The following is a 57,671-nucleotide window of genomic DNA, read 5'->3' on the forward strand; positions in this document are numbered from 1 at the left end:
TTATCTTCTGTCATTTTTAATCTCCTAAACATTAGGAGACCATTAAATCGTACTGAAAATGATCAACAAATTGATCCTTTATTTTCACTTATTTTAATTAATAAATATGGCATAACGCACGATTTTAAGCCATAAGTGACAACTTAATCATTAAATTGCTAGCCCAGGCGTAGCGCGGAKCTTCATGCGTTTTCCCTGATAGCCAGTCCTTACAATATTTAGAAATCGTTTCATTAACCAAAAGCTTCTGAATAAAATCTTCGATAGCGTTAACTGTAAACTGATTGCCTAGTCCATAAAAATACTCTAGAACCAAGCTTATGTTTGGATAATTCTCCGCGAACTCATCTCCTAGGTCCTTTAACCTACTAGTACTATATCGTATTGATGCATCATTTAGATCTTGATGGGTTATTTTCATATTTCCATCGTTGATAGCATTATCTATTGCATAGCTACAGAGCATCAAAACATCTCTTGGGCGATGCTGGCAAAGCTTCATCACTCGTGCCGCAGTTGATTCTTGATCTTCCTCCTCAAAAAAGTAGCTCCAAGCCTCCCCTCCAAGCTTTGGTTTTGTATTGAATGGCCTTACGAGCCTTCTCTCGACCAACTCAATAAGCTTTCTTTCTGACCACTCAAGAAACACTGAGGATGTTTCTAGTCTTGAAAATTCGTTGTCTAGAGCTCTTATTCTGTCATATATATTTTCTCTAATAAAAATATATGGTCTAATAAAGTTAGTTGAGGCTCTTAACCTAACCGCAGCATGCATTAATGCCATAAGGCAAATTATGGCTGACTCAGATCCGTCCCATGACTCATCTAACCTATCAACCAATACAATGTAATCGTAAGTACCGTTAGTAGCAATAGAGTTTGCCTCTTGTATTATTTCTTTGCTTCTTTTTATTTGCCTCAACCACAGTTTGTCGTTTTCTTTAGTATAAGCTTCAAATATTTCGTCGGTTAAATTAAGAACCCTGGAATCAAAATCACAATCTTCTATCAATCCCCTTTCGCGCTTTATGTATTCGACAGACTTATCAAACTTAAACACTCCATTCTCAGACCATGTTTTAATTATTTCGTCAACCAATGCCCGCTCCATTGAGTGCATTAATGACTTGAAAGGCCTTTGTCGAGTATCAAAAAATTCCTCATGTTCAAGAGGTAAGGTGAGAAGGTCAAAGATTTGAGGAATGATATGGATACATCTCGGAAACTTCCTTTGAACCTCAAAGGTAATTGCCGTTTTTCCAGCACCTCGCCTACCAATATAAAAACAGCTATGCCCATCTGGATCTAGGGAGCTTAGCGTAGAAGGAGTTGCAACAAATAGCTCAGGATCAGTCCTGATAATATCGTACTCAGCAAATGCTTGTCCGATCTTTACTCTTTTGAGCGCATCCTTTGGTAATTGTATTTTTCCCATATGCTCTCCATTTTAATTCGTTCCCACGCTCCTGCGTGGGAATGTATATGGGTTTTGAATCATGGGCAGGGTTCGCCACAAGATCGCCGAACTGCAATTGATCATTGTTCTAACACTAGCGGACAGCGTCACCTTTAGCGAACAAACCAGTTCAATGCCCTAGGTAGAATAATATAACACTGGTTATGTTGCTGTTTGTGTTTGAATAATAGTAAGAGCTAGATATGCATTCCCACGCAGGAGCGTGGGAACGAGAACAAGCTGACGTAATAAGATCGTCGATGCGTGTCCAGTAAAACGGATCAAGTCCAGCGGGAGCCCAACTCTCTTGTTAGGCATAATTGCGATTGTAAATTTCCTTCAGTTTTTCCACTGACATAGCAGGTTTATCTGTATGAATCATTGCATGGCAATTAGGACAAAGAGGAACTAGGTCTGTTTCTGGATTAATAATATGCTCACCGTCGCTATGAGCCAAATCTACTCGGTGATGTACATGAATATAGTCACGCCCTATATCTCCGTATAGATTTTGAAAGTTCATTCCACAGACTTGGCAGTTGCAACCAAAGTGGCGTATGCATTTTTCACGTGCCGATCGATCTCGCTCAATTGCAGTCGATACTACCGAATACCTTTTACCTTCAAAATGCACAATATCATTCGATTTCTTCGTACCTTTACACTTCGCTAATGTCCACCTAACATTCTCACCTTTTGCTACGTTGGATTCAGATGCTTCCCATAGCGCTTCAGGGTCAATGTCAGTTAAGGCAGCTTGTCGTTGATGGGAGTAGCCAAGAATTGAATTATCAGAATCAAAAATGTATGGCCCTGTTATTTCAAAGACACATTGTCTTTTACCACTTGCCGTAACTATAATTTGATCACCAATCTCAACTTCTGCATACAGGTTCCACAAACTTGGCCCTGCCATATTGGAATTGTTTACATCAGGCTGTATAGTTTCTAGCTTATTGGTTATTTCAGTAGAATTACTTGGATCCAATTCTGAAAGATCCCCAATACTTGACCAACCAATAGCAATTCGTCCAATTTCTATCATTCTTGCGAGTGCTTTTTGTGACTCTTCATGATGAGCAACTAATCGCCATACTTGCATTTTTTCTCCTTATGTCTAACGCCCGGCTCACGCGCCGATTTGGAGCCGCAAAGCGGCGGAAAATCGGTCCCTGTGCAGCCGATTGGTAAGTGTGATCTTATATCTCCGTAGCATCTGGAACATCATAGGTATTATCTGTAATTTCGCTCATCAGCCGATGATCTAGTAACACCTGCATAATAACCTTCACAGTCTGGGAGCACGGAACTATTGTGTTGTTGGCATAATCAAAATTTATGCCCCACCCCCTACTGTTACTAACTCTTTGTAGAGTCTGTATGAAATTTGGTCGGTTATAAATTCCTTTCGTTTCAATGACAGCCATTCTCCTCAACTGTATGGAATTGCTACCAACATATTCTACTATTGGCGACAAATCAGAAAATAGCCCGCTGAATGAGGGCGATTGCTGAAGCTGTGAAAAAGCTTGGACATACTCCTCACGATATTTCATTGCAGACTCAAAACCCCTTTTATTCGCAATAAACGCTGTATGACCAACAACATAAAAGTCAAAATTTTTCTCAATAGAAAAACTATTATCCTCAACGGCCGACAGTTCGCCATTAGAAAATATCATGTTTATATACTTCTTAGGATACGAGGTTTTCCATGATGAGGTAGAACGTTTTACGGCATAAATCGTTTGTTCATTTAATGTAAATTTAACCACATATCCTTTAGAACCTTTTWAATCCTTTGAGTCTGATATCCTATGTTCGCTTTCAAGGCGATCTACTAGAATTTTCAAACTATTAAAATCTGTTGAAGATGGGTCTAACGTAAGGCAGCTATTTTCGTTATTTTGCGATATGTATGTGTATGGACTGTGTTCCGTTATCCTTTCAATCTCATTCTTGACAAACTCTTTTAGCTTTCTATTTAACTTCCCCTCAGTTTGAACATAAAATGTGCGAAACTTTGAGCTCGTAGTACTGTCTTTAAAAATCCAAAGAAGCGGATTTGAGTTATCAAAGTCAAAATTTTTTAAAGCTTGGAAGTCAACAGACATTAGCCACCTCTTGCAATATAGAACTCTTGTATTGTTTGTGCGTCATATTCACCTGGGATCAAATTTCCTTTAAATAAAATCCTTACATTTCTCTCGTTGCCATTTACTTCCGCCTCTGCTTCGTATAGTTTCCAGCCAAACATGATCAAAAGCGGGTTCATTATTATTTGGCCTGACTTATAAGTTATTGCGAACATCCAAAATAGGAAAACAGCGAAACCCAAGAGCTTTTCGGGATGCTCATAGCTAATCCCCATAAACGATACAACATACGGAAATACATAATTAATAATATCGTTTGGTATTGGCTTTACCTTTGTGATCTTGGCATTGAACGGAAAAGATATTTTTTTAAGAGATATATTTGACAAAACAACCGAAAGGATAGTCAGAAGAAAAAATGCTGCAGACAGGTAGGGGTTAGCGAACGGATTAAAGTAACATTTGCTCATGTTTGAAAAATCACAAAAAGGCCGTTCCCACCACGACATAGGTATGTCTTGGACTGCTAGTATTAAAGCCAGAGGTAAATACGAGCCAATAAAAATCAAAAAGGCTGAAAATAATCTAAATTGCATTTTTAACTACCATCCGACACCTACACCCCTGCAGTAGGGGCACTTAATATTGTATTAGAGCGCAATTCACAGCTAACCATCAAACCTAACATTTAATTCATCGATAACTGTATTATCTTGAATGAGTTGAACTTTAATTTTGTTCACATCAGGTAAGTTTTGAAATGGTCCCGATAGGTCATATGACTTGTAATATAGACGAACTCGGCTACCATCAGATTCAACTTTCTTAACGTCCATTCTCATATAATTGAATTCACCACTAACTTGCCAATCTAGTTCCTTGAATGTGTTAACAAGAGTATCTGTATCTAAGCCTAACTCTGCTTTTCGAACTAAAGACTTAACGAAATCATATGTTTCTTTAGCTTCCATTTTTTCACTTTCTCCTGCGCTCTAACACCCGGCATAATAGGCGCGAGATTGCGAGCGTCCTAATTGGCGCGCTTGTTAAATTTTTAGTACCAATCTGGTTCATTTTCTTCAACAGCTACCTCAATGCCTCCCGATGTGCCAGAAATATAGAGACCGTCATCTTCGGCATTTACTAGTTCACCATCAATAAACTCATAGTGTAGGAAAACTTCAACAGTGTATATTGTTGATATAGTGCTAGTTCTGGAAGTGCTATCAAATGTGTACATTCGGCCATCTTCTCGGTCATAGATACCATTATTGAAATCTGGGCCGGTCACTGTCACTTCAAACTCTACATCTATGTCGAAGGTGACTTGGCTTTCTTCGTCATCAATGTACAGTACTGACGGCTCTATATCTCCCAGACTTATAACTGTAAGACCATCGTCCACCTCTGCATCCTCCCAAGTAGAGGAGTTGTATACATCGCATTCTTCGAGGAACTCGGTAATTTTGTGCTTGATTTTTTCCTCGTTTACGATGAAATACTGCTTTACTTGCTCGTGTCTTACACTGGTGTGGGTCGTGTATATATCTAGAAGTTTGTCTAACGATTCAACTGAAATAAAATTAGGATCATCGGCACAAAATACTTTCAAGTCACCATCATCAGATACGACATATATTTTTTCGTCATCTTGAAGATATGATTTCAATGACAGGATAGATATTGCATCAGGAAACTCTGCTTTTTTCTTACCATCACCAAACGGTGGCTTTCTATCGAAATATAAAGACAGTAACTCTTCAGGATCAACTCCATCTGCTTCTACAATTTCCGTAGAGCATGCGCTCATAAAATCATCAAACACATCTCCTGCTTTTTTGTGGATGTCTTCGTCTGGGATTTCTTCAAACAACCCCTTAACCTTATCGTAATCGAGTGATGACAGAAGCCGTGCTTTTCTTCGAAACGTTTGGATAGCACTTATAGCATCGTTAACAGAAAGCGCTATTTTTGACTTTATTTCACGGTCAACGACGCTCGTAGATACATGAAACAATTCATTAGCTTCGCAATATTTTCTAAATGATTTAAATGCAGGTCCATCAAAATGAAGGCCTGCCTTCACAAATGACTGTGTATCAATGAAGACTTTTCTCGTTTCTAGCACAATTATTCGTCCTGAAATTTAACATTGTATTAGCGCGCACTCACTTCCCCAAAACCGTTATACGCGCCTTTCCTTTATTAACTTACTGTTATTACTGGCATTTATCGCTTTTACTGGCTGTTTTTTTCCCCGCGAAAGTGTGCGTGCCGCCTGTCACGGCTGGTGCATTCACACTATCCCCAAACCTAGTAATGTAACTCATTGATGAATATATTCTTTTATTTTACTGAACTGAGAAAGCGTGAATGCATGATGAGAAAGCGTGCATCCGATTCGGCTTTCTATCCGATAAGCGGGTTAACTATCCAACCTTTCCCACGCTACCGCCCGCCGGTTTTGGGCACCCGATAGGCCATTTCCCTTTTTGTAGTAAGGATTAGCCTAACAGAGGCGTGATAACGTTTTCATTCCCTAATGTCCAAAATGTTAGCTAGCGCTAATTCTGTGAGATTGCGTCGAGGATTTGGCTGGGATCTTGCGGGTGTGTTGGTTGGGTCTAAAAAGCCAGTCGGGGCTGCCATTTTTTGTGGATGCTTCCAAAAAACGTGCAACTGGTGTTTTTTTATGCAAAATTAATCTTTATTTCACTAAATTTGTACAACAAAGTGTGATTAAGGTTGGTATAATTTTCACCACATTAACCCCCTGCACGCTCTGTCGGACATTTGTGCTGTGAATATAGACGTCAATAACCTCCTGCTCCAAAACGATATTTTACTCCTTTTTGTGGTTCTCGCCCTCGGCCTCGCGGTCGGAAAGATCAAAATTGGTAGTGTGCAACTCGGCGGATCCATCGGCGTGTTGTTCACCGCGATCATTTTTGGCAACGCGGGGTTCACCTTCTCGCCTGATACCCTCAGCATCGGCTTTATGCTGTTTATCTACTGCGTGGGGATTGAGGCGGGGCCGAACTTTTTTGGCGTCTTTTTCCGTGACGGAAAATCATACCTATTGCTTGCCTTGGCGGTGTTACTCAGCGCCATTGGCTTAACCCTGTTCTTCCAAAACCATTTGGGGTTGGATATCAGCATTGCCACCGGCATGATGGCCGGCGCGCTTACCGCCACCCCGGTATTAGTGGGCGCTAAAGATGCGCTTAACTCCGGCTTAACCGGCGCGGAAGGCGAACAGCTGGGGATGATGATTGATAACCTCAGTGTCGGCTATGCCATGGCTTACCTCACCGGCTTGGTGAGCTTGATTGTGCTGGCGAAATTGATGCCGAAGTTGCAGCGCCATAACCTTGAGCACTCCGCCCAACAGATTGCTATTGAGCGCGGCTTGGGCAGCGAATCACAGCGTAAGGTCTATTTACCCATTATTCGCGCCTATCGGGTCGGCCCTGAATTGATCGATTGGATTGATGGCCGCAACCTGCGTGAGCTGGGTATTTATCGCCAAACCGGCTGTTATATCGAGCGTATTCGCCGTAACGGCATTTTGGCTAACCCCGATGGGGATGCCATTTTGCAGCAAGGCGACGAGATTGCCTTAGTGGGCTATCCCGACAGCCATGCACGGCTGGACCCCAGCTTCCGTAACGGTAAAGAAGTGTTTGACCGCGATTTGCTCGACTTGCGCATTGTCGAGGAAGAAATCGTGGTGAAAAATGACAGCGTGGCGCAGAAAAAGCTGTCGGATTTAAACTTGTCGGAATACGGCTGCTTTTTAAACCGAGTGGTGCGCGCTCAGGTTGAGATGCCGATGGACCAAGGGATTATCCTCAACAAAGGCGATGTGCTGCAAATCAGTGGTGAGAAAAGCCGCGTAAAAGGCTTGGCCGACCGCATCGGCTTTATTTCGATTCATAGCCAGATGTCGGATTTGCTCGCCTTTTGCTGCTTCTTTATTTTGGGGCTGGGCTTAGGGATGATCACCCTCACCTTCGGTCAAGTGACCTTTGGCCTGGGTAATGCCGCTGGCTTGCTGTTAGCGGGGATCAGCCTCGGCTTTTTACGTGCCAACCACCCCACTTTCGGCTATGTGCCCCAAGGGGCGCTGAATATGGTGAAAGATCTTGGCCTCATGACCTTTATGGCTGGCATTGGACTGAGCGCCGGTAGCCGGCTATTTGATTACATCGCAGACATGGGCTTTTCGGTGATCTTGGCCAGCATTGTGATCAGTGTTATTCCAGTGATTGTCGCCTATTTGATTGGCGCGTATGTGCTGAAGATGAACCGCGCGCTCTTGTTTGGCGCAATCATCGGGGCAAGAACCTGTGCGCCGGCGATGGATATGATCAATGAGCATGCCCGCAGTACTATTCCTGCCTTGGGCTACGCGGGCACTTATGCGATTGCCAACGTTATTTTGACCTTAGCCGGCACCATGATGATTATTTTGGTGTAACGTCACGCTGGAGACGGTCGCTGAGTCAGCCAAAATTCAGTTTATTAAACCTATAATAAAGGCGTCCACCTAGGGCGCTTTTTTGTTTTACAGGGGCTTTTATGCAGGTTCTTATTATTGAAGATGACTCGATTTTAAGTCATCACCTGAACACCGAACTCAGTGAACTCGGCCACCATGTTCGCTGTGCCAGCACTGCCAGCGAAGGGCTTTATTACGCTGACCAATACCCCAATGATATTGCCATTGTTGACCTTGGTTTGCCCGATCAAGATGGCATTAGCCTAATTCGTGATATTCGCGCCAAAGGGCTGCGCCTGCCGATTTTGGTGCTCACGGCGCGCGCCAACTGGCAAGATAAAGTCACGGGCTTAGATGCCGGTGCCGATGACTACCTAGTAAAGCCGTTTCAAAAGCCGGAACTGGTGGCGCGACTAAACGCCTTGGTGCGTCGCAGTGCCGGTTTTGTGAAGCCCACTATCACCGCTGGCGATATCGAGTTAGATTTGTTGGCGAAATCGGTCACCGTCAACGGGCAAGCGCTAGAGCTCACCGCCTTTGAGTATGATTTATTTGAGTACCTGATTCGTCACAGTCGCGAAGTGATCTCGAAGCAACGCTTGCTCGATGTGCTGTATCATGACCAAGATGGCGACCCTAACACCATTGAGGTGATGATCAGTCGTCTACGTAAAAAGCTGATCCAAACCGGACACGACAACCCCATCTCGACCGTGCGTGGCCAAGGCTACCTGTTCGAGATCCAAGCTGAGTAAACCATGAAACTAGGCCAACTTACCCTTTGCCAATGTCGCCCCCGACTGCGCACCCGCGTACTCGCCACCTCCATTGGCATTATTCTCCTTTTCTCGATTGCGCTCGCGGCCTTGATTAATAAGCTGTATCAGCAAAATTCAATGGCGGCTTACTCGCGCGATCTGGCCTCACAAATTCCGATGGTGATGGCGCAGCTCAGTAAAGACGGGCTGATCCGCGCTGACCAGCTGACGGCTTGGATTCAATCGCTTGACCCGTCCAGCAGCGATTATATGTCGGTGCTATGTACGCCCGATAACCACACGCTATGGACCTCACGCGATGTGCAAGCGTTTAATATCGACGATATCTGCACACATATTCCTAACGAAGCGAAAAAGCCGCAGTACCTTTCCATTGCTGGCTTTAACGTGGTAGCGCAACGGCTTTCATCAGAAAAACAACCCGGTGATAGCGAAAACCGGCTGTTTGTGCTGCGCAACGTCGACAAACAAAAACAACAGTTAGCCGATTTAGAGGCAGAGACCTGGTTTTACATCAGTCTGCTGTTTGTCTCGGCGTCGGCACTCGTGGTTGCCGCGTGTCATTGGAGCTTTTCCCCACTGCGCCGCTTGGCCAGAGAGCTGATCGCGATTACTGAATCACGCCAGCAAACACTGGATAACGATTACCCTGACGAGCTGCAAGATGTCACCCAAGCGCTTAACCGGATGATCACCCAGCGGGAAAAGCAAAAATCCCGTTATCGCCACGCCATGGATGATTTGGCGCACAGCTTAAAAACGCGTTTATCCGCCACCAATGCCCTGCTCGATGATAATCATCTGTCGCGCGAGCAGCTGAATAAGCGGATTTTGGAGCAGGTCAGCCAGATGGATGACATGGTGCAATATCAGCTCAAACGCGCATTGGTGGGGCAATGTGGGCTGAAACGCGAAGATAGCCCACTGACCGCACCGATTGATAGCCTGACCGGCATGCTAGATAAAGCCTATCGCGATAAACCCGTGAAAGTGGTGCGAGCGTTTGATGAAAGTGCCTCTTTACCGGTGCACCGCAGTGATTTGATGGAGTTACTCGGTAACTTGCTGGAAAACGCCTATCGCTTTTGCCTTGAAACGGTGCAAATCCGGCTCGACGATCACGGCGAAGTGTGGCAATTGGCGATTGAAGACGATGGCCCCGGGGTACCAGAGCAATATCGGGAAAGCATATTCCAGCGTGGCGTACGTGCCGATCAGCTCAATCCTGGCACTGGCATTGGATTAGCGGTGTGCGATGAAATCATTGCCAGTTACGATGGCAACATCCACGCCAGCGACTCCCCGCTGCAAGGGGCGGCCTTTGTGCTGACCATTCCTAAGCGCTAAGCCAGACGGTCAGCTTAAGCGCGACGCCAATAAACCGGCCGGTGCTTTCGCGCTGCCACCAGCAGCAAACAAAAAACGCAGCCAAATCGTGGCTGCGTTTTTATGAGTAGGTAACAGGCGTGAATGCGTTTGCTCAGTGCCCGGTTTATTCTTCTTCCGGGTCGGCGAGCAAGTCGTCTTTGGCCGCCATCATGTACTGATACATCGACCAGTATGTCAGGCCTGCCGCAGCGTACAGCGCAATGTAACCTAACCATTCAATCCAAGGCGCGCCATGCCAAAGAAGCATGGTCAGTGCGAACATTTGCGAGCCGGTTTTAAATTTCCCCACCCATGAGACCGCGACGCTGGCACGTTTGCCGATTTCTGCCATCCACTCGCGCAGGGCCGAAATAATCACCTCACGCGCAATCATGGTTGCCGCCGGAATCGTGATCCAAATAGAGGCGTAGTGCTCAACAATCAGCACCATGGCTATCGCCACCATCACTTTGTCGGCGACGGGATCGAGAAAGGCACCAAAACGGGTCGATTGCTTTAAGCGACGCGCTAAATAGCCATCCAGCCAATCGGTGGCGCCAGCAATCACAAAAATCAATGCTGCCGCAAATGGCGCCCAAGCATAAGGTAGATAGTAGGCAACAACAAAGACCGGAATAAGCGCAATGCGCAAAAAGGTCAAAATGGTAGGTATATTTAGACGCATGCTCAGCTTTTTATTTTAGGATTAACTGGGTTATGGTGCCCCATTGCCACTAACCTTGCAATGAGGAATGAATTTTCTCTGCCAATGTGGCGCTGATCCCGGGCACCTTGGCGATTTCTTCAACACTGGCGTTTTTCAGCTCTTGAATACCGCCCAAGTATTTCAGCAAGGCCTGGCGACGTTTAGGGCCTACGCCATCAATTTGGGTGAGCACACTTTGCTTGCGCGCTTTGCCCCGTGCCGCGCGGTGTCCGGCAATGGCATGATCGTGGCTTTCATCACGAATATGTTGGATAAGGTGCAGCGCCGGTGAGTCGGCGGGCAGCGAAAACTCCTCGCYCGAGACCTTAATCAAGGTTTCAAGCCCCGGCTTACGGCTGGTACCTTTGGCCACCCCTAAAATGAGCGGGTTAACTGGCCAATCAGCAATCAGCGGCTCGAGCACCTCCCAAGCACGGCTAAGCTGGCCCTTACCCCCATCAATCACGATGATATCGGGGATTTTTTCTGGCTCGACTTGTTTGCTATAACGGCGCGTCAGTACCTGTGCCATCGCGGCATAATCATCGCCGCCGGTGATCCCTTCAATGTTGTAACGGCGATACTCTTTTTTCAGCGGCCCGTCTTGGTTGAACACCACGCAGGAGGCGACTGTTTTCTCGCCCATGGTATGGCTGATATCAAAGCACTCCATCCGCTTAACCGGCTCTAAGCCCAGGGTTTCTTGCAGCGCTTGATAACGATTCTGGATGGTCATCCGATGGTTGATCTTGCTGGTCAAAGCGGTGCGGGCATTGGTGTTGGCCAGCTTCAAAAAGCGGGCTCTAGCCCCGCGCGGGCGACTTTGTAGGCGCACATTGCGACCGGCTATTTCACTCAAGGTATTCGATAGCCAACCCAGATCATCACCGATATCGTCAGAAATCAGAATATGGCTGGGAATGGTGCGCCCTTCCGCTTGCGCCAGGTAAAACTGGCTGACAAAGCTTGAAACCACTTCACCAGGGTCGGTTTCTGCCGGCATCTTAGGAAAGTGGCTACGACTGCCCAGTACTTTGCCTTGGCGCAGGAAGAGCACATGAATGCACGCCACCCCGTTTTCTAATGCAAAGCCGATAACGTCGATATCATCATCGCTGTCTTGCGAGACAAACTGCTGCTCTTGTACGCGGCGCAACGCTTGGATTTGGTCACGATATTCCGCCGCCTTTTCAAATTGCAGCTGTTGGCTGGCGGTTTCCATTTTGGCGACCAAGCTGTCGATCACTTCGCGGTCTTTGCCTTGTAAAAACATACGGGCAAAATTGACTTGCTCGGCGTAGTCATCATCACTAATCAGCCCTGGCACACAAGGGCCAGAGCAGCGACCAATTTGATACATCAAGCAAGGCCGGCTGCGGTTGGCATACACCGAGTCTTCACACTGGCGAACCGGGAATATTTTCTGCAATAGGTGCAGGCTTTTGCGTACTGCATTGGCATCAGGAAAGGGACCAAAGTATTCGCCCTTTTTCTTTTTCGCGCCGCGGTGGATCGCGAGCCGCGGATGCTCGTGAGCACTGAGGTAGATATAGGGATAAGATTTATCGTCTCGCAGCAATACATTGTATTTGGGGCGATGCTGCTTGATCAGGTTGTGCTCAAGGATCAGCGCTTCGGTTTCGGTGTGGGTCACCGTCACCTCTACATCGGCGATGTTACGCACCAAGGCTTTGGTTTTCTCACTGGAAACCTGGACCCGAAAGTAGCTGGCTAGGCGTTTGCTGAGATCTTTGGCCTTACCCACATAGATAATCTCACCCGCGGCGTTCATCATGCGATAAACGCCGGGCTGGTGAGGAACGGTTTTCAGAAAACTTTTGGCATCGAAGGTGTTCGGCACTGCGCGGTCTCGTACTACATTACTTCGCGTTACAAGGTTTCGGTATCTAACATGCCGTGCCTGATGGCAAGGTGGGTCAATTCCACATCACCATTAATGCCCAACTTGCTGAATAAGCGATAACGGTAACTGTTCACCGTTTTCGGGCTCAGGCTAAGCTGCTCGGATATGTCGGTAACTTTTTGCCCTTTGGTGATCATTAGCATGATCTGCAATTCACGCTCTGACAGCTCTTTGAAAGGATTATCTGAAGAGGCAGAGAACTGACTAAGCGCCATTTGCTGGGCAATGTCCGGTGAGATATAACGCTGGCCACTGTTGACCATGCGGATCGCGTTCACCACTTCATCGGCACCGGCGCCTTTGGTCAGGTACCCCGCGGCTCCCGCTTGCATGACCTTGGTGGGGAACGGGTTTTCTGTATGGATCGTGAGCACGATAATCTTGGCGTCCGGCGAGTAACGAAGCAACTTGCGTGTCGCTTCCAACCCACCGATGCCTGGCATATTCATGTCCATTAGGACAATATCGGCGTGATTTTGCCGGCACCACTTGAGTGCAGCTTCACCGCTGTCGGCTTCCCCTACCACTTTTATGCCACGAACGTCTTCTAAAAGACGTCGAATCCCTGTGCGAACCAGCTCGTGATCATCTACAAGGAACACATTGATCAATCTTGTATCTCCACTTGGTTTGGTTCGCCAACATGCTGCCACAAGGCAACGGTTGGACTTCTCTTACGCATAGTACTTGAGTTTTACCACGGATGAAAAGCCAACAACAGAGCGGATGTGGGCAAATGCAAATATTCATACACTAAGCCGCCAAAAAACAGTCAACCTGACTGAATTATCACCAATTTGGTGACGTTCGAGGCAAGTTGACTGCAATAAACAGCGTAAAACCCGCTTTACGTGTCAGTAATTTTTAACACTTAGCGGCTTAAACCGTTTAGATTACGACAGACCCAAACACAAGTACTTCATTTCTAGGTATTCATCGAGTCCCCAGTGTGAGCCCTCACGGCCAAGGCCCGATTGCTTCACCCCACCAAAGGGCGCGACCGCGGTCGAAATCAAGCCAGTGTTGATCCCTACCATGCCGTATTCCAGTGCTTCGGCCACACGGTGCACCCGGCTAATGTCTTTGGCATAAAAGTAAGACGCCAACCCAAATTCCGTATCATTGGCCATGGCGATGGCGTCCGCTTCTTCTTCAAAAGAAAACAGCGGTGCCACGGGGCCGAAGGTCTCTTCTTTGGCTATCCGCATCGCTGGGGTCGCGTATTTAATCACCGCCGGTTGGGTGTAGTTTTCTCCCAGCTCAGGGCACGCGCCACCCAGCTCAATCGCCGCACCTTTTTGCTTGGCATCGTCCAGATGGGCATTCACTTTGTCCATTGCCCCCTTATTGATGAGCGGGCCGATGTCCACGCCGTCGTCGGTGCCTTTACCCACCTGCAATTGACTCACCGCCTGGATAAACTTTTCTGCAAAGGCTTCATACACGCCCGATTGCACGTAGATGCGGTTCACACAGACACAGGTTTGCCCTGCGTTACGAAACTTCGCCGCAATGGCCCCTTCAACCGCGGCATCAATATCGGCGTCATTAAACACAATGAAAGGCGCATTGCCGCCCAGCTCCAGCGAGAGCTTTTTAATGGTTGGGGCGCATTTTTCCATCAACTGTGCGCCGATTTCGGTCGAGCCGGTAAACGAGAGCTTACGGACACGTCTGTCAGCACATAAGGTATCACCGATGGGGCCCGACGCTCCGGTCACCACACTGATCACCCCAGCTGGCAGCCCGGCTCGTAACGCGAGCTCACCGAGGGCCAGGGCCGATAGCGGCGTGTCACTGGCAGGCTTCACCACCATGGTACAACCCGCCGCCAATGCTGCGGCCGCTTTACGGGTAATCATCGCCGCTGGAAAGTTCCACGGGGTAATCGCCGCGGTCACGCCAATCGGCTGCTTGATCACTGAAATGCGTTTATCCGCTTGCTCCGCGGGAATGGTCGCGCCATACACTCGCTTCGCTTCTTCTGCAAACCACTGTAAAAACGACGCCGCGTATTGGATCTCGCCCGCGGCTTCTTTTAGCGGCTTGCCTTGCTCAGCCGTCATGATTGCGGCTAAATCATCTTTGTGCTCGAGCATCAGCTCGTACCAGCGATAAAGCACGTCAGCCCGCGCTTTGGCGGTTAAATCTCGCCATTCGGGTAGCGCAGCATCCGCGGCATCAATGGCGCGGCTAGTTTCCTCCGCCCCCATATTAGGTACCGTCGCCAAGTGCTCTCCGTTCGCAGGATTGGTCACTGCGCGGGTTTGTTGGCTGTCGGCATCGACCCACTTCCCATTGATCAGTGCCTGTGTTTTTAAAAGCTCAGGATCCTGCAAATGCATAGTGGCTCCTTATTGGTTGAGGAAAAGATAATCTTTGAGGAAAAAGATGGTCATAGCGTGATAAGGGCACCTTGCCAGCTAAGACACAGTACGACAAGATAAGGCGCAATACTGTTAATAATAAGCCAGTAAAGCCATCTTGCCTACGTGATTAGATAGTCAGTGGCGAGCTCGTCAGTGAAGACAATGAGTGACTCGGTTCGTTGCTAATCAGACAGTCACGCTCGGTTTTACAACATAAGGCTGACCCTCAGGTGCAAACACAGCTGGCCTCTCAAACCGATAAAGGATGCTCTATGCGTATTTTTAGCCAGTTCGACAGCGGGAATATTCGCGTTGTTAACGATGACGACATCAACAACATTCAACTTGCCATTCACCACGACAATCAGTCTGAGTTTTATCAGTGGTTCCACTTTCGCTTAGAGGCGCAAGTGAATCAGGCTCACACACTGCATATTCAGCAACTGGCAGGCTCAGCCTACCCTGAAGGCTGGAAAGATTATCAGGCGGTCGCCTCTTACGATCGCGATACCTGGTTCCGCGTCCCCACGGAATTTGACGGCGATACACTGACCATTAACGTAACGCCGCAACATGGCTCGATGTATTTCGCCTACTTCGCGCCGTATAGCTATGAGCGCCACCTGGATTTAATTCACCAAGCGCAGACCTATCCACAATGTCAGCTAGAAACCCTCGGCCAAACCTTAGATGGGCGCGATATTAGCCTACTGAAAATTCGCGCTGATTTAGGGGAATCCGTCCAACCGAAAACTCCGATTTGGCTGATTGCTCGCCAACACCCAGGCGAAACCATGGCGGAATGGTTTATCGAGGGGCTGCTCGACCGATTGCTTGACGACACCGACACCACTGCCCGTGCGCTGTTGGAAAAGGCCGACGTTTACGTGGTGCCCAATATGAACCCCGACGGCAGCGTGCGCGGCCACTTGCGTACCAATGCGGTGGGCGCCAACTTGAACCGAGAATGGCAAGCCCCTACGCTTGAGCGCAGCCCCGAGGTGTATCATGTTCGTGCGCGTATGGAGCAAACAGGGGTGAAAATGTGCCTCGATATCCACGGTGATGAGGCGATCCCATATAACTTTGTTGCCGGTTGCGAGGGGATCCCTTCTTACGATGCGCGTATGGCGGATTTAGAGGACAGGTTTAAGCGTGCCCTGCTCACCGTGACGCCAGAGTTCCAAGACGAGCACGGCTATGACAAAGACGCACCTGGCAAGGCCAATCTGACCGTGGGCTCAAACTGGATTGGTGAGCGCTTTAAATGCTTGTCGTACACAGTTGAAATGCCATTTAAAGATCATAACGACCAACCGGACCCGGATTTTGGTTGGTCACCTGCGCGCAGCCAAGCCTTCGGTCGCGATATGCTCAGTGCCATCCTCAATGTGGTGGATGCACTCTAGCGCGCACTGAATCAATAACACCTTATGAAAGCCGGTGCCGTGTCATCGGCTTTTTCTATTTGAGTGATTGATAAATTCAACTTGGGCGAGCGACGTCACCCGCTTATATTAGACACAAATAATTCAACGAGGAAACCCAATGACAACCTTGACCTCACGCTGCCCTCACTGCCAAGCCATGAACCGTATTCCAAGCGAGCGGGTGAATGACGCGCCCAAATGCGGCAAGTGTCAGTCTGATGTGCTGGACGGTAAACCGATTGAGGGCACCAGCGAAAACTTTAACGCGTTGCTAAATAGCGATGTGCCTGTCGTGGTCGATTTTTGGGCCCCATGGTGTGGCCCATGCCAAAGCTTCGCGCCTGCCTTTGCGGCAGTGGCCGAGCAAGAAGAAGGCCGCGCACGTTTTGTTAAAATCGATACCGAAGCGCAGCAAGCATTGGCGGCGCAATATCGTATTCGTAGCATTCCGACGCTAATGGTATTTAAAAACGGCGAGCGCGTTGACGTACTCAACGGTGCCCTGCCACAAAATGCCTTTAGCGACTGGTTGAGCCAGCACCTTAGCTAATCGCTATTCGCTAACCACTATTTCACAATAATAGCGCGGCGCTACACCTTCAGCGCCGCGCCCTGTTTTACCGCGCGGATCGCCACATTGGTATTGATGTCTTTGACCATCGCCAAGGTTTGTAGCTGGCGCATAAAGGCTTCATAGTGCGGTAAATCTCGCGTCACCACTTCCAATAAATAGTCATAAGTACCTGAGATCACGTGGCCGTTGATGACTTCATCCATTTCCACCAGTGCGTGCTCGAAGGTAACAATCGCCTCTTCTCGGTGATTGCTCAAACTCACGTTGACAAAAAAGGTCATGTTAAGCCCAATCCGCTGGCGGTCGAGCGTAACCTGATAGGATGCTATCACCCCATCGGCTTCCAGCTTTTTGATTCGTCTTGCACAAGGCGAAAACGACAACCCAACGGCATCAGCGATTTCCGCCGTGGTGCGGCGCGCATCGTCTTGTAACAGCGCCAGAATGGCTTTGTCTTTACTGTCCAAACCCTCTCCTTGGTAATTTTCATCAACTATTCACTAATATCCGATGATAACCACTAATAGGGGATGAAACTACCCGTTAATTTGCCACCAATCCCTCCCTTGACGCTGCCACACTAACTGCATCCATTATCAAGGAAGTGATCAACCATGCCTGCCACCTCTCAACGTTTATTAGGCCTCGCCGCCATGCTTGTCACCGTGACCATTTGGGCGAGYCTGTTTATCTCCCTGCGTCAGGCCAGCCAGTCGGTATTAACCAGTGGCGATATTGCTCTACTGCGCTTTTTGCCTGCGGCGCTGCTATTTGGTTGGCTGAGTCGTCATCGTGTGCGCCATATTTTTGCCGTGCCCAAACGTTATCTGTTTGCGATTGCCTTCGGGGCGGGTTTACCGTTTTATCTGCTCGCTGCCACAGGTATGCAGTTTGCCCCTGTCGCCGATGGCGCCTCGTTAATTCCTGGGATCTTGCCACTGTTTGTCTCCGCCATTGCTTGGAGCGTTTATGGCGAGTCGCTCTCGGTGGGACGACGATTAGGGATTGGGTTGATCGTGATCGGCATTGGCGCATTTTTGTGGCATTCTCTGTTCTTCTCACCGTGGAGCGTCACCCAAGGTCATTTGATTTTGCTCGCAGCCAGCATCAGCTGGGCGTGGTTTACTATTGGCGTGCGTGTCACGGGCTTAAATGCCGCAGAAGCCGGAGCGGTATTAGCGATGTCAGCCGTCTTGCTGCTGCCTGTGGGCGCGATGAGCGGGCTTATCTCGTTTAATCTGCTCCAAGCCCCTCTCGGTGAGCTGGGCTACCATGTGCTCGCGCAAGGTTTGGGTGTGGGGATCATTGCCAATTACAGCTATGCATTTGCGATTCGCCGCTTAGGTGCAGAAATGAGTGCCGCAATAGGTGCATTCACGCCGGTGGTGGCGGCGCTGATCGCCATTCCTGTGTTCTCAGAAACCGTCAGCCTGCTCACCGTGGTGGCGATGGCGTTGATCGTATTCGGTGCGGTGCTCGCCAGTGAGGGGATAAAGTGGCGACGCACACAAACAAAAAGCGGCCCGCAGGCCGCTTAATCTGTGATTCGACGTAAACGCTATCCGGTTAGAGATAGTCGCCTCGACGCAAGGCATCGATACGTTTTTCTAGCGGTGGGTGAGTCATAAACAACTCACTCAGCGTTTTCTTACCGTTGATGCCAAATGCCATCATTGAGCCTTCCAGTTTCGGCTCGTGACTGACTTTTAAACGCTCCAGCGCCGCAATCATTTTCTGTTTGCCTACCAGCTGCGCAGAGCCTGCATCGGCGCGGAATTCGCGATGACGGCTAAACCACATGGTGAGAATGCTAGCCAGAATACCAAACACGATTTCTAGCACTGACGACACCAAGAAGTACATCATCCAGTTGCCACCGCCTTCGCCTTCTTCGTCGCTGTTCATGCCACTGACCGCGCCTGCGATCACACGAGAGATAAAGATCACGAAGGTGTTCACTACCCCTTGCATCAAGGTCATGGTGACCATGTCGCCGTTAGCAATATGGCTGACTTCGTGCGCCAGTACCGCTTCCGCTTCATCACGGGTCATGCTTTGTAGTAACCCCGTTGATACCGCGACCACGGAGTCGTCACGTTTTGCCCCGGTGGCAAATGCGTTGATATCGGGCGAGTTATAAATCGCCACAGTAGGCATGCCAATGCCAGCACGCTGAGCCTGTTGGCTAACGGTGTTCATCAACCAGTGCTCGGTTTCATTGCGTGGATGCTCAATCACTTGCGCCCCTACTGAGCGAAGTGCCATGGATTTTGACATCAGCAACGAAATAATTGAGCCGCCAAAACCGAATACAGCCGCCAATACCAGCAACCCAGACAAGCTGCCCGGTTGCATGCCTGTCACGGCATAAATGATATTCAGCACAATGCTAAATACGACCAGTACCGCAAGGTTGGTAGCGAGAAATAATCCTAAGCGTTTCATGGTGTGTCTCCGTTGCTTAAACCCAGTGTTTAGCGCTTATTTGTTTTAATGATAAAAATAGTATGGGCATTAATGATAAAAACAATCCTTTGATGCAATTTGTTACGAATAAATCCCAGTCGTCGCTTGTGGCGCCCGTACCATCCAGCTCTCTGCACCGACCAGTTAGTGTGGCACGTTATTTCGATCTGATCTAAACAAATTGTGATATCGCGCAACTCTTAATTTTTAACAATCCATTCAAACATTTAACAAGCATCGAGACAGAAAAGCCCAATAAAAAAGACAAAAACAACCCAATATAGACTTTGGTCGAGTTGTCATCGCAGTTTACTCAGGCTAATTTATGCGCAGCTGTTTAAAACTATGACGCCGATGCACTGCGTAAGACAACAAAGTAATGGGCAGTCGGCGGTCATATCAACCATTAAGTTTATAACCACCCAGTGTGGACAACCTAACCTTAACAACGCAACGCGTTATCAATGGAGTGAGACCATGGCAGAGCAAGAAAACTACCGAGTCGCTATCGACATCTTAACCTGTCATCTCGGCATGAGCTTCGATGAAGCCTGCTCAGAGCTTGGGTTAGCGTCGGATGACGCGACAGCGGCGCGCCAAATGGCCGAGGTTCAGCAAAGCCTAATGGGTGTTCGAGACGACCAGAAGTAATTGTCTACCCGCATTGACTACCTGAATAGACAAAAAGCCAGCACAGCGCTGGCTTTTTTGATCGCTACATTCTCGCAATATGTTTACAACGGCTCAATATCTAAGTGGCTCGCGCATTGTGCTGGCGAGGCATCGGCAGCAAACGGCAAGTGCCCCAGACAGGGTGCATCTAAATGCGCATCAAGATAACGCACCATTTCGTCACTGTGCTGCGCCTTGGGATCAACGGCGTTTGCCACCCATCCGGCTAACCTAAGCCCGCGTGCGCGAATGGCCTCTGCGGTGAGTAAAGCATGGTTTAAACAGCCAAGTTTAATCCCCACCACCATGATCACTGGCAGTTGGTGGGCAACCACCCAATCGGCCAGCGTTTCAGTCTCACTGAGTGGCACTTGCCAGCCTCCAGCCCCTTCGACCAATACCGGACTAGCCTGCTGTTTTAAATGCGAGAGCCCATCGCTCAGCACCTGGGTATCGATGGGCTTGTTCGCTAACACGGCCGCCCAGTGCGGCGAGCACGGCGTTTCTAACAACACTGGATTGATCGCGGCATACGGCAATGCGAACGCACTGGCGTGCTGCAAAGTGACAGCGTCACTATTTAGTTGGTAATCAGGCGCTAAATCGGCACCAGCGGCGACAGGCTTGTAGCCCACCGGTTGATAACCTTGTTTGATAAAAGCGTGCAACAGCGCCGCCGTGGTATAGGTTTTCCCCACTTCGGTGTCGGTGCCGGTAATAAAGTAACTGTCATGCATGATGGTGAATCACTATGTAGCCAATTTGATAGGTCGCCGGTAAGGTGTTGGCGGCAAGTGCAAAACGCTGATACGCCTTTTCTACCGCGCTAAACTGCGCTCTTGTCGCCAGCCCTTGCTGCCCCGCACCTTGGGGACGATAAGTGGCGCCAATGCCTTTTAAGCTTTTCATCACCGCATGGGCATTGGCAAAGGTGAGCTGTTCGCTTTCTTGCAACACGGTTGCGTGCCTAAGCCCGGCGCGTTGGGTCGCCTGCTGTAATCCAGACAACGTGATAAAGCGGTTCACCCGTGATGTGCCGCATGCTTGTTGCCACGCGCTGTCGAGTTCACACAGTGATCCAGTGAGCAGTGTCGAAACAAGAATTTGTCCGCCGGGTTTAACGACCCGACTCAGCTCCGCCAATGGCACATGCAAATCGTCACACCATTGCAGCGCTAACGAGCTAAATGCCAGATCGACACTGTTGTCGGCCAGTGGCAAATGCTCCGCATCAGCTTGTACGCCTAGCATGGCATTGCCGCAGCGCGCTTTTGCCGTCGCAAGCATAGGGGCGCTGAGATCCAGTCCAATCACTGTCCTAGCGTGAGTCATCCACTGCTGGGTGAAATAGCCGGTGCCACAGCCGACATCTAAGACGGTGCCATGTCGGACAGCTTTCCGCTCTGACTCAGCCAATGCCATTAACCGATGGCCGACACGGCGCTGCAGCGTCGCACTATCATCATAATGGGGCGCGGCGCGGCCAAACGCTCTGGCAATCGCTTGTTTATCGGCGACGGTCATGGCGTCACCTCGCACGCTTTGCCGCTCGCTAATACCGGCTTCAGCGCCTCGATCAGTGCAGTGATATCTGTTTTTTGGTGCTGTGCCGACAAGCTGATCCGCAGACGTGCAGTGTTAGGGGGGACAGTCGGAGGGCGAATCGCTCCTACTCGAATGTGCGCCTTCATCAAAGCCTGATTTACCTGCTGTAACGCTACCAAATCGCCGATAATCAGCGGCTTGATCGGGCTAGGCGTCGCGAGCAGTTGCGGGAAGGGCTGCCGATTACCAGCGTGCGGTTCGAAAGCAGACGTCGTCTCTAACCAGTCGTGGAGCCCTTGCATTAACTGTTCGGCATGAGCGCTGAGTGTTTCTCGCCGCCAGTGCTCTGTTCGTGCCAACCTAATCGCATCCTCGATGAGTGCCGCTTGCGCAGGTGGCATGGCCGTCGAGTACACATAATGGCGAGCAAACTGGCGCAAATAATCAATAATGGTGGGAGAGGCCAGCACTGCCGCCCCAGCGACGCCCAAGGCTTTTCCAAACGTCACGATTAAAATATCTGGCCGTGCGCCACGACTGATACTGCCCTCACCTTCTTGCCCTAACACGCCAATCCCATGCGCATCATCCAGTGCCCAGAGCGCCCCCGATTGGTTGGCAATCGCGGCAAGGCTTTCGGTTGGCGACACATCACCATCCATGCTGAATACCCCTTCTGAGACAATCAGCGATGCGGACGGCTGGGTTTGTTTCGCGAGCTGTTGGCGAAGGTGTGCCATGTCGTTATGACGAAAACGGCGCTGTGTGGCAGGGCTCAATACACCAGCCTCAATCAAGGAGGCATGGTTGAGTTTGTCTTGAAACAAGACATCGTCTTTACCTAACAGCGTAAAGAGCAAGGCTTGGTTGGCGGCAAAACCACTGTTAAACAGTATCGCTTGCGGGTAACCGAGCCAGTCACACAGCTGATCACAAAGGGATTGATGCGCCGCGGTAAAACCAGATACCACCGGCGACGCCGTTGCACCCACACCCCAGCGTTCAAGGTGCTGCTGCGCCTTTTTGACCAGCCGCGGGTCTTGCGCAAGGCCCAAGTAATCATTCCCCGCAAAGTTGCGCCATGACTCGGCGACGGCATTGTCACCACTTTGCCGCCATAAGCCTTGTTGCTGGCGAGCGACCAGTTCGCCTTGGTAACGACGGGTCAGCGCTGATGTTGTATCAGTCATGGGGAMTTAGACACTGGCATCGTAGAACAAATCGCCCTCTTGCGGGCGCGCTGCCACTCGCTCGGCCACTTGCTCAAGTAAGTCGTGCTCAGTGACTTGATCGGGCTTTTGGCTGACCGCTTCGCGATTAATACCCAGCTTTTTAAATAGCTGCATATCCGCGTCTTCATCCGGGTTTGGTGTGGTCAACAGCTTGCAGCCGTAGAAGATCGAGTTCGCGCCAGCCATAAAGCACAAGGTTTGCATTTGCTCGTTCATGTCTTCGCGTCCAGCAGACAGCCGCACTGCCGATTTGGGCATCATGATCCGCGCCACCGCAATAATGCGGACAAAATCGAACGGGTCGACGTCATCGACGTCCTCAAGCGGTGTGCCTTTCACTTTGACAAGCATGTTGATCGGCACGCTTTCTGGGTGAGCCGGCATGTTGGCGAGTTCAACCAGCAAACCAGCGCGATCGCGAGCACTTTCGCCCAGCCCAATAATGCCGCCGGAACACACCTTCATCCCCGCGTCTCGCACATTAGATAAGGTATCTAGGCGTTCTTGATACGTCCGCGTGGTAATAATATTGCCGTAAAACTCAGGTGAGGTATCGAGATTGTGATTGTAGTAATCCAAACCCGCCTCGGACAAGGTCTTGGCTTGCTCCGCATCCAACATGCCCAGAGTCATACAGGTTTCCAACCCTAATCCTTTGACGCCTTGGATCATATCGAGCAAATACGGCATATCGCGTTGCTTGGGGTTTTTCCACGCCGCCCCCATGCAAAAGCGCGTCGCGCCTGAAGCTTTGGCTTTTTCTGCCGCTTCGAGCACGCGTTCCACTTCCATTAACCGCTCTTTCTCAACATCGGTGCGATACCGCGCACTTTGCGGACAATACTTGCAATCTTCTGGACACGCGCCGGTTTTGATCGATAACAGCGTGCTGACTTGCACTTGGTTAGCAGGATGATATTCACGATGCACTTGCTGCGCTTCAAACAGCAAATCCATAAAGGGTTTATCGAACAATGCTTGCACTTCCTGTGCGGTCCAGTTGTGTCTTATTTCCACGCGGTTTTCCCCGTTGTTGTCGTTTTAATGCTTGGCTAGTCTACCCACAGACGTTAACCTGTCAACACAACAAGATTATACTGGTTTACATCTGATTTATTTATGATCACAGACACCCATTTTGACCGTGAGCATATCTGGCATCCCTACACCTCAACGCTCGACCCTTTGCCTTGCTTGCCCGTCTCACACGCAAGCGGCGCCGAGCTACACCTTGAAGATGGCACTGTTCTGATTGATGGCATGTCATCGTGGTGGGCAGCCATTCACGGCTACAACCACCCTGCTTTGAACGCCGCAGCGCATCAGCAAATCGATAAAATGTCGCATGTGATGTTTGGCGGTCTTACCCACCAGCCTGCGGTATCGCTTTGTGAGCGCTTGGTCGCGCATTCACCCGCCCCGCTCACGCAAGTGTTTTTGGCCGATTCAGGATCGGTATCAGTAGAAGTCGCGCTTAAAATGGCGATGCAATATTGGCAGGGACGCGGCGAATCGCGCGCACAGTTTTTGACCTTGCGTCATGGCTATCATGGCGACACGTTCGCTGCCATGTCGGTGACGGATCCTGATAATTCGATGCACAAACTCTACAAAGGGTTTCTGCCCCAGCATCATTTTGTGCCTTCCCCACAAAGCCGCTTTGACGGTGAGTGGGACCCTAGCGATATACGCCCTATGCGCGAAGCACTCACCGCGCATCACGGCCAACTGGCCGCCGTGATCTTAGAGCCCATCGTGCAAGGCGCAGGCGGTATGCGTTTTTATCACCCTGAATACCTGCGTCAATTGCGCGCCTTGTGCGATGAATTTGATGTGCTGCTGATTGTGGATGAAATCGCGACTGGATTTGGCCGAACAGGGAAACTATTTGCCTGCGACCACGCGGGGATCAGCCCAGATATACTCTGCGTCGGTAAAGCACTGACCGGTGGCTACATGACCTTGGCTGCCACGCTAACCACCCGCCATGTGGCCGATACGGTCTGTAGCGGTGATGCAGGCTGTTTTATGCACGGCCCCACTTTTATGGGCAATCCACTCGCCTGCGCTGTGGCCTGCGCCAGCATTGATACCTTGCTGGAAAGTGACTGGCCGCAGACCGTCACGCACATCGAGAAGCAGCTAAAAACCGGCTTAGCGCCTGCTCGCGCCCTCGAGTGTGTGGCGGACGTGCGTGTGCTTGGCGCAATTGGCGTGATAGAGCTGACCGATCCGGTGAACCTGGCCGATATTCAGCGCTTAATGACCGCCCAAGGCATTTGGGTTCGCCCCTTCGGCAAACTGGTGTATGTAATGCCACCCTATTGCATCCGCGACGACCAACTACACCAACTCACCCAAGGCATGATCACCGCAATTAAGCAGTTTTTTGGTGAGTAGATAGTCGATGACGCATACACCGCCCCGTTGAGTAAGGGGCGGTGCTTCTCTTTGGGAAAGCGAGCAGTGCGGCTTTGTGCGTTACTCGTAGAGGTATCTTTCTTCGGTTTTGTCGGATGAGTAAGCGACCAATTCCCACTCAAAGCCCGCTTTATCATAGAAATACATCCGCTTGCGGTGGGTCTCATGCGCCATGGCTCCATTGGGCTGATACCCTTTTTCAAGTAGGCGCTCGCGGATGGTATCGATATCATCAATGATCAGGCCAATATGGTTCACGCCTTGAGATTTATAGGTACTGCGTGGCTGTATGCTGGGCTCTGAACTTGGGTTGGGCTCTTGCAGCGCAAAATAGCAGAGCTCATTGCCCACATGCACCCAACGATATCCTTTTGGCGACTGGGCATCTTGACGAACTTTAAAATCGGGGACAGCCACCGCCAAAAACGCTAACGCCGCATCCATGTCCACCACAGTAATATTGACGTGTTCGATTGTTGTCATCATTCATTCCCTTTATCCGTGCTATCGAAAACTGAGCTTGGAAAGCTAAACATCGAGAGCAAGGATAAAACCTCAAGATAACTTGAGGTCAACGAACAAAACAAAATCAGTGATCTGGGGAAAACATTTAAATCATGCTGCGGTATAGGTGTAGATCCAGTCGTCGTAAAACACTCCGCCGATAGAGAAGGCATCGGGGTCAATCCGGCTGAGTTGAAACCCTACCTTTTCTAGCACGCGCGCAGAGGAAAGATTACCGGCGGTTACCGTCGCGTTGATGATTCGCGCATCACCATGATGAATGGCAAAATCGGTGACGGCCTGCAAAGACTCAGTCCCATAGCCACGCCCGTGATAAGGCGGCAACAGTAAATAGCCGACTTCCGCGACACCCTGCTCAAGTAAAAAACCGGTGACGCCGATTGGCGTTTGCGTCACCGTCTCTACGATTACCAAGCACAACCAGTGCTTAGCGTCAGGAGACCAGGGCGTAAGCCGTTGCTCAAATCGGGTTTCAATCTCATCGAGTGGCATCGGGTCAAAACATTGCGCAATCACGGCATTGTCTGTGTGTAGGCGGTGGAACAACGGCCAGTCCGCTTTGACCATTGGCCGCATGCTCAGGCGTGGGGTTGTCAGCGGAAACAGGCCCGTTTCCAATGTTGTATTTGTCATGATGCCTCACTCGGGGTACTGGCGACGTTGACTTTCGGTGCCGCAAAACCGCGGAAGATATTGTGTACGGAAAGCAGCGCGCACACACCCACTACCACACCAAGGTGCCATGCTTCGCTAACGCCCAAGCTCAATAGCGCCATACTCATCAACGCAGAAATAATCATCTGTCCACCACCGGAGAGCGCAGCGACGGTGCCGGCTTGGTTAGAGTAAGGTTGCATCACCTGCGATTGGGCGCACGGCAGCGCAATCCCATTGCCAAACACCATAAAGAACTGCCCAATCATCAGCAGTAACGGGTCCATCGGGGTGAGCCATAACCAAACCGCAGAAATGAGCTGCATCACCGGTGCCATCAACAGCATACGCTTGGTGCCCAAACGCGGCCGAATGCGCGAAACCAGCGCACTCCCCAACAATAAGCCACAGGTCGGAATAAGCGCCCACAGCGCATATTGATCCGAGGTCATACCGATGCGCTCTTGCATTAAAAATGGCATCAGCGACACCGTGGTGATCACCAAGGTAAAATTCACCCAGCTAATACTGGCGAAATAGAGAAAGTATGGCGTTTTTAGTAGTGCGCCATAACGGCCGAGGATCACCTTCACATTGGGCAACGGTGAACGAGTATGCATGCTTTCTTTAAACAGGAAAAACAGTACGCACCACACCATGCTGGTGTACACCATCAGCAAAATAAAGATCGCCAGCCAGCCTAGATTGTGGTTAACGAACCCGCCAATAACGGGCGCCACAATCGGGGTCAACGACGCCACCATAATCAAATATGACATGGCTTGCGGTAGTTGATCCCCAGAATACGAGTCACGGGTAAAGGCACGCGAGAGCACGGCACAGCAGCCGGTCCCCATTCCTTGGATGCAGCGGCCAATGACCAGGCCAGTGAAGCTGGCGCTAAAACTCACCATCACGGTTAAGCCAATCAGTGAAAGCAACACACCGGCTAACAACACGCGGCGACGGCCAAGCGCATCTGAGATAGGCCCATAGATAAACTGTGATGGTCCAAAACCAAGTAGATAGGCAGAGATAAGCAGTTGGACATTGTCCATACTGAGGTTGAAATCTCGGGCGATCCAAGGCAAAGACGGAAATACTAAGCCCATGCTGAATTGCCCAATGCTGACGGTCAGGCATGCCAGCAATACGGGCGACCAATTAAATGGGCGACTAGCCGATTGCATCCAGTTTCCTATGCGTTTTATTGATGTGGGGAGGTAGACGTCGCGATCCTAGCACATTGTGGATCACCGATAGATCACTATGGTAACAGTAATAACTGTATGAGTGGTAAACAAATAGTGACGTTTGGCCATCGGCCAGCGTTGCACTGGCCGATTTCACTGGGTGACAATAAATTAAAACGCAGGCTCTATGGTGCCATTAAAGGTATCTTGCAAAAACTGACGTGTTTTGTCGGACTGGAATAACGCGAGTAATCGCTGATACGTCGGGTTATCTTGATCGTCTTTGCGTGCGGCCACCACCATAACGGCGAGAGGCGCATCTTTAGATTCCAAGAAAATGCCCTGTTCGCTTGGATCGAGCCCTGATGACATCACATAATTCATGGTGATCGCCGCGGCATCGACATCTTGCAAACTGCGGGGCAGCTGTGCCGCTTCTACTTCCACAAATTCGAGCTGTTTAGGGTTGGATTGAACATCTTGCAGCGTGGCTTTAAAGCCAACATTATCAGCCAACGTAATCAATCCTGCGTCTTCCAGCAATAACAGCGCGCGCCCCGCATTTGTGGGATCATTGGGGATCGCAATTTGTGCGCCATTCGCTAACGCCTCGACCTTGTCGACTTTGTCAGAGTAAATCCCCATCCGCATTAAGATTGAGCGACCAATCGCTACCAACTCGCTATCGTGGTTTTGGTTGAAATTGTCGAGAAACGGCTGATGCTGATAACTATTTAAATCCAAACTACCATCCGCTAAACCTGCATTAGGCGAGATGTAATCAGAGAACTCTACGACTTCAACATCAATCCCTTCTTCTTTCGCTTGCTCAGCCACCGATTCAACCACTTGCGCGTGGGGACCGACCGTTGCGCCAATTTTAATGGTTTCAGTTTGGTCGGAACACCCTGAGAGGAATACCGCCGCGAGAAGTATCGCGAGACTTGCGCTGAGTTGTTTTATCTTCATTCCCTTTACCTTGCTAATTGGCCATTTAGACATCCAGAATGCCATATAGATGATTAATGTCAATACGATTAGCTTGATACAAGGGCCGGCTTGATCGCATCCATTGCCCTATGCGTAATGGAGGACATGTTAAATCGATAGAAGGAGGCATGAGTATGACTAAGCTGTTTCCTTTGCCCCTGTTTTTGTTACCGGGAGGCAGAGCCAAACTGCGCATTTTTGAACCTCGTTATTTACGCCTCGTCCGTGAGTGCTCAGCGAATCAAGAAGGATTTGTGCTGGCAATGATGCAGGGAAAGCGTCTGTACAAGTACGGCACCTTAGTCGACATCGTCGATTTCGAAACACTGCCCGACGGCTTGCTAGGGATCACGATCGCCGGTCGCCAGCGGGTAGAAATTATGTCGACGGACCAAGAAGCGGACAAACTTTGGGTAGGCGATGTGCGCGCACTCAATGATTGGCCTCATGATGAGCATTTGGGTGAGGCGCAAGCCGACGACAAAGCGCGTATCGCCTCAGGGCTCAAACACGTCTTTGCCGCTCACCCTGAACACGCAGAACAATATGAAGCGCCTCATTTCGAAGATTTAACCTGGAGCTGTCAGCGCTGGCTCGAAATTTTGCCGCTTTCTAATGCGCAAAAACAATGGTTTATTGCTCAAGAGTCAGCGGAAGAAGCGAAACAATTTATCAGTCAGCTGCTCGAAGAGGAAGTCGAGTGATCCAATCACTGCTACCCACGTACTGGTAGCCAAATGGACGGCTACGACAGATAGGACTCAACTATGACTGCGCCACAAACCATGTATACTGAGACCACCATTTCCAGACGGGACACGCGTGCCAACATGACTGACGTGACGAAGGAAGAGTTGTCTGCATTATTATTGAAAGTCTCGGAAGACCGTGACCGTGTTGCCTTCGAGCGCCTGTTCCGGTTTTTTGGCCCTAAGATTCGCTCTTACGGCGCCAAGCATCTCCGTGCTGATGGGCAAGCGATGGAGCTTGTGCAGGAAACCATGTTGGTTGTGTGGCGAAAAGCGCATTTGTACAACGCCGATAAAGGCGCAGCGACGACGTGGGTCTTTACCATCATGCGTAACATTAGCTTCGATATGTTGCGTAAGGTGCAATCGAACCGGGAAGACAACTTCAGTGATGATATTTGGCCCGTGCTCGAATCTGGCCAGCAGGACAATGAGTCGGATGCTGGTGCGCAATATATGATGGATCAAGAGTTGCTGTCGTTCATTGATGAGTTACCCGACGTGCAACAACAAGTGGTGAGAGGCGTGTATCTGAAACAGCTTACTCACCAAGAGTTGTCAGAACAGTTAAACGTGCCGTTGGGCACCGTAAAATCCCGATTGCGTTTAGGTCTGGAAAAGCTCCGCAATCACCTGGAGGTTAAACAATGATTAAATATCACCCATCGACCGACTTACTTGACGCGTTTGCCGCTGGCAAACTGCCCACCTCGATGGCGATTGCGTTGTCAGCACATGTTGAGCTCTGCCAGGAATGCCAGGCATATGTCGCCGCTGCAGAAGCCTCGCTTGCAGATTCAGCGTTCGACGAGGAAGAAATAACCGTTGCTGATTGGGATTATGCGGCTGAAGACGAAATGCTTGCTGCCATTTTCGAAGATGCGGCGGCCAATGATGGTGCCGTCGATGCGCAAACACCAGTCCGTGCAACACAAATAAGTGTGAGTAACAAAACCTACACGTTGCCACGCGCGCTACAGCGCTTTAGTGATTCTAACTGGTCATCATTTGGCAAAGTACAGCGCGCCCGGTTGAACCTTGATGAAGGGGCAACACGTGCCAGTTTCCTCCATATTGATGAAGGCGGCTCGGTGCCTGCGCACACGCACAAAGGCTATGAGTTAACCCTTTTGCTTGATGGTACGTTCGAGGACGAAAGTGGCGAATACGTACCGGGTGATTTTATTTTGCTCGATAGTCGCCATCATCATACGCCATTCACCAAACAAGGGTGTTTGTGCTACACGGTGGCCGATGCACCGCTTTATTTCACCAAAGGTGTGAGCAAATTACTCAATACCGTGGGACATGCGATTTACTAAAAAATTCTGTGTTAGTTGTTATCCTTCTGGCGGCTGCGAAGCCGCCTTTTTTTATGCTAAAGAGGCAACGGAATGCGTGCTTTTGCTCGGCGATGCTCTCCATTATCGCCATTAATCTCGTGGCGGTAACAGAATAATTACACCTGGTAAACCTTTACTTAATGACAACTCTCCGGCTCAGTCCTACATAACTAGTGCAAAGTAGTAATTTTCCCTTTACATCGGGTGAATCAAACTGGTTTAATTCGTCACTTCTAACGATTCATTAACAGCCATTGATAATAAACACAGTGAAGTGAGAGTCACATGAGTCAAACACAACTCGCCAGTGTCAGCCGAGGCAACTCGTTGGTACTTCAAATCCTTGTCGGTATTCTTGCCGGTGGTGTCCTTGCATACCTGTCTCCTGAGTGGGCAGCGAATGCAGGACTGTTCGGACAACTCTTTGTCAGCGCGTTGAAAGCCGTTGCCCCCATTTTGGTCTTCGTTTTAGTGGCGGCTTCCATTGCTAACCAAAAACAAGGGCAGCGCGCCAATATGCGCCCTATTATTGGTCTGTACCTTGTCGGTACGCTTGCTGCCTCGCTGACGGCAGTCACCATGAGCTTCTTGTTCCCCACGACCCTGGAATTTGCGACCACAGATGCCAGCATCACACCACCTGAAGGGATTGGCCAGGTATTGAATACGCTGCTTTTCAATATCGTGGATAATCCCGTTAGCGCATTGATGAACGGCAACTATATCGGGATCCTAGCCTGGGCGATTGGTTTAGGGATTGCCCTACACCATGCATCAAACGAAACCAAACGCGTGTTTTCCGACGTGTCAGAAGGCGTGTCGATGATCGTGCGCTTTGTGATCCGTTTTGCACCTTTGGGTATCTTCGGCTTGGTCGCGAGCACACTGGCTAAAAGTGGTTTTGATGCTCTCGCGGGCTATGTTCACCTTCTCGGTGTGCTATTGGGTAGTATGTTCACCATCGCACTCGTGGTTAACCCAGCGATTGTGTACTTCAAAACAGGTCAAAACCCATACCCACTGGTTTTAAAATGCCTACGTGAAAGTGGCATAACCGCCTTCTTTACCCGTAGTTCAGCGGCTAACATCCCGGTGAATATGCAACTGTGCCGCCGTCTTGATTTGGATGAAGACACCTACTCAGTGTCTATTCCACTGGGTGCAACTATCAACATGGGCGGTGCGGCGATCACAATTACGGTATTAACGTTAGCGGCGGTTCATACGCTGGGCATTGAGGTGGACATCGCCACTGCGGTGCTACTAAGTATTGTCGCGGCGGTATCGGCCTGTGGTGCATCCGGTGTGGCCGGCGGCTCACTGCTGCTGATCCCACTGGCCTGTAACTTGTTTGGGATCCCACAAGAGATTGCCATGCAGGTGGTGGGAATTGGCTTTACCATTGGCGTCTTGCAAGATTCCGCAGAAACAGGGCTCAACAGCTCAACGGATGTGGTATTTACCGCGGCAGCTTGCATGGCCGAAGAAAGAAAAAATAGTTGACATGGCTATTTAAAGAAACACTTTCAAAAAAGCAGGTGCACGTCACCTGCTTTTTTTATCGCTGACCCAGGCGCTTAGGCCGTCATTGACTGTCGTCTTTCCAGTGTGCCACACCGCGCGACACTACCCCTCCAGAACCTTCATCAGCAAGTTGCCATCGTACATGGCTTGTTTGACCATCGCGGCGCCCGGCATAGTGGCCTGGGTATAAAAATAGCTTTCTTCCAACACGAGGTGCTTACTGTACAGTGGGATGGTTTGCGTCTTTAAGCACTCCATAATCGCCGGATAAAGCACGCTCTTGGCACGATTAAACTCGCCGCCGAAGAGTATTTTTTCTGGGTTGAATAAATTCACCACAATCGCGATAGCCGTACCCAGATGATGCCCCAACTCCGTGATCACCTGATGCGCGAGTCCATCGCCTGCCACTGCCGCATCACAGATTGCTTCTATGGTTAACGGTTTCCCCTGTAACTGGCTCGCGTGCCCCTCATCGAGCAGCGTCTGTACCTGTTCATACACGGCAGAAAGACTGGCGACCGTTTCCAGGCAACCATAGTTACCGCAAAAACAGCGTTTACCAAAAGGCTTAACCTGAATATGACCAAGCTCGCCCACATTGCCAACACGCCCCTGGAGTACCTTTCCCTCCAGCATGATCCCCGCGCCGACGCCATTGTGAACCGCAACCAGTACCGCGCTATCCGATTCTTTTGCGTTGCCAAATAACTTCTCTGCCAACGCCCACGAGCGTGTATCATTGCCCACAAATACGGGCAGCCCGGTCTCACGATGCAACACGGGCCCCAGCGGCATATGGTCAACCTCAAAATGCGGCATTTGGATCACTGTACCTTGGGCGCTGTTCACCAAGCCCGGGAGCGAGACCGCAATGCTGGTAACACGATCAACCGTTTGTTGGTGGCGTGAGAAAAAGGCTTTTACGTATTCAACCACCGTGGAAAGCAAGGCATCCTGCGCCATGACATCAATTTCATGGCGTTCTTGAATAAGGATTTCACTACTCAGTGAGTGCAATGCCATAGTGAGATAACCACGACCAAGGCGCATCGATAAGAACTGCCAGCCTTCATTGTCCAGCACCAGACCAACAGCGGGGCGGCCACGCATGCTGGTGCCCTGTATTTGTGTTTCTTTGACCAAGTGCGCGTCCATCAACTCTCGGACAATTTTGGTAATACTGGCAGGCGCCAATTGACTGCGCTTCGAAAGCTCAATCCGAGAAATCGGCGCAAAGCGGTCGATCAAATTATAAATCGTGCCCGCATTTTTACGCTTAATGTGGTCGATATGTCCCGGCTGCCCAATAATCATGCCTTGTCCTATAACTGCTTGGCCATGGTGATACCCTGATATCACCTATCTCCGTGAATTTTTTTACTTCGCGAACTAATTGTGAAGCAGCAAGCTGTTACCCCGTGATGTGGGTCACTTTAGATCGATGAAATCGCGTACAAACTCACAAAACCCGCTTAAACAGTAACGCTGTTCAAAGGCTAATCACGCGTGAAAAAACAAGATCTCGGTCGTATTCATTGGCATAATGTGGCGCTTAATATCTATCGCTATAAACCATCATGTACCGAGTCAACGAAATATTTGAAACCATTCAGGGTGAAGGCACGTTTACAGGGGTTCCCTCTGTCTTTGTTCGCTTACAAGGGTGTCCTGTCGGTTGCGCCTGGTGCGATACCAAGCAAACTTGGGAAACCGATGAGAAAGATCAGAAAGACAAAATTTTTATTATTGATAAATCTGAGGATTCTCCCGCTTGGTGCTGGCTTGATGGCAATGCGATTACCGCCGACATTTTAAGCCGCTACCACGCGCGCCATATTGTGATTACCGGTGGCGAACCTTGTCTTTATGACTTAAGGCCGTTAACCCATGCGCTAGAAGCGGCAGGGTGCCAATGCCAAATAGAAACGAGCGGCACCTACCCTATCCACGCATCCGCCAATACGTGGGTCACTGTGTCTCCGAAAATCAATATGCGAGGGAAGTTGCCAGTGCTTAAGGAAGCGATGGCGCGGGCGAATGAGGTAAAGCACCCGGTCGGCACAGAAAAGGACATCGATCAGCTTGATGCGCTACTCGCCACCTGCCCACCGGCTGATACAGCAACGATTGCATTACAGCCCGTGAGCCAAAAAGCGCGCGCGACCCAGCTGTGCATTGATACATGCATTCAGCGAGGCTGGCGCCTATCGATACAGACACATAAGTATCTGTCGATTGCCTGAGCATGGAGAGCAACGGCTTGGGTCGCCGTTACTCAAAGCCGCGTGACTCGCGCAGCGCCACGACACTCAGTCACCGTAATAGGTACAGCCGGCGGTGCAGGTCTCTTTCACCATCACTTTACTGAGTAAGGGTAAATTTGGCTTAACTTGTTGCCAAATCCACTGTGCGAGTACTTCGCTGGTCGGATTCTCTAGCCCTTCAATCTCATTGAGATAATAATGATCAAGGCGGTTATAGATAGGCTTAAACGCCGCTTTGATTTCCGCAAAATCAATTACCCAACCTGTGTGAGGATCCACCTCACCTTCTACGTACAAACGCACGATAAAAGAGTGTCCATGTAAGCGACCACACTTATGTCCCTCAGGGACATTAGGAAGGTGGTGTGCCGCTTCAAAGGTGAACTCTTTAAACAACTCGGTGGTCATTTTATCTCTTCCAACAACAATAAGAGGCCGCATGCTACTCAAATTAGCCGGATGACTCAATCGCATTCCTCACTGGCTAAGCGCACGTAACATTCCAACCTAACATTCAGCCAACAATGCGGACTCGTGTCTCACTAACGGGACGATTTACGTCGATGAAATCACACATTTTATATGGGGACTCCCTTACTTGCGCACTCTAGGTTTAACATAGTGGCTACAGGCTATAACTGATAACTCTATAACTTAATAACAAATGGTTGACTCATGCGCATGACCCTTGCGAGCAAAATTCTTCTTGCTCTTTTTCTTGTTTTCGCTCTGGTGCTCGTCACGTCCTTGGCCTACCAATCTCATCAGCAAAAGGCACTGATGACTTCGATTGTTAGCCAGCAAACGCTCGATAAAGCCTCTAACTACTTTGATAGCCTTAACATGTTGATGTTGACGGGCACCATTAGCCAACGAAATACCTTACGAGAAAAAATGCTTTCTCATGAAGGTATTGAAGAGGCGCGTGTGATCCGATCCGACGCTATTACTCGCTTTTTTGGCCCCGGTAACCCCGAACAATCGCCGCAAGATGCGATTGATCAGCGTGCCCTAGACGGTGAAACCATCGTTGAAACCGTCGACAGCAATGGCGAAAAAGGACTCGTGGTTGCCCTACCAATGAAAGCAAGCAGCGACTACCGCGGCACTAACTGTCTGCAGTGCCACGTGGCGGAAGAAGGGACAGTGCTAGGGGTGATTCGCCTTGAGTACGATCTCGAGCCGCTTTACGGCACCATAGATAAAGAAATGCTCATTACTGCCGGGATCATGGGAAGCATTGCTGTGATCGGTTTTCTGATCTCATTAACGGTGATCCGTCGGTGGGTAGTGTCTCCGCTCAAGCGGGTCTCTGCGTTCATGAAACGTACCAGCCATGATAAAAATCTGGCCGAGCGTCTCAACGATACCCGAGGCGATGAAATCGGTGAGCTATGTGATAGCTGTGATCAGTTGCTTGATAACTTCTCTGCCAGCTTGCAACAAGTTCAGCGCACCTCTGAAACGCTGTCAGCCGAGGCGATGAACTTGATTCGCGTCTCTAGCCATACCGACCAATTAGCGGATAGCCAGCGTCATGAAACCAATGATATGTCATCGGCGATCGATAATGTTCAACAACACCAACATGATATTCAAAACCGCACCCAAGAAGCGGCGCAACTGAGTGAATCAGCGGCCACCAGCGCCAACCAAGGCAGTGATCTCGCTAACGTTGCCGCCAATGATATTCGCAAGTTAGTCGAAGATATAAGCCAGGTGCGCAGCCAAATTTTGGATGTGAATCAACAAAGCCAGCAAGTGACCACTATTCTGGGGGTGATTCGTGAAATTGCCGAACAAACCAACTTGCTCGCGTTAAATGCCGCTATCGAAGCCGCGCGTGCTGGCGAACAAGGCCGTGGTTTTGCGGTGGTTGCTGAAGAAGTGCGTAACCTTGCCAGCCGCAGCCACGACGCAACCGGAGAAATCCAGACCATTATCGAAAACCTATGTGCAGGTAGCGAAGCCTCAGCACAAGCGGTGGAAGCGACCAGTGACAGTGCTAATCAGCGAGGCGAAACCGTTATGGCTCTCTCTGAGGCGCTGGGCAATATCGCCGAGCAAGTCACCACCGTGAATAACAACGCGGACGATATTAGCCAACAAAGCGAACACCAAGCGCAAATGACCGATGCCCTCCTCTCTCAAGTTGGCCGAATCCAAAGCCATGCTAACGATACCGCCAGCAATGCCAATGAGGTCAAAGCGATTAGCGCGAATCTTGAGCAACTGGTTGAGCAGTTAGAGGGATTAATTGGCCAATTTAAGCTCTCAGACTCGCTCAAGTCTTGAAGCTATACAGGATACAGGTAAACTTGCTAGCCTAACTTGCAAAATGACTGATGCGGTTGTCACTGAATAACCGCGTTACCCTAAACGGAGATAGAAGCGAATTATGACATACGCGCCTGTAGTAGACGTCCTGCGCGGCAAGGCGGCAGTCGACACTGAAGTGACTGTGCGTGGATGGGTCCGGTCACGCCGAGATTCCAAAGCCGGTATTTCTTTTCTTGCCATTTACGATGGCTCTTGTTTTGACCCTATTCAGGCCGTGGTCCCTAATGAGCTGGATAATTATCAGCAAGACGTTCTTCGCTTGACCGCTGGCTGCTCAGTTGAAGTCACGGGTAACGTGGTAGAGTCGCCAGGAAAAGGCCAAGCCTATGAGCTGCAAGCCACAGCCGTAAAAGTCGTCGGTTGGGTAGATGACCCTGATACCTATCCAATGGCGAAAACACGTCATTCTATCGAATACTTGCGTGAAGTGGCCCATTTGCGCCCACGCTCAAACGTGATTGGTGCGGTGGCGCGGGTTCGCCACACCTTGTCACAAGCGATCCACCGCTTTTTCCATGAGCAAGGCTATTACTGGATGTCTGCGCCATTGATCACCGCCTCAGACTGTGAAGGTGCTGGCGAGATGTTCCGCGTCTCTACCTTAGACTTGGCCAATGTGCCCAAAACCGAGCAAGGCGACGTCGACTTTGACCAAGACTTTTTTGGCAAAGAAGCCTTCTTGACCGTATCGGGTCAGTTAAACGCTGAAACCTATGCCTGTGCGTTGAGCAAAGTCTACACCTTCGGTCCAACCTTCCGCGCGGAGAATTCAAACACCAGCCGTCACTTGGCGGAGTTTTGGATGGTTGAGCCAGAAGTGGCCTTTGCCGACCTGGATGATTCGGCGGCCTTGGCAGAAGCCATGCTTAAGTACGTGTTCAAAGCCGTGCTTGAAGAGCGCCAAGACGACATGAAATTCTTTGAGCAACGCATTAACAAAGACGTGCTCACGCGTCTGGAAAAATTTGTTAATGCAGATTTTGCCCAAGTGGATTACACCGATGCGGTCACCATCTTGCAAAACAGCGGCCAAACATTCGAATTCCCAGTTGAGTGGGGAATCGATTTAGCGTCTGAACACGAGCGCTATCTTGCAGAAGAGCACTTTAATGCGCCGGTGGTCGTTAAAAACTACCCGAAAGACATTAAAGCCTTCTACATGCGCATGAACGATGACGGCAAAACCGTTGCCGCGATGGACGTGTTAGCACCGGGTATTGGCGAAATTATCGGTGGTTCTCAACGTGAAGAACGTCTTGATGTACTTGACCAACGCTTAGAAGAAATGGGCCTTGAGAAAGAAGATTTCTGGTGGTACCGCGATCTGCGCCGCTATGGCACAGTCCCTCATTCAGGCTTTGGTTTGGGCTTTGAGCGCCTCGTTTCCTACGTAACCGGAATGAGCAACATTCGCGATGTGATCCCTTTCCCTCGCTCGCCACGCAATGCCAACTTCTAAATCGGTTTGCTATTCAAAAGGCTGCATATTGCAGCCTTTTTCTTGTGTTTTTTCCGCGTAAAAACTGCTTTTACAGCATAAACCAATACAAAACACATGACTGGTCCGCTTGTCCTTCGGTTTCTATTCTTCTCGACAAGTGTTATAAAAAAGCCAGTTTGACTTTCATTCATCATAACCATGGACGACACCAATGTTTGAGAAAATCTCTGCCGCTCCCGCTGATCCTATTCTAGGACTGACTGAAGAATATAAAGCTGACCCCCGTGAAGACAAAATCAATCTCGGGGTAGGCGTCTACAAAAACGAGCATGGCGAAACGCCGGTACTCCCTTCTGTCAAAAAAGCCGAAGCGTTACTTCTCGACAGAGAAAGCACCAAGTCTTACTTAAGCATTCCTGGCACGGCCGAATATGGCCTCGCGGTGCAACAACTGCTGTTCGGTGAGCAAGCTGACGTTATCAACGACAAACGCGCGCAAACCGCACACTCACCAGGTGGAACCGGTGCGCTTCGCTTGGCTGGCGAGTTTATTAAACGTCATCTTGGCGATGTCACGGTTTGGATCAGCAATCCAACTTGGGCAAATCATAAGGGCGTATTTACTGCCGCTGGCCTCCCCTTAGCTGAATACAGCTATTACGATGCGGCGAAAAACGATAAAGACTTTGCAGCAATGGTCGCTGACCTTGAGAAAGCAAGCTCAGGTGATGTTGTTCTCCTTCATGGCTGCTGCCATAACCCGACTGGCATCGACCCTACCGAGCAAGAGTGGCAAACCCTCGCGGAACTCTGTCAGCGTAAAGGCCTGCTGCCGATGTTCGACTTTGCTTATCAAGGCTTTGCCACTGGTGTCGAAGAGGATGCCGCCGGCTTACGTATTTTTACTCAGGTATGTCCTGAGCTGCTTATCGCGAGCTCATTTTCGAAAAACTTTGGTTTGTATAATGAGCGAGTGGGTGCCTTTACGCTCGTTGGCCGAAATCAAGAAGAAGCCACCAAAGCGTTTAGTCAGGTGAAAACCATTGCCCGCGTTATTTACTCTAACCCACCCGCTCACGGCGCCGCCGTAGTGACCACCATCTTGAACGACGCGACGCTCAAGGCGCAGTGGTTGCAAGAGCTAGCAGACATGCGCGATCGCATCAAAACCATGCGTACCGAGTTTGTCAAAACATTGAAAGCGCAAGGTGTGTCGCGTGACTTTAGCTTTATCGAGCAGCAAAACGGCATGTTCTCGTTCTCTGGGCTCAATAAAGACCAAGTCAATGCACTAAAAGCCGATCATGGCGTGTATATCGTCGGCTCAGGCCGTTTAAATGTGGCAGGCATGACGCACACCAACATGGTGCCACTTTGCACTGCCATCGCAAAGGTTTTAGACTAAGCACCGCTGTCTTAAAACTGAAACAAAAGGGCCGCAAGGCCCTTTTTTTATGGGCTCCGTCCAGAAAGAAACAATTTAGTAACATAATTATTAATAGAAAGCCTGAAACCACTACACTAAAACCAACAAGGCTTTTATCAACTGTGACCAAAAAAGATAAAGACTATGAGCAATAATGAAGTTGTATTTGGTGACGATGAGCGCCTCGTCTCGACCACTGATAAACGCGGAGTGATTACCTACTGTAACCCGGAGTTTATTCGGATCGCTGGCTACGATGAAGAGGAACTGACGGGCGCGCCTCACAATATTATTCGTCACGCCGATATGCCCAAAGCGGCATTTGCGGATATGTGGCGAGCTTTAAAAGCTAACCAACCTTGGCGAGGTATCGTCAAAAACCGCTGTAAAAACGGCGATTATTATTGGGTAGACGCGTATGTCACCCCCATTTACGACCGAGGCCAAGTCACCGGCTATCAGTCCGTCAGGGTGAAGCCTGACCCTGCCGTCAAACATCGCGCCGCGCAAATCTACCAAACCCTGTGTCGGGCAGAGAAAAACGGCAAATCGATGAAGCAGTTGTCGGTTGCCGATATTCCTGCGGCATTGAAGTACACATTAATGGGGTTGGGATTGGTCGCCGCACCTGTGTCGCTTATTTTCGATAGCGCCATATCGGGCTGGGATGTGGCGGGCGCCATTGCGATGCCTTTGGTGCTTGGTACCCTCTTCCGTGACGAGCTCTTTACCTTGCCAACCCTCGCGCGCGGCGTGCAAGCCAATTACGACAGTATCAGCCGCTATATTTACTCGGGGACTGGGCTCAGTTCGGTGGTTGACTACAAGGTGAAAATGCTCAATGCCCGCATACGCACTATTCTTGGACGTATGCTCGATGCTTCACTGTCACTGAATCAATTTTCGGATGAGTTGAGTGCATTATCAACACGCGTGTCTAATGCTATCAATAAGCAAAGCCACCAGATTTCCTCGATTGCCAGTAACATTGATCATGCCTCTGAATCGGCAAACAGGGTATCTGATAACGCCCAGCAAAGTGTTGAACTATTGCACTCGGTCCAGCAGCAAAGCAAAGAAACCGAATCCTTGTTACAGCAGACAGGCGAGCAATTAAAAAGCCTCTCTCAACAATCTGAAAACTCCCTCACCGCGACGCAACAGCTGTCTGCCACCGCAGATCGAGTGACCGAGTCAATGAGTGAGATCAGTGGGATTGCCGAGCAGACTAACTTGCTAGCGCTGAATGCGGCAATTGAAGCGGCACGCGCCGGAGAGCAAGGCCGAGGCTTCGCCGTTGTTGCCGATGAAGTGCGGGCGCTTTCCAGTCGGACGCAAACAGCCACGGAGCAAATCCAGTCTTCAATCCAAGACATGCACAACACTATTTCGCATTGGCAAAACCAGATTCACGAAAGCCACGAACAAACACAAGCGTGTGTTGATACCACGGACCACAGTATTGCGAGCCTGCACTCGGTCAGAAATGCGATAGAGTATGTGGTCGGCCGCACGAATGAAACACACCACTCTGCCCAAGCGCAATTAGAGAGTTTCACCGCCGTTAGCAAAGAGATCCATGATATCGAATCGGTTTCTCAGCAAAACCTCAACGAGGTCAATGATGTTTCCGAGGCAAGCCGTCAGCTGCGAGATAAAGTGCGTCAGTTCCACGATATTGCGAGACAGTTTGAGTAAACCAAACCGCTAACGCCTCCACGCTAACCGCCCTAAAAAAGCCCCAGCCTGTTACCAGAATGGGGCTTTTTGAACATCTGCCGTCTGAGCATGGGCGTTATTGAATCCCGTGCAAAAACTCAGCCCGTGTTGCGGCATTCTTCTTAAACAAGCCACCGAGTGCGGTGGTGGTCGTCTCACTATTGGCATCCATGACACCTCGAGATTTTACGCAATAATGCGTCGCTTCAATACGCACCGCTACGTCCTCGGTTTCCAGCAGCGTTTGCAATGCCACCAACACCTGACGTGTTAGTCGCTCTTGCACTTGCGGACGTTGAGAGAAAAAACGCACAATCCGGTTTATCTTGGACAGACCAAGCACTTTGTGGTTAGGAAGGTAGGCGACGGTTGCCCGACCATCAATGGTAACAAGGTGATGCTCGCAGGTGCTGGTCACTGAAATGTCCTTAACGCGCACCATCTCATCGCAACCCATCTTGTTCTCAATCATGGTGACTTTGGGGAATTGCGCGTAATCCAAGCCTGAGAAAATCTCATCGACATACATCTTCGCAATTCGCGCCGGTGTCTCGGCCAAACTATCATCGGTCAGGTCTAAATCGATCGACTGCAGAATTTCACGCATATGAAATTCAATTTTTTCTTTTCGTTCTTCAGAAGACATCGGAGATGTCGCCGTCATTGGGGTTTCAATACCGCGAGCAACCAACGCTTCCTGAACTTTCTTTGCAGCATCGCTCAATGCCATGATGGATTCCTTTTTGGGTCTGCCCTAGCCGTTCTTCTACTTACACACTGTAGCCAGTGTCGGATCAGTGCTGTCACTAAATAGAAGCATAACGTTAATATCCAAAAAATACACCTCGCGAATGCTGTGGTTTTACTGCCTGATGCCTTAGTGGACAGCCTCAATGGCAAAATTGTCAAGGAAAATGAACATGTTCGCTCAGAAATGATGTCGTCATGTGCGACCTACGCTATCGCCAAGATGTCATCCTTCGTTATCTCGTCTTCTGAGTGAAACTAAACTGTCATTTTTATTTGGTAATCTCATCAGTTGATTTCCTGCGACTAACCAACCGTGGCGTCAGCCATACTCGCTCAGTGAATTGTGCTGGTGCAATAAACACCACCAAGACAAGATTTCAATAATAATAAGACACGCGATGGTATATCTTGCCCCCTCTACCGGGGGCTTTTTTTATCGCCCAACATAAAAGACATTGGCTTGACATAAACTCACATTTTTATTGGCATACTTGTTACTAACTTGGCTACGCTTGAATTGAAACCCACTGTTAGTGACTAAGGAGTCATTATGAAAAAACACGTGTTGATGGCAGTCATGCTCACTGCCGGGGTGACCGCTTGTAGTAACGGCCAGTATGCCGGCGGTGACGATGGCAGCGTGACAAGCTCTGGCGTTGCCCAGCAATGGCAACTGACCATGGTCGATCAACAGGCTATCAGTGCGGAAGGAACCCCAACGCTTACCATTAATAAGGACATGGGTGTTAGCGGCTTTAGTGGCTGTAACCGTTATTTTGGTAACGCTGAACTGAATAGTAATCGCTTCAAAGTGGCCCCAATGGCCAGTACTAAGATGGCGTGTTCGTCCAGTGCGATGGAACTCGAACAAACCATGAGTCAGGTTCTAAGCCAATGGAGTGATGCAACAATACGTAATAATCATCTTATGCTCAGTAGCGAGGCGCATACGTTATTATTCACCGCGGCTAACACGCAAAACACTGAGGAAGATCCCCTACTCAAAAGCCCGGTGGTTGATTCCCGCTTCAATAAAGGTGAAGAGTACTAACCTCGCGTCAGCGTTTATACCTTAGAAACATACAAGGGCGGTGCATCTGTACCGCTCTGGTTTTTTAAGGGTCAATGCTTTTATTGTCCTGCACCGGCGCGCTGATTTCCATCCAGTGCCACCCAGTATCATTGTCCGCTTTCGCACGGGTCAAGCCAATTTCACCATAAGCATGTAATCGCGAGGCAGTCATTTCTTTTTGATCGCTGACCGTTACCCCGCCAACAAATACCCTGACCCGATCTTCCGGCTCTCCTTCAAACTCTACCTTTAATCGTTTCACCGCTTTTACACACTCATCAGCCAATCGCTCTGCGCCTTCTGTGCGCGGCAAGATGGCAACAAACTGGCTACCGGTAAACCGACATACCAAATCACCGGGCCGTTTAAGCATCTCATCCAGTACCTGTGCAATTTGTCGGATCAACTGATCACCGGCAATGCGTCCATACTGGTTGTTGTAATTAGACAGGTGTTGGATCTCTACCACCATCAGGCTCAAAGGCGCTTCATCACGAAGTGCACGCTGGATCTCACGTTCGAGCTCCTGCTCAAACTGGGTGCGATTATGTAATCCCGTCAACCCATCACACTTGGTCATAGACTCCAGTCGACTATTGGCTTCTTTCAATGCGTGTGTTTTTTGATCAACTTGTACCTGAACACTGTAGGCGCGAGACTGCAGGCGATAAAGCAGATAGCAAATCACCAAAAATATGCCACTGCCAATGAGAAACGTCCACAACGGCACCCAGCTTTGCCTTGCCTGCATGTAGCTGACGGTCGGATAGCCAATCAATTCCCACTCGCGACCCGCGAAGAAAATAGGCTTGGCGGGCTGTTGCGCAAGTGAATCTTTCATTTGTGCCAATTCCACCCGCTGCGTATGAAGTACTTGGCGATGACTCGGGTCGGTCGCATCAATCAGGGTATAATTAATCCCATCATTAATGACGGTGTCGATCGCCAAATTAACCAAGGTATTCACATCAATCACCGCCACCAGAAACCCGCGTAAATCTCGCGTGTCTTCTCCACCCAGCTGCTCTGGATCTAATAAGATAGGCATGATCAACAAAAAGCCGCGTACATTGCCATAGGCGCGCTCAATAGTGGTAGCAGGGGTGGCGACAGGCACGCCGGTATTAAAGCTGGTTTTCAATGCCTGACGGGTGACTGGCGTGGAACCAAGATCGTAACCAATAACAGACGCTTCGCTGTTCTCGCCAGAGGTGAATCTCAGCGGAAAATACATGTCACGCCGCTTAGCAGGGATCAGCTGATTGTTTGGGCTTAGTTCGACAATATTAAACCCTGACGACGGGTCACCCCTTTCTTCCATTCCCTGAACATAATGCCGACGCTGATGGTGCATCACGATATCCACCCACTCTATCGACTTAAAGCTTGGGTGGCGTTTCAGTACACCGGATGTCAGCGGCTGAAAATTACGCGCGTCCAGTCGGTGACCCGCGTCAAAATGATTCTTGACCGCGTAGAGCAGTTCAAGGCCAAGATTGACCTCGCGCGCCAACGCCATTGCGGCATTATTCACGTCTTTATGCAGCTCTTTACGAATCGCCTCTTGCTCTTTTTGATACAATAAATGGGCGGTTAAGGCTGCAAATCCCACACCGATCAGTGCGGTTAATACAATTACGCTCCATGCTCTTCGCGGCATCAGTGTCGTCCTTATAAAGAATAATCCACGTGATAAAACAGAAGGTTCACTGACTCTCTCCCTCTATAAGCGTAGTGGGCAGACTAATAAACGATCAAATTTTTAACAAAATGGCAGGACGTGTCGCGGGTCTGTCAAAAGGCGGCAAGAAATGCGACTCACTGTGTGTGCAGTGAGTCGCAGCCTAGACGTTATTTAAGCTTTAATTGGTTGGTGAGTGGGTCGTACTCACAACCAATATCATCAAATTTACTTTGCAACTGATCGTGGTCGAGGTCTAAATGCGCCATCAGTGCTTCCAAACTATCACACTCTAGACGCAGTCTTTCATTCACAATGCCATAGAAGATAGCACCATCTAATCGGCTGATATTGTGGATATCCATACCCTCTCCTTGCACTGAATTCACGCACTTTGAGTATAGATCCTAGACGAAAAACTGCCCAATCAAGCAATGACAAGCCGTGTCAAACTGATATTGGCCAACAGCATAAATCCAAAACCAACACTCACGCGCCAAAACACAGGCGATGTTTGTTTAAGCAGGTGCCAAATCTGTGCGGCCACCCCAAGCAAACCTAGGCCTGCACCAGCCATAATGGCATTGATGTCACTCGTTGCCGATGGGCTAACCGCTGACAACAGCGCGGCCATCATCATCACGCCCATAAAGGCTAATACACTGCTCACAGGGAGCAAGCGATCGAAAGCTTGCAATCGCGAGCGCGCACGCACTAACAAACTATGGCCAAGGCTCGCCCCAAGAATCACTAGTTGCAAGCCTCCCATCATCAGCATCCCGCCACCGTGCGTGGCAAGTATGACAATCCATGCAACAAAACCCAATAAGTTTGCGACATGAAGCAAAGGAATGGGACCGGAGTGACGTGTTTTGCCTGTTTTTGATCGAAACGCAAAAATCCCTAACAACAAAAAGGGTAAACTGGCGAACAACGTAAATGGAATTAAGATCAACCACGCAAAAACAGGCACCCAGAAAGCACGATGGAATCGGCCCCGCTGGCCTGGGCATATTTCTCCTTTCAATAGTGCCAGTGAGAGCACCAGCTGTGCCCCTAGAATTGCCGAGGCAACCGCAGGAGCAAGTAACGTATACATAGTGAAAAGCACCTTACGTATCTCAATAAAAAATGGTCAATTATTCGTTTCATTGCATTAAAAAGTTGGCTAGATCACATTGAATGCAAGAAACACAGTCAAAACAAACAACAAACTGGCATGTTTGCACGCTTATACCAACCTTTATGACAGAAAAAAATAACATGACCGCGCAGCAGGATAATACCAAAGCGGCGGACGCAACTGGAACCTTTGCACAGGCGGGAACAACAATGGGTGCAATGATGAGTGAAACCTTAGGCCATATTATCTACAAGCTGCAAATATCGTTCCTTGAGCTGTGGAGTGCTAAAAAGCACGCAAACAGCTTTAATAATACACGCAGCACTTATCTGCGCAGCCGCTTGTGCGTGTTGTGTTATGTATGGGCCGCCCTGACCATTGCATGGTCACCCGCTGATTTTTTGTTCCTCGCTGACAAAGCGGCCGCGGCGCAGCTCTCGCTACAACGCCTTTTGTTAGCAGGTATGCTTATTACCATTGGTTACGCGGTCAATCGCGCTAATAATCTCAAATCAGCGAAACTTGGCTTGGTCGCCATGGTACTCGCTACCAACGCCTTTTATTTGTCCGCCAGCCACACTTTAGGCTTTCCCACCGACAACGCGGCATTCTCTTACAGCTACACCTTGCTGCCCATTATTCAGATTGTCATGCTGACCATCTTCCCGCTCACAATGCGGGAAAGCATACTCTTGATGTCGATTACCCTGATTTGCCACTTATGGGTTGATTCATTCAGTGGCACCATGACCAGTCCAGACAATATTGCTTCGTATTGGCTACAAACCGTTATTGCGTTCATGGTGGTATGGTCACAGCTTTCTCAACTCCACATGATTTTGCGCCTTTACCGGCAGGCGACGCTGGACCCATTAACCGGTATCTATAACCGCCGAATGCTATTACAGCTGGCCATGCGCGCTCTGGCCGTTAGCGAAGAGAGGCACTCGCCATTCTCCGTCTTGCTGCTCGATTTGGATAAGTTCAAGCGCATTAATGACAAGTGGGGTCACTACGCAGGCGATGTGGTCTTGCAATCATTTACTCGCACCGTACAAGAGCGTTTGAGAAAGGCAGATATTTTCGGTCGCTTTGGTGGCGAGGAATTTATTGTCTTCCTCCCTAAATGTAATGGCGACATCACCGCACAAATCGCCGAGCGTTTGCTGGGTGAAATTAGAGAGATGGATGTCTATATTGATGAAAGCCGTACTCCGTTGAAAGTCACCGCGTCGATAGGCCTTTCCACGCTACAACCAGGCGATACGCTTTCATCCTTGATAGAGCGCGCCGACAGTGCTCTCTACCAAGCAAAAGCCGAAGGGCGAAATTGCATACGTACTTACCAGCCAGGCAAACAGACGGGATTTGACGCCAGAAACTCTGTCAGCCGTGACAATATCGACATGCCCACCGAAACATCGCTTTAGCGAAGCATTCGGTCGCAAAAAGACAATCAGAGACAGGCAGGAGAAAGTACAGTCATCGCGAGACGCTCTCTTGGATGGGCGTTGGGCAACGCCTTTTTCTCCGCGCCGAGTTAACGCTTAGGATGCCACAACAGACGTTTGGCGCTGGCTTTCGCGACGTCGGCGCATGACACGAGAAAGGCCAAATACCAGTCCCAATAAAATCGTGATAAGCACTAGGGCCGCAATCACCACGCCAGGCCATGCAAAGTGTTGCCAAGCTGCGATAAGATAAAACCCACCGAGACTACCACCAATATAATAATGCACCAGATACAAGGCTGTTGCCGTTGCTTTACCCTGCGCGGCTTGACGACTTACCCATCCATAAGCGAGTGAGTGAGTAAAGAACGCGCCACCGCTTACAATTAATAACCCCACCACCATCCAAAACACCTGACTGCTCAAGGTCACCAACACCCCCAGCATGGCCACCCCTGTTCCGAAAGCCATGCCTTTGATCGCGCCAAAGTGCAGCACCCAGCGCCCGCTCAATCGTGATGTCACCGTGCCGGCGAGGTAACAAACAAATACTGAAGACACCAAACTGACTGGCAATTGGTAAGGCGCAGCCACCAAGCGAAACGCCATCACCGAAAACAAATTCACGAATAATGCAAAGTTGACACCGCCAATCAACATCGCCATCCACAATTTGGGGGTGCGAAGATGCGTGAGTACCCCGCGAGAATGGGTCAGTAAGGAGGTATTGCCAGGCGAAAAATAACGCTGACGAGGCAAAAGTTTACTCACGATGGCCACACCTACCAAGGAGAGCACGGCCATCGCCATCACCGCGCCATGCCAGCCCCACCAATCTGTCATCATCCCACCGAATACACGACCCGAGATCCCCCCCAGTGAGTTAGCACTGATATAGCTACCCACGGCAATTGCCAACGCCTCCGGTGAGAATTCTTCTGCCATATACGCGACCGCGACCGCGGCAAACCCACCCAGCGCAATACCGACTAAAGCCCGTAAACCGACGATGATCCAAAAAGAAGAGGYGCTGGCGATCATAAGGCCTATCACGGGAAGCATCCAAAGGCTCACCAGCATCACTGGACGCCGACCAATTCGCTCCGACAGCACGGCCCAAGGCACCAGTGAAAAAGAAAGACCTAAAGTGGTGGCCGCAAGTAGCCAGTTCGCCCGTGTTTCACTGATCCCATCGGCCGCGGCAAAGACAGGTAACATAGGTTGAAACAAGTAAAGGTTACAAAAAATCAAAAACGAGCCGAACGCGAGCGCAAACGCCGTCAGTCGGTAACGTGGTGAGCCAAGCTCTATCATGAAAACCTCACCAGTGGGCTAAGATGTGATCATGCTAACAACCGCTTTATAATTAATAAAATATATTAAATATATCCTCTTCATATATTTCATTTATAGTCATGGACGTCAAACAGCTCCGCCAAGTGATTGCTGTCGCTGAGACCAAAAGCTTTACGCTCGCCGCCCAGCGTCTGCATATCGCGCAACCTGCGCTCAGTATTGCGATAAAAAAGCTTGAGAATCAATTGGGTATGCCGATTTTTATCCGCAATGAAAAGCATATTCAGCTTACGCAAGAAGGGCAAGTATTGCTGCAGCATGCCTATCGCGTCGTACAGCAAATGCAAGATGCAGCCACAGCCATGGATGAGCTTAAAGGATTGCAAAAAGGCGAGGTACGTATCGGTGTACCGGGTATGCTCGGATCTTATTTTTTTCCTGAGTTGCTGATGGGGTTCCGCCGTCGCTATCCCGCGCTAAAACTCACAGTGGTAGAGGCTGGCACTCACTCCCTGCGGCAAATGCTGCTCGACGGTGAGCTGGATCTCGCCGTGATTAACGATAGAGAGGTGCCCGATTCGTTAGAAACCACGCATTTGATTTCTTCGCAGATGGTCGCCGTTGTCGCGACCGATCATACGCTCGCCACACATCATACGCTCGATTACCACACCTTTTTCGACCATGAGTTGATCATGTTCCGTCCGGGATACTTCCACCGTGATTACCTTGACCAGGTCTGCGATACGCATGCAATAATCCCCAAACTTTCATTAGAAACCAATTTACTGGCKATGATTTTGAATATCGTCCGTCATGGGTTTGCGATCAGTGCACTGCTCGATATGGTCACCGAACATGAAAGGGGGATTGTCGGGATCCCCTTTACACAACCGATCAAGCTCGATATTGCGATTGCCTGGCGTAAACAGGGCTACTTGTCCCTCGCCGATCGCGCCTTCATTGATTATGTGCAACAACACAATCCGTCTGCCAAGCCTTCTATGACATCCTGAGCCACCTTTCCCCAGATTTACCCCTATACTCGATGCAGGATTATCGCTAAAATCGCTGGCTAATTTATCGCCCGCCCTGGCGCACGATGCGCGTATCGTTGAATCGCCTGTCCTCATTGCAATGGGCTGACCAAGAGACCATAACGTGACACCGACTGCTATATACGATTACACCCCTTATTGGGCGGCCTGCTTTGGCCCCGCGCCTTTTTTGCCCACCAGCCGTGAAGAGATGGATATCTTAGGTTGGGATAGCTGCGATATCATCATCGTAACCGGTGATGCCTATGTCGATCATCCTAGCTTTGGCATGGCGGTGATTGGCCGCACATTGGAAGCACAAGGGTTTCGTGTTGGCATCATCTCGCAGCCTAACTGGCACAATAAAGATGATTTTATGGCATTAGGCGAGCCTAACCTATTCTTTGGCGTGACGGCTGGCAACATGGACTCGATGATCAACCGCTACACCGCAGACCGAAAACTGCGCCATGATGATGCCTATACGCCCAATAACGAGGGAGGTAAACGCCCTGATCGTGCGGTTTTGGTCTATTCTCAACGTTGTCGAGAGGCGTATAAGCAAACGCCGATCGTACTGGGCGGGATAGAGGCCAGCTTGCGCCGTTTAGCACACTACGACTATTGGTCAGACAAAGTCCGTCGCTCTGTGTTGTGTGACGCGAAAGCAGACATATTGCTATTTGGCAACGCAGAACGCGCCTTGATAGAAGTGGCACATCGTTTATCTCGCGGTGACACCTTAGCCGATATGACTCGCATCGCGGGCACCGCCGTGATGATGAAAACACCGCCCGAAGGTATGGCAGAAGTCGATTCCACCCGCATTGATAAACCGGGAAAGAGCATGACCATGCCCAACCCCTATGCAACAGAAACCCAATGCGAAACCAGCAAAAAAGCAGAGCCGGATGCCGCGAAACCAATCACCATTCGCCCTTCTAGGCATGATGCGAAAAACACCTTTGTTCGCCTGCCCTCGTTTGAAAAACTCAGAAACGATCGGATTTTGTATGCCCATGCAAGCCGGGTGATGCATTTAGAAGCCAACCCCTACTCCGCGCGGGCGTTGGGTCAGCAACATGGCGATCAACTCCTTTGGATTAATCCGCCTCCGGTGCCGCTCACCACCGAAGAAATGGACTATGTGTTTGGCCTCCCCTATGCGCGAGTACCTCATCCAAAGTACGGTAAAGCCAAGATCCCTGCCTACGACATGATTAAAACCTCGGTGAACATTATGCGTGGCTGTTTCGGCGGTTGTTCATTTTGTTCAATTACCGAGCACGAAGGGCGGATCATCCAAAACCGCTCACAAGCGTCGATCATTGAAGAGCTCAATGATATTCGCGATAAAGTGCCTGGTTTTACTGGCACGATTTCAGACTTGGGTGGCCCAACCGCTAACATGTATCGACTCGGCTGTGCCGATCCTAAAGCGGAGCGTAACTGTCGTCGCCCCTCTTGTGTATTTCCAAAGATTTGTGACAAGCTCAATACCGATCATCGCCATACCATTGATCTTTACCGTAAAGCACGCCAGGTAGAGGGAATCAAAAAAGTCCTGATTGCCTCGGGAGTGCGGTACGATCTGGCGATTGAGTCACCGGAATATGTGAAAGAGTTGGTCACTCACCATGTCGGTGGCTATTTGAAAATCGCCCCAGAACATACTGAGAAAAATACGCTGGATTTAATGATGAAGCCCGGTATGGGTGCGTATGATCGCTTCAAGGCTCTATTTGAAAAATACAGTAAAGAAGCGGGCAAAAAACAGTATTTGATCCCCTACTTCATTGCCGCGCATCCAGGGTGTACCGATGAAGATATGGTACATCTAGCATGCTGGCTGAAAGAGAATGCCTTTGAGTGCGACCAAGTGCAAAACTTTTACCCATCACCCATGTGTAATGCGACTGCCATGTACCATTCAGAAACCAACCCACTGAAGCGGGTACGCTATAAAAAGCGCGAAACACTGACAGTGGCAAAAGGAGAGCGCCAGCGACGCTTACACAAGGCACTACTGCGTTACCATGATCCCGCTAACTGGCCACTGATCCGTGAAGCCTTGGTACGTATGGGGAAACAGCATTTGATTGGTAACGGGCCCAAGTGCCTGATCCCGAAAGAAGATGCCCCCGAAAAAACAGGCCGGCAGCGCCGCTCAGGCCGCCATGGCACCCAGCGCTTTGCCACTAAGCACCCCAAACAACCCGATATACGTCGGCCAAATAACAAAGGGCGAGGCAATAACCAGCGTGGAAAACGCGCATAAGCGCCTGCTTTAAAAGGATGAAATAAAAAACGCCCGTCGTGGTACACCCCGTTGCGGGCATCTTACTACGGGCGTTTCACTACGAGCGCGGCGTGTTTGTTGGCGTTACGGTATCATCGTACTCATGGCGCGTCGGATACGCCCACCACTAACGGAAAAGCTCAACACCAATCACACCAAGCGCCAGGACACCGGCGATGGCTCCGATCACCCACGCAATTTTCTTTTGCGTCCCCTCGTCCAAGTACTGGGCTGCCGTAATCCCGAGTAAAACCAGCAAGATGATAACAATCGTTTTAAGCATTTGTTTTACCTTAGCTTTCAGCTCTTTATTTTACTGTATGACAAAGCCACCCAGATGCAAGCTTTATAGTGATACGTTATCGACACGCGCACGATCAATTCGCGTACACGCTAGCCGCAACAAGATTTGCAAAGGATGCTGTAACTGCGTCTCACTAAACCGCTTCACTTGGCTACGGCACGAGTAACCGGTTGCGAGCACTCTCTCGCTAGGTAGGTTTGCCAACTGTGGCGACCAACTTAAATCATAGATCGCAGCTGACGTTTCACGTTTGTCTGCTTCATGGCCATAAGTGCCCGCCATACCACAACAACCGACAGAAATCGGTTTAAGCGTCGCACCAAAGTGCGCAAATAAAGCCACCCATTGTTGCTCAGCATGAGGCAACTGTGTTTTCTCTGTACAGTGGCCGAACAGATACCAGGGGTCAGCATCACGGCTCGTCACGACCGGCATGTCAGGCACAACACTGCTCAGCCACTCATGACTCAGCATCACATTAAAGTTACCTCGGTGCTTACCTAGCGCTTCTTGATACTCATCGCGATAACAAAGCACCAGCGCCGGATCAACGCCCACCATGGGAATATTCAACGCCGCCAGCTGGTTTAAAAAGCCAGCGGTGTTACGCGCCGTCTGGGCGAAACGACGGAGGAAACCTTTTACATGCTGGGCTTTCCCGTTGGGTTTAAAGGGTACCAGCATGGGCACCTTCCCGAGTTGTCGCGCCAGTTTGATCAAATCGTGGATCAGGGGCGCTTCATAAAAACTGGTAAAAGGGTCCTGCACGATCAACACATAGTGCTCACGCTCTTGCGCGGACAGAGCCTGCAGCCATGCTAAGTCAAACTTAAGCGCATGATCGCCCGCCAGTGACTGAGCCAGCGTCGGTACCGACAACGCCGGTGTGTCTGTGTAGCCAATTAGCTTCGCAGTGAGTCCTTGAGCCCATTGAGGCTGAGTCGCCGCATTCACCCATTTTGGTGCTTTGGCCATCAGCGGTAGCAAGGTTTCAATGTTCGCCACTAAGTGGTCTTTCACCGGGCGCGGATAGCGGCTGTAATAGAGCTGCATAAAGCGCGAGCGGAAACTCGGCACATCCACTTTGATCGGACACTGACTAGCACAAGCCTTACACGCCAAGCAACCGCTCATGGCTTCCATGACTTCATGGCTAAAATCATCTGCTTCTCTGCGGCGAGTAAAATAGCGTCCGAATTTGGCCATCACTTCACGGACTGACGGCGACTGGGTCATCAATGCCTGCTCAACAGCCAACGGGTCGACACCTTGCTCAGACAGTAAACGCAACCATTCCCGCACGATCCCAGCGCGACCTTTTGGCGAATGGCGACGGTCATAACTGACCTTCATCGAAGGACACATGGGTGAGGCGGTGTCATAGTTAAAGCACAGCCCATTGCCATTGCACTCCATCGCCCCTTTAAAGCTATCACGTATTTCTACGGGGATTTGACGGTCATAAAAGCCACGCTTAGTGTCATCAACCTTCACCAAGGCATCTTGGCTATTAATCGGCGTACAAATCTTTCCTGGGTTCATTCGATTTTGCGGATCAAATGCCGCCTTTATATGGCGAAGCTGCGCAAACAAGGTCTCACCAAAAAACGCTGGGCCGTACTCCGAACGATACCCTTTACCATGCTCTCCCCACATCAAGCCGCCATACTTGGCAACCAAAGCAACCACTTGGTCAGAGAGGGTTTTCATGACGCGTTCTTGGTCAGGGTCACACAAATCCAGCGCTGGACGCACATGCAGTACCCCCGCATCGACATGACCAAACATGCCATAGTGCAAATGATGGCTGTCGAGCAATGCCCGAAATTCACTGATAAAGTCAGCAAGGTGCTCCGGCGGTACACAAGTGTCTTCGGCAAAGGCAACGGGCTTGGCTTTACCTTTTGTGGCACCCAGCAGTCCGACCGCCTTTTTTCGCATCGCGTAAATTTTGTTGATTGACGCGAGATCCCGACAAATCTGATAGCCAATCACCCCTTTTTGCTTGTGAGCAATCAAGCTATCCAGTTGCTGACAAAGTGCCGTAATCTGCTGCTCTATCTCACCCGGATCATTCCCCGCAAACTCCACCATATTAATGCCGTGCATGGTTTTGCCGGGCACTTCTTGCAACAAGTCACTCACCGTATGCCAAACAATGTCATTACGCGCTAAATCAAGCACTTTGGCATCAATGGTTTCAACCGACAAGGCATTAGCGTCTACCATCATCGGCGCATTACGCAATGCTGAGTCAAAGCTGTCGTATTTAATATTTACCAAAGTCCGCACGGTCGGGATCGGGGTGATATTGAGCTTGGCTTCGGCAATAAACGCTAAGGACCCTTCAGCGCCACACAGCACGCGACCAATGTCGAAGGCTGTGAGTGTGTCATCATAAACATGTTTAAGGTCATAGCCGGTTAAAAAGCGATTTAACGGTGGAAAGGTCTCGGTAATCAAGTCACGGTGCTCACGACAGACTGAGGACACCGTTTGCAGCGCTCGGCCAATGAGATCATCGCGCGACATCGCTTGCTGAAGCTGATCCGCATTGAGAGGCTGTGTATCGAGGACGCTACCATCGACGAGCACTGCTTTTAAACCCAGTACATGATCGGAGGTCTTGCCGTAACGTAGCGAGCCTTGACCGGAGGCATCGGTATTGATCATCCCGCCAATCGTGGCACGATTACTGGTCGATAAGTCAGGTGAGAAAAAGTAACCATACGGGCGCAAGACATCATTGAGTTGATCTTTAACCACGCCTGCTTGCACACGTACCCAGCCTTGCTCCGGGTTCACTTCCAGCACCTGTTGCATATGACGCGACACATCCACCACCACATGCTGGGTCAACGACTGGCCATTGGTGCCAGTGCCGCCACCACGGGGAGAAAACTTAATCTCACTAAAAGCTGGGGCTTGGACGGTCTGACCAATAAGCTGAAGATCATCAACCGATGCGGGAAAGAGGACGGCTTGTGGTAAGGCTTGATAAACACTGTTATCAGTGGCCACCGCAAGGCGGCTCGCATAGGTCGATTCAATGTCGCCTTGAAAACCTGCTGTTTGCAAAGCGGTGATAAAATCAACAACGGCGGACGACAGGCCCGCCTCTGGATGGATTGCCGGTATCATTGCTGTTCCTGTGCGCTATCTCACCATGCCTGGTGCAATTCTTGTTGTGCTGTCACTTTACCTTAACTCTTGGCACAGCCAAAGCGATCACCTAGCAAATCCTTATCACCACTCGCGCCAACCTAGCCGCTTACCCGACCATTTAGCAAGCTCTGGGCTGGCAATCAGTACCCAAGGGCCCAAACTCCATGCCGCCATTGAAACGACAATAAGCACAATCCAGCTTAGGCCTGTCAGCTGTGCCACTCCCCAGGCGGCGCCAACAATGGCGGCGATACCGAAAAAAATCCACGCCAGCGTTAACAGTTTGCCATTGAGCTGGCTGGCCGGTTTATGGCTAGGAAAGAGCTTATGCCAAACCTGACCGGTATAGACACCCGCTGCTAACGCTGACAGATACACCAAATTGGGTAATTTAAGCGCCAGCGCCAACAGCGCCATGATAAGGCACGCTAAAAACCAGATCCGGCCTGTGACCAACATGGGTCTATCATTACCCACTGTCACGGCATCCAGCTTGACGGTCGCCCAAGCAACACTGGCGCCGACCAAAGCGCCAATGACCACATCACTGGCAAAATGCACCCCAAGGTACATTCGGTTCAGCCCCATAAGCACGATCACCAACAACGCCACCGCAAGCGCGCCAAACGCGGGTGGGTGGGTGACTCGACGTTTTAGATACCAAGCAGTCATCACTGCCGCTGCAAGCAATGTATGTCCACTGGGTACGGTAAAACCGCTTGCCTGGCCGATTTGTAACTCTGGCCACAAATAAAACGGCCTTGGCATGGCAAAGCCACTTTTTAGCGTCGTCGACACTGCCGCCGCGCTTATTAACAAAAAGAGAAGTGATAATGCGGATTTATGGCCACGAAAGACCAAAAATAGCGGCAGCAGTGCAATGTAAAAAGCGGTCTCGCCCAGCGTATTGACCAATCTAAATACCGCGGTCACGGTCGAGCTCGCCGCCTCGCTCATTTGCTGTACCGCGGTTTGTATCCCCGCGACCCATCGATATTGACTGACATAAAACACAGGCGCTAAGGCACTAAAATCGGCCAAGGCACTGACATCGCTGCTTGGCGTTCTCGCCGCTAGCGACCACAAAAGATCACGACGGTCGCGAAAACGATAGCGATAATCCTGCGCATGGGCGCGCGGTACCAGCCGTGCTTGCTCGACTTCAGAGGCAAAATGGGGCGCGCGCCAAGCCGGCAAAAGACCCACTCCCTCCGCCGTAGAGACAACGGGCAATGGTGCCTGGCTTTGACAAGCAAATAACACACCGCGCTCATCTTGATGATAGACATTACCGACCGTGACGCGAATAGCCGTTTCTTCAAACACTTCACGCGCTAGCGCTCTACTCGGTGATTCGGCCAAATTAACCCGCCCACCGGGCAAACCATACCGTCCGGTCACTGTGTCTTTCACTAGCAAGAGCCGTCCGGCTGGATCGCTAATAATGCATGCGACCCCAGCGATCCCTTGCTCGGTGGAGAACGTAGTTTCATTCTCAGCCAAGGCATAGCTCGACACTAATCCGCTAAAGACTGACAATAGTACAGCGATAATCCGTTTCATGCGGCGGCTCCTGAATGCACGTGTCCTGATGAAAGATAAGGAAAAGAATGACGCAGCCAGACCCTCTTAGTCCCTATTATTACCATCATAACTTTCAAAACTTGATGGATTTAGTCTGCGAACGTGACTGGGATCTTCTCACGCACAAAGAACGACATTGGCTGACGACCTTTCAACAGCTTAGCTTCAAAGCACAGTGTTTGCTGGTGCGTTTACTGAT

At 49.9% G+C, this 57,671-nt stretch carries 52 protein-coding genes (1 of these 52 running past the window's edge); 22 read left to right on the forward strand and 30 right to left on the reverse strand.

The window, feature by feature from the left end:
• Nucleotides 1-124 precede the first annotated feature (124 nt).
• From BZG23_RS12415 to BZG23_RS12440, 6 genes are all read right to left on the reverse strand, one after another.
• Nucleotides 125-1,435 (reverse strand): P-loop ATPase, Sll1717 family, encoded by a 1,311-nt coding sequence (locus BZG23_RS12415; protein WP_241837218.1) that lies wholly within the window; start codon nt 1,433-1,435, stop codon nt 125-127.
• Between the two features lie 331 nt (nt 1,436-1,766).
• Nucleotides 1,767-2,558, reverse strand: a complete 792-nt coding sequence (locus BZG23_RS12420) for an HNH endonuclease (protein WP_077607113.1) — start codon at nt 2,556-2,558, stop codon at nt 1,767-1,769.
• Between the two features lie 97 nt (nt 2,559-2,655).
• A complete protein-coding gene (locus BZG23_RS12425; RefSeq protein ID WP_077607114.1) occupies nt 2,656-3,570 on the reverse strand; it encodes a DUF4868 domain-containing protein in 915 nt (304 codons plus the stop codon).
• Nucleotides 3,570-4,148, reverse strand: coding sequence for a hypothetical protein (locus BZG23_RS12430; RefSeq protein ID WP_077607115.1), 579 nt, complete (start codon nt 4,146-4,148; stop codon nt 3,570-3,572). Before BZG23_RS12430 ends, BZG23_RS12425 begins: the two co-directional genes overlap by 1 nt.
• A gap of 72 nt (nt 4,149-4,220) precedes the next feature.
• On the reverse strand, nt 4,221-4,523 hold the full coding sequence (locus BZG23_RS12435) for a hypothetical protein (RefSeq protein WP_077607116.1): 303 nt from the start codon (nt 4,521-4,523) through the stop codon (nt 4,221-4,223).
• A gap of 83 nt (nt 4,524-4,606) precedes the next feature.
• A complete protein-coding gene (locus tag BZG23_RS12440; RefSeq protein ID WP_077607117.1) occupies nt 4,607-5,680 on the reverse strand; it encodes a PIN domain-containing protein in 1,074 nt (357 codons plus the stop codon).
• 672 nt (nt 5,681-6,352) lie between these two features.
• Between BZG23_RS12440 and BZG23_RS12445 the strand changes: the two genes are divergently transcribed.
• The 3 genes from BZG23_RS12445 to BZG23_RS12455 all read left to right on the forward strand — a co-directional run bounded on the left by BZG23_RS12445 (nt 6,353) and on the right by BZG23_RS12455 (nt 10,179).
• Nucleotides 6,353-8,032: an aspartate:alanine antiporter gene (locus BZG23_RS12445; protein ID WP_077607118.1), complete on the forward strand. Its 1,680-nt coding sequence runs from the start codon at nt 6,353-6,355 to the stop codon at nt 8,030-8,032.
• 101 nt (nt 8,033-8,133) lie between these two features.
• Nucleotides 8,134-8,808 (forward strand): response regulator, encoded by a 675-nt coding sequence (locus BZG23_RS12450; protein WP_046073104.1) that lies wholly within the window; start codon nt 8,134-8,136, stop codon nt 8,806-8,808.
• Between the two features lie 3 nt (nt 8,809-8,811).
• On the forward strand, nt 8,812-10,179 hold the full coding sequence (locus BZG23_RS12455) for an ATP-binding protein (RefSeq protein ID WP_046073103.1): 1,368 nt from the start codon (nt 8,812-8,814) through the stop codon (nt 10,177-10,179).
• Nucleotides 10,180-10,324: 145 nt separating this feature from the next.
• On the opposite strand, the gene pgsA is transcribed toward BZG23_RS12455, so the two are convergent.
• The 4 genes from pgsA to BZG23_RS12475 all read right to left on the reverse strand — a co-directional run bounded on the left by pgsA (nt 10,325) and on the right by BZG23_RS12475 (nt 15,175).
• Nucleotides 10,325-10,885, reverse strand: a complete 561-nt coding sequence (gene pgsA, locus BZG23_RS12460) for a CDP-diacylglycerol--glycerol-3-phosphate 3-phosphatidyltransferase (RefSeq protein WP_046073102.1) — start codon at nt 10,883-10,885, stop codon at nt 10,325-10,327.
• A 49-nt stretch (nt 10,886-10,934) separates the two neighbouring features.
• Nucleotides 10,935-12,767: an excinuclease ABC subunit UvrC gene (gene uvrC, locus BZG23_RS12465; protein WP_077607119.1), complete on the reverse strand. Its 1,833-nt coding sequence runs from the start codon at nt 12,765-12,767 to the stop codon at nt 10,935-10,937.
• A 29-nt stretch (nt 12,768-12,796) separates the two neighbouring features.
• Nucleotides 12,797-13,441 (reverse strand): UvrY/SirA/GacA family response regulator transcription factor, encoded by a 645-nt coding sequence (gene uvrY / locus BZG23_RS12470; protein ID WP_046073101.1) that lies wholly within the window; start codon nt 13,439-13,441, stop codon nt 12,797-12,799.
• Between the two features lie 282 nt (nt 13,442-13,723).
• Nucleotides 13,724-15,175 carry an NAD-dependent succinate-semialdehyde dehydrogenase gene (locus tag BZG23_RS12475; RefSeq protein WP_077607120.1) on the reverse strand — a complete coding sequence of 484 codons (1,452 nt, stop codon included), beginning with the start codon at nt 15,173-15,175 and terminating at the stop codon, nt 13,724-13,726.
• Nucleotides 15,176-15,471: 296 nt separating this feature from the next.
• On the opposite strand from BZG23_RS12475, the gene BZG23_RS12480 reads away from it, so the two are divergent.
• Nucleotides 15,472-16,608 (forward strand): M14 family metallopeptidase, encoded by a 1,137-nt coding sequence (locus BZG23_RS12480; RefSeq protein ID WP_046073099.1) that lies wholly within the window; start codon nt 15,472-15,474, stop codon nt 16,606-16,608.
• A gap of 139 nt (nt 16,609-16,747) precedes the next feature.
• Nucleotides 16,748-17,179, forward strand: coding sequence for a thioredoxin TrxC (trxC, locus tag BZG23_RS12485; protein WP_077607121.1), 432 nt, complete (start codon nt 16,748-16,750; stop codon nt 17,177-17,179).
• Between the two features lie 41 nt (nt 17,180-17,220).
• Here the strand turns inward: trxC and BZG23_RS12490 are convergent, their stop codons facing one another.
• Complete coding sequence (locus BZG23_RS12490) at nt 17,221-17,670, reverse strand: Lrp/AsnC family transcriptional regulator (protein ID WP_074212533.1); 450 nt, start codon at nt 17,668-17,670, stop codon at nt 17,221-17,223.
• 147 nt (nt 17,671-17,817) lie between these two features.
• Between BZG23_RS12490 and BZG23_RS12495 the strand changes: the two genes are divergently transcribed.
• Nucleotides 17,818-18,741, forward strand: coding sequence for a DMT family transporter (locus BZG23_RS12495; protein ID WP_077607122.1), 924 nt, complete (start codon nt 17,818-17,820; stop codon nt 18,739-18,741).
• A gap of 28 nt (nt 18,742-18,769) precedes the next feature.
• Here BZG23_RS12495 and htpX read toward each other — a convergent pair whose 3' ends face one another.
• A complete protein-coding gene (gene htpX, locus BZG23_RS12500; protein ID WP_077607123.1) occupies nt 18,770-19,648 on the reverse strand; it encodes a protease HtpX in 879 nt (292 codons plus the stop codon).
• A gap of 498 nt (nt 19,649-20,146) precedes the next feature.
• On the opposite strand from htpX, the gene BZG23_RS16670 reads away from it, so the two are divergent.
• Nucleotides 20,147-20,320 carry a hypothetical protein gene (locus BZG23_RS16670; protein WP_046073094.1) on the forward strand — a complete coding sequence of 58 codons (174 nt, stop codon included), beginning with the start codon at nt 20,147-20,149 and terminating at the stop codon, nt 20,318-20,320.
• Between the two features lie 83 nt (nt 20,321-20,403).
• Here the strand turns inward: BZG23_RS16670 and bioD are convergent, their stop codons facing one another.
• Genes bioD through bioB form a run of 4 tightly spaced genes read right to left on the reverse strand, consistent with a single transcriptional unit; the run spans nt 20,404 to nt 24,135 of the window.
• Entirely contained in the window at nt 20,404-21,078 is a 675-nt protein-coding gene (bioD, locus tag BZG23_RS12505) for a dethiobiotin synthase (protein WP_077607124.1), read from the reverse strand.
• A complete protein-coding gene (gene bioC, locus BZG23_RS12510; protein ID WP_108743736.1) occupies nt 21,071-21,865 on the reverse strand; it encodes a malonyl-ACP O-methyltransferase BioC in 795 nt (264 codons plus the stop codon). The genes bioD and bioC overlap by 8 nt, the downstream gene beginning before the upstream one ends.
• Nucleotides 21,862-23,076 (reverse strand): aminotransferase class I/II-fold pyridoxal phosphate-dependent enzyme, encoded by a 1,215-nt coding sequence (locus BZG23_RS12515; RefSeq protein WP_077607126.1) that lies wholly within the window; start codon nt 23,074-23,076, stop codon nt 21,862-21,864. The genes bioC and BZG23_RS12515 overlap by 4 nt, the downstream gene beginning before the upstream one ends.
• Nucleotides 23,077-23,082: 6 nt before the next feature.
• Nucleotides 23,083-24,135: a biotin synthase BioB gene (gene bioB / locus BZG23_RS12520; RefSeq protein ID WP_046073091.1), complete on the reverse strand. Its 1,053-nt coding sequence runs from the start codon at nt 24,133-24,135 to the stop codon at nt 23,083-23,085.
• A gap of 102 nt (nt 24,136-24,237) precedes the next feature.
• Between bioB and bioA the strand changes: the two genes are divergently transcribed.
• Nucleotides 24,238-25,518 (forward strand): adenosylmethionine--8-amino-7-oxononanoate transaminase, encoded by a 1,281-nt coding sequence (gene bioA / locus BZG23_RS12525; protein WP_077607127.1) that lies wholly within the window; start codon nt 24,238-24,240, stop codon nt 25,516-25,518.
• A gap of 81 nt (nt 25,519-25,599) precedes the next feature.
• Here the strand turns inward: bioA and BZG23_RS12530 are convergent, their stop codons facing one another.
• From BZG23_RS12530 to BZG23_RS12545, 4 genes are all read right to left on the reverse strand, one after another.
• Nucleotides 25,600-26,025, reverse strand: coding sequence for a VOC family protein (locus tag BZG23_RS12530; protein WP_241837219.1), 426 nt, complete (start codon nt 26,023-26,025; stop codon nt 25,600-25,602).
• A gap of 129 nt (nt 26,026-26,154) precedes the next feature.
• Entirely contained in the window at nt 26,155-26,697 is a 543-nt protein-coding gene (locus BZG23_RS12535; RefSeq protein WP_077579059.1) for a GNAT family N-acetyltransferase, read from the reverse strand.
• Nucleotides 26,694-27,908 carry a multidrug effflux MFS transporter gene (locus BZG23_RS12540; RefSeq protein ID WP_077579058.1) on the reverse strand — a complete coding sequence of 405 codons (1,215 nt, stop codon included), beginning with the start codon at nt 27,906-27,908 and terminating at the stop codon, nt 26,694-26,696. The genes BZG23_RS12535 and BZG23_RS12540 overlap by 4 nt, the downstream gene beginning before the upstream one ends.
• A 174-nt stretch (nt 27,909-28,082) precedes the next feature.
• On the reverse strand, nt 28,083-28,880 hold the full coding sequence (locus tag BZG23_RS12545; protein WP_077579057.1) for a MetQ/NlpA family ABC transporter substrate-binding protein: 798 nt from the start codon (nt 28,878-28,880) through the stop codon (nt 28,083-28,085).
• 155 nt (nt 28,881-29,035) lie between these two features.
• Here BZG23_RS12545 and BZG23_RS12550 point away from each other — a divergent pair, with 155 nt between their 5' ends.
• The 4 genes from BZG23_RS12550 (at nt 29,036) to sstT (ending at nt 32,496) form a co-directional block, all read left to right on the forward strand.
• Nucleotides 29,036-29,605: an LON peptidase substrate-binding domain-containing protein gene (locus BZG23_RS12550; protein WP_046073085.1), complete on the forward strand. Its 570-nt coding sequence runs from the start codon at nt 29,036-29,038 to the stop codon at nt 29,603-29,605.
• 126 nt (nt 29,606-29,731) lie between these two features.
• Nucleotides 29,732-30,301 carry a sigma-70 family RNA polymerase sigma factor gene (locus BZG23_RS12555; RefSeq protein ID WP_101494496.1) on the forward strand — a complete coding sequence of 190 codons (570 nt, stop codon included), beginning with the start codon at nt 29,732-29,734 and terminating at the stop codon, nt 30,299-30,301.
• On the forward strand, nt 30,298-30,972 hold the full coding sequence (locus tag BZG23_RS12560) for a ChrR family anti-sigma-E factor (RefSeq protein WP_077607130.1): 675 nt from the start codon (nt 30,298-30,300) through the stop codon (nt 30,970-30,972). The genes BZG23_RS12555 and BZG23_RS12560 overlap by 4 nt, the downstream gene beginning before the upstream one ends.
• Nucleotides 30,973-31,278: 306 nt before the next feature.
• The gene (gene sstT, locus BZG23_RS12565; protein ID WP_046073082.1) at nt 31,279-32,496 is read left to right on the forward strand and encodes a serine/threonine transporter SstT; all 1,218 of its coding nucleotides are present in this window, start codon (nt 31,279-31,281) and stop codon (nt 32,494-32,496) included.
• Between the two features lie 123 nt (nt 32,497-32,619).
• On the opposite strand, the gene mlc is transcribed toward sstT, so the two are convergent.
• A complete protein-coding gene (mlc, locus tag BZG23_RS12570; protein ID WP_077579053.1) occupies nt 32,620-33,834 on the reverse strand; it encodes a sugar metabolism global transcriptional regulator Mlc in 1,215 nt (404 codons plus the stop codon).
• Nucleotides 33,835-34,097: 263 nt separating this feature from the next.
• Here mlc and queE point away from each other — a divergent pair, with 263 nt between their 5' ends.
• On the forward strand, nt 34,098-34,763 hold the full coding sequence (queE, locus tag BZG23_RS12575; protein ID WP_077607131.1) for a 7-carboxy-7-deazaguanine synthase QueE: 666 nt from the start codon (nt 34,098-34,100) through the stop codon (nt 34,761-34,763).
• A 66-nt stretch (nt 34,764-34,829) separates the two neighbouring features.
• Here queE and queD read toward each other — a convergent pair whose 3' ends face one another.
• Nucleotides 34,830-35,192, reverse strand: a complete 363-nt coding sequence (queD, locus tag BZG23_RS12580; RefSeq protein ID WP_046073079.1) for a 6-carboxytetrahydropterin synthase QueD — start codon at nt 35,190-35,192, stop codon at nt 34,830-34,832.
• 267 nt (nt 35,193-35,459) lie between these two features.
• Between queD and BZG23_RS12585 the strand changes: the two genes are divergently transcribed.
• The 4 genes from BZG23_RS12585 (at nt 35,460) to BZG23_RS12605 (ending at nt 41,689) form a co-directional block, all read left to right on the forward strand.
• Nucleotides 35,460-37,079, forward strand: a complete 1,620-nt coding sequence (locus BZG23_RS12585) for a methyl-accepting chemotaxis protein (RefSeq protein WP_046073078.1) — start codon at nt 35,460-35,462, stop codon at nt 37,077-37,079.
• A gap of 103 nt (nt 37,080-37,182) precedes the next feature.
• A complete protein-coding gene (gene asnS / locus BZG23_RS12590; RefSeq protein WP_046073077.1) occupies nt 37,183-38,583 on the forward strand; it encodes an asparagine--tRNA ligase in 1,401 nt (466 codons plus the stop codon).
• Nucleotides 38,584-38,776: 193 nt separating this feature from the next.
• Complete coding sequence (locus tag BZG23_RS12600) at nt 38,777-39,970, forward strand: amino acid aminotransferase (RefSeq protein WP_077579051.1); 1,194 nt, start codon at nt 38,777-38,779, stop codon at nt 39,968-39,970.
• A 165-nt stretch (nt 39,971-40,135) separates the two neighbouring features.
• On the forward strand, nt 40,136-41,689 hold the full coding sequence (locus BZG23_RS12605; protein ID WP_077607132.1) for a methyl-accepting chemotaxis protein: 1,554 nt from the start codon (nt 40,136-40,138) through the stop codon (nt 41,687-41,689).
• A 97-nt stretch (nt 41,690-41,786) separates the two neighbouring features.
• Here BZG23_RS12605 and folE read toward each other — a convergent pair whose 3' ends face one another.
• Nucleotides 41,787-42,443: a GTP cyclohydrolase I FolE gene (gene folE / locus BZG23_RS12610; RefSeq protein ID WP_046073073.1), complete on the reverse strand. Its 657-nt coding sequence runs from the start codon at nt 42,441-42,443 to the stop codon at nt 41,787-41,789.
• A gap of 567 nt (nt 42,444-43,010) precedes the next feature.
• Here folE and BZG23_RS12615 point away from each other — a divergent pair.
• Nucleotides 43,011-43,511: an META domain-containing protein gene (locus tag BZG23_RS12615; protein ID WP_077607133.1), complete on the forward strand. Its 501-nt coding sequence runs from the start codon at nt 43,011-43,013 to the stop codon at nt 43,509-43,511.
• A gap of 64 nt (nt 43,512-43,575) precedes the next feature.
• On the opposite strand, the gene BZG23_RS12620 is transcribed toward BZG23_RS12615, so the two are convergent.
• The 3 genes from BZG23_RS12620 to BZG23_RS12630 form a co-directional block, all read right to left on the reverse strand.
• On the reverse strand, nt 43,576-45,192 hold the full coding sequence (locus BZG23_RS12620) for a CHASE domain-containing protein (RefSeq protein ID WP_046073072.1): 1,617 nt from the start codon (nt 45,190-45,192) through the stop codon (nt 43,576-43,578).
• 191 nt (nt 45,193-45,383) lie between these two features.
• The gene (locus BZG23_RS12625; RefSeq protein ID WP_046073071.1) at nt 45,384-45,578 is read right to left on the reverse strand and encodes a DUF4250 domain-containing protein; all 195 of its coding nucleotides are present in this window, start codon (nt 45,576-45,578) and stop codon (nt 45,384-45,386) included.
• Nucleotides 45,579-45,640: 62 nt separating this feature from the next.
• Entirely contained in the window at nt 45,641-46,312 is a 672-nt protein-coding gene (locus BZG23_RS12630) for a hypothetical protein (RefSeq protein ID WP_077607134.1), read from the reverse strand.
• Nucleotides 46,313-46,458: 146 nt separating this feature from the next.
• Here BZG23_RS12630 and BZG23_RS12635 point away from each other — a divergent pair, with 146 nt between their 5' ends.
• Nucleotides 46,459-47,766: a GGDEF domain-containing protein gene (locus tag BZG23_RS12635; RefSeq protein WP_158011383.1), complete on the forward strand. Its 1,308-nt coding sequence runs from the start codon at nt 46,459-46,461 to the stop codon at nt 47,764-47,766.
• Nucleotides 47,767-47,883: 117 nt separating this feature from the next.
• Here the strand turns inward: BZG23_RS12635 and BZG23_RS12640 are convergent, their stop codons facing one another.
• Nucleotides 47,884-49,101, reverse strand: coding sequence for an MFS transporter (locus BZG23_RS12640; RefSeq protein ID WP_077607136.1), 1,218 nt, complete (start codon nt 49,099-49,101; stop codon nt 47,884-47,886).
• 101 nt (nt 49,102-49,202) lie between these two features.
• On the opposite strand from BZG23_RS12640, the gene BZG23_RS12645 reads away from it, so the two are divergent.
• Nucleotides 49,203-50,099 (forward strand): LysR family transcriptional regulator, encoded by an 897-nt coding sequence (locus tag BZG23_RS12645; RefSeq protein ID WP_077607137.1) that lies wholly within the window; start codon nt 49,203-49,205, stop codon nt 50,097-50,099.
• A 145-nt stretch (nt 50,100-50,244) separates the two neighbouring features.
• A complete protein-coding gene (locus tag BZG23_RS12650; protein WP_077579044.1) occupies nt 50,245-52,398 on the forward strand; it encodes a YgiQ family radical SAM protein in 2,154 nt (717 codons plus the stop codon).
• Between the two features lie 148 nt (nt 52,399-52,546).
• Here BZG23_RS12650 and BZG23_RS16610 read toward each other — a convergent pair whose 3' ends face one another.
• The 3 genes from BZG23_RS16610 to BZG23_RS12660 form a co-directional block, all read right to left on the reverse strand.
• Nucleotides 52,547-52,702, reverse strand: coding sequence for a hypothetical protein (locus BZG23_RS16610; protein WP_156146643.1), 156 nt, complete (start codon nt 52,700-52,702; stop codon nt 52,547-52,549).
• 63 nt (nt 52,703-52,765) lie between these two features.
• Complete coding sequence (gene ydiJ, locus BZG23_RS12655) at nt 52,766-55,864, reverse strand: D-2-hydroxyglutarate dehydrogenase YdiJ (RefSeq protein WP_077607138.1); 3,099 nt, start codon at nt 55,862-55,864, stop codon at nt 52,766-52,768.
• 105 nt (nt 55,865-55,969) lie between these two features.
• The gene (locus tag BZG23_RS12660) at nt 55,970-57,451 is read right to left on the reverse strand and encodes a bifunctional NUDIX hydrolase/phosphatase PAP2 family protein (protein WP_077607139.1); all 1,482 of its coding nucleotides are present in this window, start codon (nt 57,449-57,451) and stop codon (nt 55,970-55,972) included.
• Between the two features lie 47 nt (nt 57,452-57,498).
• Here BZG23_RS12660 and BZG23_RS12665 point away from each other — a divergent pair, with 47 nt between their 5' ends.
• Nucleotides 57,499-57,671: the 5' end (the start) of a VRR-NUC domain-containing protein gene (locus BZG23_RS12665; protein WP_077607140.1), read on the forward strand. It continues 1,450 nt past the right edge of the window; the window shows 173 of its 1,623 coding nt (coding positions 1-173); the start codon lies at nt 57,499-57,501; its stop codon lies off the right edge, out of view.

It is taken from the genome of Salinivibrio sp. ML290 (assembly GCF_001995695.1).
Classification (GTDB): Bacteria; Pseudomonadota; Gammaproteobacteria; order Enterobacterales; family Vibrionaceae; genus Salinivibrio; species Salinivibrio siamensis.

Excerpts from the sequence above, each read along its gene's own strand:
- BZG23_RS12420 (WP_077607113.1), bottom strand. The coding sequence starts at position 2,558 with ATGCAAGTATGGCGATTAGTTGCTCATCATGAAGAGTCACAAAAAGCA.
- BZG23_RS12430 (WP_077607115.1), bottom strand. The coding sequence starts at position 4,148 with ATGCAATTTAGATTATTTTCAGCCTTTTTGATTTTTATTGGCTCGTAT.
- BZG23_RS12435 (WP_077607116.1), bottom strand. The coding sequence starts at position 4,523 with ATGGAAGCTAAAGAAACATATGATTTCGTTAAGTCTTTAGTTCGAAAA.
- BZG23_RS12450 (WP_046073104.1), top strand. The coding sequence starts at position 8,134 with ATGCAGGTTCTTATTATTGAAGATGACTCGATTTTAAGTCATCACCTG.
- BZG23_RS12455 (WP_046073103.1), top strand. The coding sequence starts at position 8,812 with ATGAAACTAGGCCAACTTACCCTTTGCCAATGTCGCCCCCGACTGCGC.
- pgsA (WP_046073102.1), bottom strand. The coding sequence starts at position 10,885 with ATGCGTCTAAATATACCTACCATTTTGACCTTTTTGCGCATTGCGCTT.
- BZG23_RS12475 (WP_077607120.1), bottom strand. The coding sequence starts at position 15,175 with ATGCATTTGCAGGATCCTGAGCTTTTAAAAACACAGGCACTGATCAAT.
- BZG23_RS12480 (WP_046073099.1), top strand. The coding sequence starts at position 15,472 with ATGCGTATTTTTAGCCAGTTCGACAGCGGGAATATTCGCGTTGTTAAC.
- trxC (WP_077607121.1), top strand. The coding sequence starts at position 16,748 with ATGACAACCTTGACCTCACGCTGCCCTCACTGCCAAGCCATGAACCGT.
- htpX (WP_077607123.1), bottom strand. The coding sequence starts at position 19,648 with ATGAAACGCTTAGGATTATTTCTCGCTACCAACCTTGCGGTACTGGTC.
- BZG23_RS16670 (WP_046073094.1), top strand. The coding sequence starts at position 20,147 with ATGGCAGAGCAAGAAAACTACCGAGTCGCTATCGACATCTTAACCTGT.
- bioD (WP_077607124.1), bottom strand. The coding sequence starts at position 21,078 with ATGCATGACAGTTACTTTATTACCGGCACCGACACCGAAGTGGGGAAA.
- bioC (WP_108743736.1), bottom strand. The coding sequence starts at position 21,865 with ATGACCGTCGCCGATAAACAAGCGATTGCCAGAGCGTTTGGCCGCGCC.
- BZG23_RS12515 (WP_077607126.1), bottom strand. The coding sequence starts at position 23,076 with ATGACTGATACAACATCAGCGCTGACCCGTCGTTACCAAGGCGAACTG.
- bioA (WP_077607127.1), top strand. The coding sequence starts at position 24,238 with ATGATCACAGACACCCATTTTGACCGTGAGCATATCTGGCATCCCTAC.
- BZG23_RS12530 (WP_241837219.1), bottom strand. The coding sequence starts at position 26,025 with ATGATGACAACAATCGAACACGTCAATATTACTGTGGTGGACATGGAT.
- BZG23_RS12535 (WP_077579059.1), bottom strand. The coding sequence starts at position 26,697 with ATGACAAATACAACATTGGAAACGGGCCTGTTTCCGCTGACAACCCCA.
- BZG23_RS12540 (WP_077579058.1), bottom strand. The coding sequence starts at position 27,908 with ATGCAATCGGCTAGTCGCCCATTTAATTGGTCGCCCGTATTGCTGGCA.
- BZG23_RS12545 (WP_077579057.1), bottom strand. The coding sequence starts at position 28,880 with ATGAAGATAAAACAACTCAGCGCAAGTCTCGCGATACTTCTCGCGGCG.
- BZG23_RS12550 (WP_046073085.1), top strand. The coding sequence starts at position 29,036 with ATGACTAAGCTGTTTCCTTTGCCCCTGTTTTTGTTACCGGGAGGCAGA.
- BZG23_RS12555 (WP_101494496.1), top strand. The coding sequence starts at position 29,732 with ATGACTGACGTGACGAAGGAAGAGTTGTCTGCATTATTATTGAAAGTC.
- BZG23_RS12560 (WP_077607130.1), top strand. The coding sequence starts at position 30,298 with ATGATTAAATATCACCCATCGACCGACTTACTTGACGCGTTTGCCGCT.
- sstT (WP_046073082.1), top strand. The coding sequence starts at position 31,279 with ATGAGTCAAACACAACTCGCCAGTGTCAGCCGAGGCAACTCGTTGGTA.
- mlc (WP_077579053.1), bottom strand. The coding sequence starts at position 33,834 with ATGATTATTGGGCAGCCGGGACATATCGACCACATTAAGCGTAAAAAT.
- queE (WP_077607131.1), top strand. The coding sequence starts at position 34,098 with ATGTACCGAGTCAACGAAATATTTGAAACCATTCAGGGTGAAGGCACG.
- queD (WP_046073079.1), bottom strand. The coding sequence starts at position 35,192 with ATGACCACCGAGTTGTTTAAAGAGTTCACCTTTGAAGCGGCACACCAC.
- BZG23_RS12585 (WP_046073078.1), top strand. The coding sequence starts at position 35,460 with ATGCGCATGACCCTTGCGAGCAAAATTCTTCTTGCTCTTTTTCTTGTT.
- asnS (WP_046073077.1), top strand. The coding sequence starts at position 37,183 with ATGACATACGCGCCTGTAGTAGACGTCCTGCGCGGCAAGGCGGCAGTC.
- BZG23_RS12600 (WP_077579051.1), top strand. The coding sequence starts at position 38,777 with ATGTTTGAGAAAATCTCTGCCGCTCCCGCTGATCCTATTCTAGGACTG.
- BZG23_RS12605 (WP_077607132.1), top strand. The coding sequence starts at position 40,136 with ATGAGCAATAATGAAGTTGTATTTGGTGACGATGAGCGCCTCGTCTCG.
- BZG23_RS12615 (WP_077607133.1), top strand. The coding sequence starts at position 43,011 with ATGAAAAAACACGTGTTGATGGCAGTCATGCTCACTGCCGGGGTGACC.
- BZG23_RS12620 (WP_046073072.1), bottom strand. The coding sequence starts at position 45,192 with ATGCCGCGAAGAGCATGGAGCGTAATTGTATTAACCGCACTGATCGGT.
- BZG23_RS12625 (WP_046073071.1), bottom strand. The coding sequence starts at position 45,578 with ATGGATATCCACAATATCAGCCGATTAGATGGTGCTATCTTCTATGGC.
- BZG23_RS12630 (WP_077607134.1), bottom strand. The coding sequence starts at position 46,312 with ATGTATACGTTACTTGCTCCTGCGGTTGCCTCGGCAATTCTAGGGGCA.
- BZG23_RS12635 (WP_158011383.1), top strand. The coding sequence starts at position 46,459 with ATGACAGAAAAAAATAACATGACCGCGCAGCAGGATAATACCAAAGCG.
- BZG23_RS16610 (WP_156146643.1), bottom strand. The coding sequence starts at position 52,702 with ATGCTTAAAACGATTGTTATCATCTTGCTGGTTTTACTCGGGATTACG.
- ydiJ (WP_077607138.1), bottom strand. The coding sequence starts at position 55,864 with ATGATACCGGCAATCCATCCAGAGGCGGGCCTGTCGTCCGCCGTTGTT.
- BZG23_RS12660 (WP_077607139.1), bottom strand. The coding sequence starts at position 57,451 with ATGAAACGGATTATCGCTGTACTATTGTCAGTCTTTAGCGGATTAGTG.